Source organism: Streptomyces huiliensis (assembly GCF_020037025.1).
GTDB classification, from domain to species: domain Bacteria; phylum Actinomycetota; class Actinomycetes; order Streptomycetales; family Streptomycetaceae; genus Streptomyces; species Streptomyces huiliensis.
Map to the genome: position 1 here is coordinate 1 of NZ_JAIQLH010000102.1, position 47,954 is coordinate 47,954.

At 71.8% G+C, this 47,954-nt stretch carries 45 protein-coding genes, 1 tRNA gene and 2 pseudogenes; 22 read left to right on the top strand and 26 right to left on the bottom strand.

What is annotated here, in order from left to right:
• Positions 1–1,118, bottom strand: a 1,118-nt coding sequence (locus JNW98_RS19100) for a transglycosylase family protein (protein WP_223769469.1), incomplete at its 3' end; no start/stop codon positions are given.
• Between the two features lie 486 nt (positions 1,119–1,604).
• On the opposite strand from JNW98_RS19100, the gene JNW98_RS19105 reads away from it, so the two are divergent.
• The 9 genes from JNW98_RS19105 to JNW98_RS19145 all read left to right on the top strand — a co-directional run bounded on the left by JNW98_RS19105 (position 1,605) and on the right by JNW98_RS19145 (position 11,294).
• Complete coding sequence (locus JNW98_RS19105; protein ID WP_223769470.1) at positions 1,605–2,210, top strand: EF-hand domain-containing protein; 606 nt, start codon at positions 1,605–1,607, stop codon at positions 2,208–2,210.
• A gap of 73 nt (positions 2,211–2,283) precedes the next feature.
• A complete protein-coding gene (locus JNW98_RS19110; protein WP_223769471.1) occupies positions 2,284–3,552 on the top strand; it encodes an FAD-dependent oxidoreductase in 1,269 nt (422 codons plus the stop codon).
• Complete coding sequence (locus JNW98_RS19115; protein ID WP_223769472.1) at positions 3,549–4,517, top strand: aldo/keto reductase; 969 nt, start codon at positions 3,549–3,551, stop codon at positions 4,515–4,517. The genes JNW98_RS19110 and JNW98_RS19115 overlap by 4 nt, the downstream gene beginning before the upstream one ends.
• A complete protein-coding gene (locus tag JNW98_RS19120) occupies positions 4,514–4,942 on the top strand; it encodes a nuclear transport factor 2 family protein (protein ID WP_223769473.1) in 429 nt (142 codons plus the stop codon). Before JNW98_RS19115 ends, JNW98_RS19120 begins: the two co-directional genes overlap by 4 nt.
• Before the next feature lie 79 nt (positions 4,943–5,021).
• Positions 5,022–5,894 (top strand): aromatic prenyltransferase, encoded by an 873-nt coding sequence (locus tag JNW98_RS19125; protein ID WP_223769474.1) that lies wholly within the window; start codon positions 5,022–5,024, stop codon positions 5,892–5,894.
• A 132-nt stretch (positions 5,895–6,026) separates the two neighbouring features.
• The gene (locus JNW98_RS19130; RefSeq protein WP_223769475.1) at positions 6,027–6,773 is read left to right on the top strand and encodes an ABC transporter ATP-binding protein; all 747 of its coding nucleotides are present in this window, start codon (positions 6,027–6,029) and stop codon (positions 6,771–6,773) included.
• Positions 6,770–9,349 carry an ABC transporter permease gene (locus JNW98_RS19135; protein WP_223769476.1) on the top strand — a complete coding sequence of 860 codons (2,580 nt, stop codon included), beginning with the start codon at positions 6,770–6,772 and terminating at the stop codon, positions 9,347–9,349. Before JNW98_RS19130 ends, JNW98_RS19135 begins: the two co-directional genes overlap by 4 nt.
• A gap of 71 nt (positions 9,350–9,420) precedes the next feature.
• The gene (locus tag JNW98_RS19140; protein ID WP_223769477.1) at positions 9,421–10,659 is read left to right on the top strand and encodes a sensor histidine kinase; all 1,239 of its coding nucleotides are present in this window, start codon (positions 9,421–9,423) and stop codon (positions 10,657–10,659) included.
• Positions 10,647–11,294: a response regulator transcription factor gene (locus JNW98_RS19145; RefSeq protein WP_223769478.1), complete on the top strand. Its 648-nt coding sequence runs from the start codon at positions 10,647–10,649 to the stop codon at positions 11,292–11,294. Before JNW98_RS19140 ends, JNW98_RS19145 begins: the two co-directional genes overlap by 13 nt.
• A 107-nt stretch (positions 11,295–11,401) precedes the next feature.
• Here the strand turns inward: JNW98_RS19145 and JNW98_RS19150 are convergent, their stop codons facing one another.
• The 3 genes from JNW98_RS19150 to JNW98_RS19160 are packed head-to-tail and all read right to left on the bottom strand — an operon-like array spanning position 11,402 to position 14,099.
• Positions 11,402–12,196, bottom strand: a complete 795-nt coding sequence (locus JNW98_RS19150; protein WP_223769479.1) for a hypothetical protein — start codon at positions 12,194–12,196, stop codon at positions 11,402–11,404.
• On the bottom strand, positions 12,193–12,834 hold the full coding sequence (locus JNW98_RS19155) for an ATP-binding cassette domain-containing protein (RefSeq protein ID WP_223769480.1): 642 nt from the start codon (positions 12,832–12,834) through the stop codon (positions 12,193–12,195). Before JNW98_RS19155 ends, JNW98_RS19150 begins: the two co-directional genes overlap by 4 nt.
• A 26-nt stretch (positions 12,835–12,860) precedes the next feature.
• The gene (locus tag JNW98_RS19160) at positions 12,861–14,099 is read right to left on the bottom strand and encodes a cytochrome P450 (RefSeq protein ID WP_372459278.1); all 1,239 of its coding nucleotides are present in this window, start codon (positions 14,097–14,099) and stop codon (positions 12,861–12,863) included.
• A gap of 445 nt (positions 14,100–14,544) precedes the next feature.
• On the opposite strand from JNW98_RS19160, the gene JNW98_RS19165 reads away from it, so the two are divergent.
• Positions 14,545–15,810 carry a phthiocerol/phthiodiolone dimycocerosyl transferase family protein gene (locus JNW98_RS19165; protein WP_223769482.1) on the top strand — a complete coding sequence of 422 codons (1,266 nt, stop codon included), beginning with the start codon at positions 14,545–14,547 and terminating at the stop codon, positions 15,808–15,810.
• A 42-nt stretch (positions 15,811–15,852) separates the two neighbouring features.
• Here JNW98_RS19165 and JNW98_RS19170 read toward each other — a convergent pair whose 3' ends face one another.
• Both JNW98_RS19170 and JNW98_RS19175 read right to left on the bottom strand, forming a co-directional pair.
• Positions 15,853–17,232: a cytochrome P450 gene (locus tag JNW98_RS19170; RefSeq protein WP_223769483.1), complete on the bottom strand. Its 1,380-nt coding sequence runs from the start codon at positions 17,230–17,232 to the stop codon at positions 15,853–15,855.
• Positions 17,229–18,242, bottom strand: coding sequence for a terpene synthase family protein (locus JNW98_RS19175; RefSeq protein WP_223769484.1), 1,014 nt, complete (start codon positions 18,240–18,242; stop codon positions 17,229–17,231). Before JNW98_RS19175 ends, JNW98_RS19170 begins: the two co-directional genes overlap by 4 nt.
• Before the next feature lie 348 nt (positions 18,243–18,590).
• Here JNW98_RS19175 and JNW98_RS19180 point away from each other — a divergent pair, with 348 nt between their 5' ends.
• Together JNW98_RS19180 and JNW98_RS19185 are read left to right on the top strand one after the other, a co-directional pair.
• Positions 18,591–18,836, top strand: a complete 246-nt coding sequence (locus JNW98_RS19180; RefSeq protein ID WP_223769485.1) for an acyl carrier protein — start codon at positions 18,591–18,593, stop codon at positions 18,834–18,836.
• Positions 18,826–20,046 (top strand): beta-ketoacyl-[acyl-carrier-protein] synthase family protein, encoded by a 1,221-nt coding sequence (locus JNW98_RS19185; protein ID WP_223769486.1) that lies wholly within the window; start codon positions 18,826–18,828, stop codon positions 20,044–20,046. Before JNW98_RS19180 ends, JNW98_RS19185 begins: the two co-directional genes overlap by 11 nt.
• A gap of 350 nt (positions 20,047–20,396) precedes the next feature.
• Here the strand turns inward: JNW98_RS19185 and JNW98_RS19190 are convergent.
• Positions 20,397–20,470: transfer RNA gene (locus JNW98_RS19190), tRNA-Pro, on the bottom strand.
• Positions 20,471–20,721: 251 nt separating this feature from the next.
• On the opposite strand from JNW98_RS19190, the gene JNW98_RS19195 reads away from it, so the two are divergent.
• Complete coding sequence (locus JNW98_RS19195) at positions 20,722–21,015, top strand: YiaA/YiaB family inner membrane protein (protein WP_223769487.1); 294 nt, start codon at positions 20,722–20,724, stop codon at positions 21,013–21,015.
• A gap of 156 nt (positions 21,016–21,171) precedes the next feature.
• Complete coding sequence (locus JNW98_RS19200) at positions 21,172–24,447, top strand: amidohydrolase family protein (protein ID WP_223769488.1); 3,276 nt, start codon at positions 21,172–21,174, stop codon at positions 24,445–24,447.
• Positions 24,448–24,451: 4 nt separating this feature from the next.
• On the opposite strand, the gene JNW98_RS19205 is transcribed toward JNW98_RS19200, so the two are convergent.
• Entirely contained in the window at positions 24,452–25,441 is a 990-nt protein-coding gene (locus JNW98_RS19205) for an ArsR/SmtB family transcription factor (RefSeq protein ID WP_223769489.1), read from the bottom strand.
• A gap of 64 nt (positions 25,442–25,505) precedes the next feature.
• Between JNW98_RS19205 and JNW98_RS19210 the strand changes: the two genes are divergently transcribed.
• Positions 25,506–26,735, top strand: coding sequence for an MFS transporter (locus tag JNW98_RS19210; RefSeq protein ID WP_223769490.1), 1,230 nt, complete (start codon positions 25,506–25,508; stop codon positions 26,733–26,735).
• Positions 26,736–26,755: 20 nt separating this feature from the next.
• Here the strand turns inward: JNW98_RS19210 and JNW98_RS19215 are convergent, their stop codons facing one another.
• Both JNW98_RS19215 and JNW98_RS19220 read right to left on the bottom strand, forming a co-directional pair.
• Positions 26,756–27,364, bottom strand: a complete 609-nt coding sequence (locus JNW98_RS19215) for a YdcF family protein (protein WP_223769491.1) — start codon at positions 27,362–27,364, stop codon at positions 26,756–26,758.
• Positions 27,365–28,315 (bottom strand): hypothetical protein, encoded by a 951-nt coding sequence (locus JNW98_RS19220; RefSeq protein WP_223769492.1) that lies wholly within the window; start codon positions 28,313–28,315, stop codon positions 27,365–27,367.
• A 237-nt stretch (positions 28,316–28,552) separates the two neighbouring features.
• Between JNW98_RS19220 and JNW98_RS19225 the strand changes: the two genes are divergently transcribed.
• The 3 genes and pseudogenes from JNW98_RS19225 to JNW98_RS19240 all read left to right on the top strand — a co-directional run bounded on the left by JNW98_RS19225 (position 28,553) and on the right by JNW98_RS19240 (position 30,665).
• Positions 28,553–28,813: a hypothetical protein gene (locus JNW98_RS19225; RefSeq protein ID WP_223769493.1), complete on the top strand. Its 261-nt coding sequence runs from the start codon at positions 28,553–28,555 to the stop codon at positions 28,811–28,813.
• A 582-nt stretch (positions 28,814–29,395) separates the two neighbouring features.
• Positions 29,396–29,863, top strand: a pseudogene (locus JNW98_RS19235) (methyltransferase domain-containing protein); the annotation flags it as partial.
• Positions 29,864–30,296: 433 nt separating this feature from the next.
• Positions 30,297–30,665 (top strand): hypothetical protein, encoded by a 369-nt coding sequence (locus tag JNW98_RS19240; protein WP_223769494.1) that lies wholly within the window; start codon positions 30,297–30,299, stop codon positions 30,663–30,665.
• 56 nt (positions 30,666–30,721) lie between these two features.
• Here the strand turns inward: JNW98_RS19240 and JNW98_RS19245 are convergent, their stop codons facing one another.
• From JNW98_RS19245 to JNW98_RS19285, 10 genes and pseudogenes are all read right to left on the bottom strand, one after another.
• Positions 30,722–32,026, bottom strand: coding sequence for a cytochrome P450 (locus JNW98_RS19245; protein ID WP_223769495.1), 1,305 nt, complete (start codon positions 32,024–32,026; stop codon positions 30,722–30,724).
• A 379-nt stretch (positions 32,027–32,405) separates the two neighbouring features.
• A complete protein-coding gene (locus JNW98_RS19250; protein WP_223769496.1) occupies positions 32,406–32,624 on the bottom strand; it encodes a hypothetical protein in 219 nt (72 codons plus the stop codon).
• A gap of 179 nt (positions 32,625–32,803) precedes the next feature.
• Positions 32,804–33,037, bottom strand: coding sequence for a helix-turn-helix domain-containing protein (locus JNW98_RS36910; RefSeq protein ID WP_223769497.1), 234 nt, complete (start codon positions 33,035–33,037; stop codon positions 32,804–32,806).
• A complete protein-coding gene (locus tag JNW98_RS19260; protein ID WP_223769498.1) occupies positions 32,962–33,237 on the bottom strand; it encodes a recombinase family protein in 276 nt (91 codons plus the stop codon). Before JNW98_RS19260 ends, JNW98_RS36910 begins: the two co-directional genes overlap by 76 nt.
• 31 nt (positions 33,238–33,268) lie before the next feature.
• Positions 33,269–33,502: a Tn3 family transposase gene (locus JNW98_RS19265; protein ID WP_223769512.1), complete on the bottom strand. Its 234-nt coding sequence runs from the start codon at positions 33,500–33,502 to the stop codon at positions 33,269–33,271.
• Positions 33,400–34,620: a DUF4158 domain-containing protein gene (locus tag JNW98_RS19270; RefSeq protein ID WP_308015630.1), complete on the bottom strand. Its 1,221-nt coding sequence runs from the start codon at positions 34,618–34,620 to the stop codon at positions 33,400–33,402. Before JNW98_RS19270 ends, JNW98_RS19265 begins: the two co-directional genes overlap by 103 nt.
• Positions 34,621–34,625: 5 nt before the next feature.
• A pseudogene (locus JNW98_RS36915) lies at positions 34,626–34,811 on the bottom strand (DUF4158 domain-containing protein); the annotation flags it as partial.
• 357 nt (positions 34,812–35,168) lie between these two features.
• Entirely contained in the window at positions 35,169–35,717 is a 549-nt protein-coding gene (locus JNW98_RS19275) for a hypothetical protein (RefSeq protein ID WP_223769499.1), read from the bottom strand.
• Between the two features lie 14 nt (positions 35,718–35,731).
• Positions 35,732–36,916 (bottom strand): MBL fold metallo-hydrolase, encoded by a 1,185-nt coding sequence (locus JNW98_RS19280; protein ID WP_223769500.1) that lies wholly within the window; start codon positions 36,914–36,916, stop codon positions 35,732–35,734.
• A gap of 188 nt (positions 36,917–37,104) precedes the next feature.
• Entirely contained in the window at positions 37,105–37,752 is a 648-nt protein-coding gene (locus tag JNW98_RS19285) for an alpha-ketoglutarate-dependent dioxygenase AlkB family protein (RefSeq protein ID WP_223769501.1), read from the bottom strand.
• 249 nt (positions 37,753–38,001) lie between these two features.
• Here JNW98_RS19285 and JNW98_RS19290 point away from each other — a divergent pair, with 249 nt between their 5' ends.
• Positions 38,002–38,598, top strand: coding sequence for a carboxymuconolactone decarboxylase family protein (locus tag JNW98_RS19290; protein ID WP_223769502.1), 597 nt, complete (start codon positions 38,002–38,004; stop codon positions 38,596–38,598).
• On the opposite strand, the gene JNW98_RS19295 is transcribed toward JNW98_RS19290, so the two are convergent.
• From JNW98_RS19295 to JNW98_RS19310, 3 genes are all read right to left on the bottom strand, one after another.
• Positions 38,582–39,409, bottom strand: coding sequence for an SAM-dependent methyltransferase (locus JNW98_RS19295; protein ID WP_223769503.1), 828 nt, complete (start codon positions 39,407–39,409; stop codon positions 38,582–38,584). The two genes, JNW98_RS19290 and JNW98_RS19295, sit on opposite strands and share 17 nt — an antisense overlap.
• Positions 39,410–39,900: 491 nt before the next feature.
• Positions 39,901–40,161, bottom strand: coding sequence for a DUF397 domain-containing protein (locus JNW98_RS19305; protein ID WP_223769504.1), 261 nt, complete (start codon positions 40,159–40,161; stop codon positions 39,901–39,903).
• 3 nt (positions 40,162–40,164) lie between these two features.
• Entirely contained in the window at positions 40,165–41,031 is an 867-nt protein-coding gene (locus tag JNW98_RS19310) for a Sco1979 family transcriptional regulator (RefSeq protein WP_223769505.1), read from the bottom strand.
• Between the two features lie 144 nt (positions 41,032–41,175).
• Here JNW98_RS19310 and JNW98_RS19315 point away from each other — a divergent pair, with 144 nt between their 5' ends.
• Positions 41,176–41,646, top strand: a complete 471-nt coding sequence (locus tag JNW98_RS19315) for an ATP-binding protein (protein ID WP_223769506.1) — start codon at positions 41,176–41,178, stop codon at positions 41,644–41,646.
• Positions 41,647–41,765: 119 nt separating this feature from the next.
• Here JNW98_RS19315 and JNW98_RS19320 read toward each other — a convergent pair whose 3' ends face one another.
• Complete coding sequence (locus tag JNW98_RS19320; RefSeq protein ID WP_223769507.1) at positions 41,766–42,557, bottom strand: SGNH/GDSL hydrolase family protein; 792 nt, start codon at positions 42,555–42,557, stop codon at positions 41,766–41,768.
• Positions 42,558–42,725: 168 nt separating this feature from the next.
• Between JNW98_RS19320 and JNW98_RS19325 the strand changes: the two genes are divergently transcribed.
• Together JNW98_RS19325 and JNW98_RS19330 are read left to right on the top strand one after the other, a co-directional pair.
• Positions 42,726–43,520, top strand: coding sequence for a tyrosine-protein phosphatase (locus JNW98_RS19325; RefSeq protein ID WP_223769508.1), 795 nt, complete (start codon positions 42,726–42,728; stop codon positions 43,518–43,520).
• Positions 43,521–43,621: 101 nt separating this feature from the next.
• On the top strand, positions 43,622–45,928 hold the full coding sequence (locus tag JNW98_RS19330) for an NACHT domain-containing protein (RefSeq protein WP_223769509.1): 2,307 nt from the start codon (positions 43,622–43,624) through the stop codon (positions 45,926–45,928).
• A 19-nt stretch (positions 45,929–45,947) separates the two neighbouring features.
• On the opposite strand, the gene JNW98_RS19335 is transcribed toward JNW98_RS19330, so the two are convergent.
• Positions 45,948–46,313, bottom strand: a complete 366-nt coding sequence (locus JNW98_RS19335) for a hypothetical protein (protein WP_223769510.1) — start codon at positions 46,311–46,313, stop codon at positions 45,948–45,950.
• Between the two features lie 129 nt (positions 46,314–46,442).
• Positions 46,443–47,858, bottom strand: coding sequence for an aspartate aminotransferase family protein (locus JNW98_RS19340; RefSeq protein WP_223769511.1), 1,416 nt, complete (start codon positions 47,856–47,858; stop codon positions 46,443–46,445).
• Positions 47,859–47,954 lie beyond the last annotated feature (96 nt).

The following is a 47,954-nucleotide window of genomic DNA, read 5'->3' on the forward strand; positions in this document are numbered from 1 at the left end:
TAGAGGACGCCGAGGTCGGCCCTGCCGTCGCCGTCGAAGTCGGCCGCGACGGGCTTGGACCGCTTCCAGTCCCAGGACCGGGTGCTCCGCCACCGTTTCACCGGCTTGTCGAAGCGGGGGCCGTTGCTGGTGAAGGTCCACAGGGCGGTGCGGTTGTTCCCGGCGGCGTCCTGGCCCTCGTCGTAGAGGACGCCGATGTCCGTCCGGCCGTCGCCGTCGAAGTCCCCCGCGGTGACTTTGGAGGCGGCCCAGTCCCAGGAGCCGGTCCCGGCCTCCAGGTTGTCCCACACCTTCACCGGTGCGGCGAACGAGCCCCGGCCCGTGCTCCGCAGCGTCCACAGCGCGGTGTGGTTGTCCTCGCCCTCCCGGTCGTAGCCGTAGAGGATCGCGACGTCCGCCTTGCCGTCACCGTCGAAGTCGCCGGTGGCCTGCCCGGCCGTGCCCCGGTTGGCGACGAAGAAGGAGACACCCGAGGACGTCGGCCCGGTCTGGCCCGCGTCGTTGACCGCACGGGCGGTCACGGTGTGCGGCCCCTCCGCCAGGGTCGTGGTGTCCAGGCCGACGCTGTACGAGGGACCGGACCCACTGGCCGTACCGACCGCGCGGCCGTCCACGAAGAAGACGGCCTCCGTCGGCTTCCCCTCCTCCTCGGCCACGGACGCGGAGAGCGTGACCGTACCGCTGAGGACGCCGCGGTCCTCCGGGCCCGTGACCCGGGTGACGGGAGGAGTGGCCCGCGGGTACGGGTCGACGCCGTCGTTCACCAGGCCCTTCTGACGGGCGCAGGCGCCCCACTGGCTCGCCCCGGAACCCCGGAGGATCCGCTCCGCGACGGTGATCTGCTCCTTCTTGGTCGCCTTGTGCGGGTACTCGGCGAACTCCCGCCCGTTGTAGGCGTCCCAGGTGGGCTTCATGATCTGGAGGCCGCCGTAGTAGGGACCGGCGGGGTTGACGACGGTCCAGTCGCCCGTGCTCTCGCACTGGGCCATCCGCTCCCACATCTCCAGGGAGGCGGCGGAGGCGGGAGGGGACGACAGGAGGAACGCTGCGGGGGCGAGGGAGGAGACGAGGACGGCGGCGAGGGCGCGCCGCACGGTGCCGCGGGGTCTTTGGGGCATGGGGACATCCTGGGGACGAGCGCAGAGCGCACCGCCGCGAGGGAACGCCTCGCGGTGGTCGCGGCTGCGGGACGGGTGCGTCAGCCGAGGCCGCCGCCGCGGCCGGCCGCACTGGCGGTACGGGGCCGCGCGATCGACGCCTCTGCCGTCACTGACGAAGCGCGCCACGCGGTTGTGACGACGGAGGTGCCGGCCGGCCCCGCGGCCGGCCCGCTTCACCGCCCCGAGCGGGCCGGCGGAAGGTGCCGCCCCCCCAATCCCGGCGACGAGCAGTGACGTCGTGAGCCGGAGCGCGACGGGGGCGCGGGCGCCCTTGCGTGCCATCACCCGGTGGGGTGTTCCACCCGGCGGGGCAGGATGACCGGACATGCCACGGGTAGTTTCCGCGGGGATGAGGCGGCATCCATTGCTCACAGCGGATATGCCCCGGTTGTCGATTGCCGGTCGCCGGTCACCGGTTGCCGGTTGCCGGTTGCCGGTTGCCGGTTGCCGGTTGCCGTCAAGAGGTCAAAGGAAAACGGATCGGGGAGGGAGGCAGACATGCTGGGGGAGATTCAGCAGAGCAACGCCGACCAGGTTTTCTCCACCCTTGACACCACGCGCGACGGTGTCATCGGAAAGGACGACTTCCAGCGGCTGGCTCAGCGCGTGTGCGCGATGCTGCCGAACGTCGACGCCGCCCAGGCGGAGGAGATCGACACCAGCGTCGCCGCGTGGTGGAACTACTTCCGGGAGGCCGCCGACAGTGACGGTGACGGGAAGGTGACCCGCCAGGAATTCCTCGCGGCCGTCGAATCCGGGGTGGAGAGGGGGCAGGAGTACATCGACCGATTCGAGCGGGTCGCCCGCGCGATGATCGCGGCCGCCGACACGGACGGCGACGGCCTGCTCGACTCCGAGGAGATCCAGCGGCTCGGCGAGGCGTGGGAGATCCAGGAAACGCACCACGTCGAGACGTTTCGGCGAGTCGACTCCAACGGCGACGGACGCATCAGTGTGGACGAAGCCGTCCAGGCCGCTTGTGACATCTTCCTGACCCAGGACCGCACAAGCCCCGGAGCCACTTTGCTGGGCTGGTCCTCCAGGAACTGACCCGCCGGCCGAACCTCTCGGCTGCGCTTTCTCCAGCCCGGGCCACCGCATTCGTCATAGCAGAAGGGATTCCATGGCACGGGTGAAGACCGCCGTGATCGGAGCGGGAATCAGTGGCCTGACGGCAGCCTATACGCTCCGAAAGTCCCACGACGTCACGGTGTTCGAGGCCGGGCCACACAGCGGAGGCAACGCCCACACGGTCGACGTACCGGCCCCTGACGGCACACGTCTGGCGATCGATACCGGTGTCGTCCGCTTGCACGAGAACGGCGACCGGGAATTGCTGAGGCTGTGCGAGGAGCTCGGCGCGTCCCCGGTCCCCGTCCCGGAAGGGGTTCCCGCCACTGCGATCCGGTGCGGCGGGTGCGGGTTCTCGTTCACCTGGCCGGGAGCGACCTCGCCGGACGGGCCGGCGGCGCGGCCTGACGTCCCGTCGGCAAAGCGGACCAAATTCACCGAGGACTTCCGGAAGTTCGGACACCTGGCGCGGGAGGGGACGCAGACCTCACTGACCGTCGACGACCTCGTCCGGGAACGGGGATTCTCTCCCTACTTCATCGAGCACGTGGTGGTTCCCCTGATCTGTGTGGCCCGCGCGGTCTCGCCTCCCGCCGCACGACGGTTCTCGGCAGCCCTCGCGTTCGGCACGTCGCTCCGCTTCGGCATGTCCCCTGGGATGCCGTCCTCCGGCTGGATGCGCATGGCCGGCGGTACCCGCACCTATGTCGACCGGCTCGCCGATGGTGCCGCGTTCCGCCTGTCCACCCCGGTGGACGCGGTCACCCGCACCGCCGCCGGCGTCGACATCCGCGACGCGTCCGGCACCCCGCACCACTTCGACAAGGCCGTCCTCGCGGTCCCCGCCGACCGGGCACTGCGCATGCTCACCCATCCCACCCCCGCCCAGTCCACCGCCCTGGGCGCCATCCCCTACGACTACAACGAGTGGATCCTGCACACCGACAGCCGACTCCGGGGGGCCGACGCGAGCGTCGCGTACCACATGGGTTCCTGCGCCGATGAAAGCGCCGATGAACGTGCCGAGATCACCCTGCACCACAACGCCGCACAAGAGATTCCCGGCCCGGTGGCCTACCTCACCACCATGACCCGGGGCGGGGCACGTCCTGACCCCCGGCGCGTCCTGGACTCCCGTACCCATGGCTGTGCCGTCGTCACCCCCGGAGCCGCGGCCGCCATGGCGCGACTGCCCGACATCGGCGACAGCACCCTGGCCTTCGCCGGCGCGTACTTCGAACCCGCCTGCGGACAGGGCGCGGGGTTCGTCGCCGGCCGGAACGCCGCTCACCGCCTCCTCGCGGATCGGGACACTCCGTGACCACTTCCCTGACCTCACTGCCCACGACGTTCACCCTGGGCGGCGATCTGACCGTCAACCGCTTCGGCTACGGCGCCATGCACCTGACGGGCCCAGGCGTATGGGGCCCGCCCGGCGATCCCGACAACGCCATCCGTCTCCTGCGCCACGCGGTTCACGAACGCGGCGTCAACTTCATCGACACCGCCGACTCCTACGGTCCGGGACACAACGAGGAGATCATCCGCAGGGCCCTGCACCCCTACCCCGAGGACCTGGTGATCGCGACCAAAGGCGGCATGCTGCGCACCGGGCCCGACGACTGGGCACACGCCAAGGACCGCGCGCCCTACACCGTCGCGCTGGGCCGGCCCGCCTACCTGCGCCAACAGGTCGAACTCAGCCTCCACCGGCTGGGCCGCGACCGCATCGACCTCTACCAGCTCCACCGCATCGACCCGCTGGTCCCCCTGGCCGACCAGCTCGGCGTCCTCGCCGACCTGCGACGGCAAGGAAAGATCCGCCATCTGGGGCTGTCCGGACAACCCGGGGTCACCGTCGAGCAGCTGGAACAGGCCCGCCGCATCGTGGACATCGCGGCGGTGCAGAACCTCTACAACATCGCCGACCGCTCCGGCGAAGCGGCCCTCGCACACACCGAGCGGCTCGGCATCGCCTTCATCCCCTGGTTCCCCCTGGGCCACGGAGAACTGGTCGGACCGAACGGCGTCCTGACCCGGGCCGCCGCCCGCCACCCCTTCACCGGCGCTCAGCTGGGCCTCGCCTGGCTGCTGCGGCGTTCACCGAACGTCCTGCTCATCCCCGGGACCACCTCGATCGCCCACCTCGACGAGAACCTCGACGCCTCGCGGGTTCGGCTCACCGACGCCCAGTGGGCGGAAGCCGAAGCCCTGTGTACCCAGGCCGGGCCCTGGTGCCCCGCCCCTGCCGCCGCTCCCGCACGGGACGAGAAGGAGCCCGCGTGACCACTCCCCACCCCGCCCACGCTCCCGAGCACCCGCACGTGGCGATCCTGCGCGCCATCTACGCCGACCTGTCGCGGTTCCCCGAGTACGCCGCCGACGACATCGTCCTGCACCGCGCCGACCGCCGTGCCGAGGACCCACCGGTGTGCCGGGGCATCGACGCCGTACTCGCCCACGAACAGGCCCTCGTCCGCCTGACCGCACACACCCTGACCATGGACGTGTCCCACATCGCGGCCACCGACCACTTCGGGGCCGTCCTCGGTGTCCTGCGGGCGACACACCCGCGCCCCTTCGCCATGCCCTTCTGCGGGCTGTGGCGGTTCGCGGACGGACGCGTCGTCGAGCACTGGGAGAACGCCTACGACCCGGCCGCCCTCCAGGACCTCTTCGCCCGGCCCACCCCGCCCAAGGCGTCCGCCTGACCACCGTATGCCGCACCCGTCCCGGGAAGCACCGAACCACGGGAAGCGCCGAACACGGCCGAAGAGAGGCGGACTGCCCGTGAACGTCGACCGAGACAAGCTGAGGCAGGACATCCGGCTCTGCGCGCACATCGCCGGAGTCGCCTGCGACGCCGACTTCGTCAGCCGCTCCGTCGAGGCTTTCGACGACATCCTGGACAGCGCCTGGATGGGAATGCGCACGACGACGCACCCGGAAGCGGCACGGAAGCTGAGCTGGCGCCTCATCCACCAGCGGCCGGTCCCTCCGTTGGAGCGGGCGAGGCAGGCCGGCCTGCGCTCCGGGAGAATGCCTCCCATGGAACGCCTCCTCAAGGCACTCGAGGAGCGGTTCCCCTTGATCTGGGGACTCGACCTCGACGTCGACGGCACGCTGGAGAAGATCTGGGCCGGATTCCCCGGCGGGGTACCGATCGACGAACTCCTGGACGTCCCGGGCTTTCCCGCCGGCGTCGCCGCGGTGAAGCGGGTCATGGACCGCGCCACTCTCGTCGGATTCCACCTCGGCAAGGCCTACCTCAACGTGTACGCGCAGGTCTTCCCGCAGGGCACCCTGACCGCCCGCCGTATGCACGACCTCGTCGCCGAACTCGGCTTCCCCTCCCCGACGGCAGCGGAACTGGCCTGCGCCACCCACGCCTTCAGCGTCTACGAGACCTACCCCTACGGCCGCGAGGGCACGTCGCCCTCGCGCATCTCCTTCTCCACCCGCTGCACACCGGACGAGGTGCCGGCACACCTTCACCCACTACTGAGGAGATTCACCGACGAGGCACCGTTCGCCACCGGTGCGCGCCACTTCCTCTTCTACCCCGACTACAGCGCGAGGGGGCGGAACTTCAAGATCTCGACGGACTACCTCGGCAATCAGCCGCAGATCCTGAAGGCCCTGCTGCCCGCCGAACGGCAGTAGCGCCGAGAACCACGGCCCGTTCGCCGCCCGCCGCCCGCCGCCGCCTGGCTCGAGAGTGGTAGGGCTATCCCTACCTCCACATTACGAGCGGGCCATGTAGGCGTGCGGTTTCGTTCCGGCGAGGCTGGGATCATGTACCTCGCGAGTGATTCGGCGGCCGCCGCGGTCGAGCTGGAAGATGTGTCGAAGACGTACCCCGGCGGTGGTGGGACGCCCGCGCTGCGGGGAGTGAGCGCACGGCTGTCGGCCGGGACGTTCTCGGCTGTGATGGGTCCTTCCGGGTCCGGGAAGTCGACGCTGCTGAACTGTGCCGCGGGTCTTGAGCGCCCCAGCGCCGGGAGGGTCCGGCTGGCCGGGGAGGACATCGGTGCGCTGCGGGAGCCGGCGTTGACGCGTGCGCGCCGTCGCCGGGCGGGTTTCGTGTTCCAGTCGTTCAACCTGGTCCCGGCGTTGTCGGTGTGGCAGAACGTGCTGTTGCCGCAGCGTCTGGCCGGAGTGCGGCCCGACCGGCGGTGGGCGGACGAGGTCCTCGCCCGGGTGGGACTGTCGGGGCGCCGGAACGCCCGCCCCGACCAGCTCTCGGGCGGGCAGCAGCAGCGGGTGGCGGTCGCGCGGGCGCTGGCCGGGCGACCGCAGGTGCTCTTCGCCGATGAGCCGACCGGAGCGCTGGACCTGTCGGCCGGGCACGAGGTGTTGGCGCTGCTGCGGGAGGCGGTGGACGAGCTGGGCCAGACGGTGGTCATGGTCACACACGACCCGGCCGCCGCCGCCTGGGCGGACCAGGTCCTCTTCCTCGCCGACGGCCGGGTCCATTCCTCCCTCCAGGACGTTTCGGCCGCGGAGGTCGCCGCCGTGATGACGGAGCTGAGCGCCCGATGATCCGTCTCGCCCTCGCCACCGTGCGCCATCGCTGGTGGTCCTTCGCCGGGACCTTCGCCGGCACCGCCTTGGCGGTGGCGTTGATCGCCGCCTGCGGCACGCTGCTGTTCTCCGCCCTGTCCTCGCCGGCCGGATCCGACCGGTACGCCGCCGCGGACGCCGTGGTCAGTGCCCGGCGCCAGGTGAGCGTGCACGACGGGGACAAGACCAAGAGCCGCCCGTTGTCCGGTGCGCCCGCGCTGCCGAGTGGTCTGGCCGACCGCCTGGCCACGGTGCCCGGCGTGGCGCGGGTGACGAAGGACGTGGCGTTCCACGCCCAGCCGCTCACGGCCGGTGGCGATCCGGTCGGTGGCGATCCGGCCGGTGGCGATCCGGTCGGTGGCGATCGGGCCGGTGGCGATCCGGTCGGTGGCGGGACGGGCGGGGCGCCGGTCATGGGGCATCCCTGGACGTCGGCGTCCCTGACCCCGTTCCGGCTCCTCAGCGGCCACGCACCCCGTGACGGCGAGGTGGTGCTCGACGCCGGACTGGCCCGGCGCGCCGGCGTGCACCCTGGGGACCGGGTGCGCATGGCCCTGTCGCAGGAGGTCACCTCCTTCCGCCTCGCCGGCATCGTCGCCACCGCCCAAGGGCCGCAACTCCCCTCGCAGGGCGCGGTGTTCTTCTCCGCCTCGGATGCGGGGCGGCTGGCCCAGCCGGGGGATGCGACCGCGCTCGCCCTGCACTTCTCCGAGGGTGCTGACGGCGACGAAGTGCTGGACGACGTCCGGTCGGCCGCCGGAGCGGACGTGCGGGTGCTCACCGGCGAAGAGCGGGTACAGGCCGACGCTCCGACCGCGCTGGTCAGCTACACCGGCGCGGTCGGGGTGTTCGGTTCGATGGCCGGCATCACCGTGTTCGCCGCCCTGTTCGTCATCGCCGGAACCATCGCCTTCGCCGCCCGGCAGCGCCTGCGTGAACTGGCCCTGCTCCGTACCCTGGGCGCCACGCCGCACCAGGTGCGCCGGCTGATGGGCCTGGAAGCGTGGGCGGTGGGCGTGGTCGCCGCCGTGGTGGGGACCCCGCTGGGGCTGTGGTCGGCGCACTGGATGCGTGACCGTTTCGTGGCCACCGGCGCCGTCCCCGCTTCCCTGCACACGCACGGCGGCATGGTGCCGTTGCTGCTCGCGGCCGGCACAGGGGTGGGTGTGGCGCGGCTGGCGGCGTACTTCGCCGCACGGCGAGTGGCCCGGATCGCGCCGGCGGAGGCGATGCGGGAGTCGGCCGCGGCCCCGGCCGGCGGCAGGGCATGGCGTCTGCTGACCGGGGCGGTGCTCGTCGCGGGCGCGGCGGCGGTGCTGGTGTTCACGCCGATGCGCGGCGGGATCGGTGTGGGCATGGGCTTCATCGGCTGCGCTCTGCTGATCTGTGCCGCCGCCGCCCTGGGGCCGTGGCTGGTACGGGCGGTGGGTGCCGTGCTGGGCGGTCTCCTGCCGGGAGCGGCCGGCCGTCTGGCCGCCGCCAACACCCGGCGCTTCCCGCTGCGTGCGGCGGGGGCGGCGATGCCGCTGGCGCTGCTGTTCGCCCTGAACGCCACCATGCTGCTGAACTCCACCCTCCTCGGCGACCTCACGGCCCAGACCGGCCGGGCCCGGGTCGCCGCCGCCCGCGAGACCCTGACCGCCGCCGGTGGTCCCGGTCTGCCGCTGGGCGCCTACGAGGAGGCGGCCAGGACGCCGCGGGTACGGGACGCGGACGCGACCCTGCCGAGCGAGGTCATGGTCCGCGAGGGCGGCAGACCGCAGCACTACCCCGCCCAGGGCCTGTACCGCACCGGAGGCGGCGTCCTGGACCTGAAGGTCACCCGCGGTGCCCTGAACGGGCTCGGCGAAGGGGTGGCGGTCAGTACGGACCTCGCCGGCACCCAGCACTGGCGGGTGGGGGACACGGTCGGGTTGTGGCTGCCGGACGGCACGCGCGTCTCGCGGCCGGTAGTGGCCTTGTACGCCCGTTCCGCCGGGTTCGGCGACGTCGTACTGCCCGGCCCGCTGGCCGCCGCGCACACTCCCCGGCCCCTGCTGTCGGCCGTGTACCTCGGCCAGGATCCCGGCCCCGCGGCCATGAAGACGTTGCGCGCGCGGTTCCCGCACCTGTCCGCGGACGGCGGCACGGCAGACGGCCGCCGGGACGCCGAAGACGCCTCCCAGCAGGCGGCGCTGCGCCTGCTGACCGGCATCTCCGTCGTCTTCACCGCCGTCGCCGTCCTCAACACCTTCGCCATGGCCGCCCTCGGCCGCCGCGGCGAGTACGCCGCTCTGCGGCTGCTGGGCGCCACCGCCCGCCAGGTCCGGGCGATGGCCGCACGGGAAGCGGCACTGACGACCACCGCCGGCCTCGCGGTCGGTGCGGGGATCGCCGCGGTGGTCGTGGGAACGTTCAGCAGCGCCCAGGACGGCCGGTGGCGCATCATCGTCGACCCCCTCTGGTACACAGGGCTCCTCGCCGGTACCGGCCTGCTCGGTCTGGCCGCCGCGGCCCTGCCCACCCGCCTGGTCCTGCGCACCGCGGCGGCCGGTGGCGGACGGAGCGAGCGGTGAGGCCGACACGCGAGGCGGCGGCCGGAACCCGTGCCGCCGTCGTGAGGCCGGGGGTTCGTAGAGTGCGGGACATGGTCCAGCGCACCGTCCGGTCCCTGCACTACCTACTGCTGGGCCCGGTCGCGGGCGTCGGGGCGCTGGTGACCGTCGTGGCCGGGGTCACCGGCTGCGCGCTCCTGGCCGTCACCCACCTGGGCGCCCCGGCCTTCCTGGCCACGACCTCCACGGCGCGCCGGCTCGCCGGACTCGAACGGCGCCGCGCCGCCCTCGTCCTGCCCGCCCGGATTCCCACGCCCTACCCGGCCGCCGAAGCGGCCGCCGTCTCCGCCCGGGCCCGGCAACGGGCCGCCCATCCCGCCACCTGGCGCGATACCGCCTGGCTGACGATCCTCTTCCCGTTGACCGTGGTCTGCGCCGTCCTCGCCGTGGTCGTCCTCGCCGTGGACCTGGCGGCCCTCACCGCACCGGCCTGGGCCTGGGCCCTTCCACCGGGTCGCCGCGGCGATCCGGGATTCATGACACTGACCACCCCGGGAAGGCAGGCGGTGACGGCGCTGGCCGCGCTGTTCCTGCTGCCGGGCGCCGCGTGGCTCGTACGTGCCCTGGCCGCCGGCCAGGCCCGGCTGGCCGCCGGGCTGCTCAAGCCCGGCCGCACCCAGCGACTGACCGAACGCACCGACCACCTGGCCCGCACCCGCAGCCGCGCCATCGACGCCCAGGCCGCCGAACTGCGCCGTATCGAACGCGACCTCCACGACGGCGCCCAGGCCCGCATCGTCGCCCTCGGCATGACCCTCGCCCTGGCGGAGCGGCGCCTCAAGGCCCTCGGACCGGCCGCGGACCAGGCCCGCGCCGACCTCACCGCGGCTCGCGCCGACGTCAACGCGGCCCTGGACGAGCTACGCCACCTCGTGCGCGGCATCCATCCCCCGATCCTCACCGACCGCGGCCTGGACGGCGCCCTGACCGCGCTCTTCGCCGATCACCCCCTGCCGGTCTCCCCGGACATCCGGCTGCCTCGGCGCCTGGCACCCGCCCTGGAGGCCGCCGCGTACTTCCTGATCGCGGAAGCCCTCACCAACATCACCAAACACGCCCACGCCACCACGGCCGCCGTCACCGTCCGTACCCGCCCCGACGGCACCCTGACCGTCACCGTCACCGACGACGGACACGGCGGAGCCGACCCGGACGGCTCCGGCCTGATGGGACTGCGCCGCCGCGTCGAAGCCCTCGACGGCACCCTTACCCTGACCAGCCCCACCGGTGGCCCCACCACCGTCCACGCGGAGATCCCATGCGCCTTGTAATCGCCGAAGACCTGCTCCTGCTGCGCGAAGGACTCATCCGCCTGCTCACCGCCACCGGCCATGACGTCCTGGCCGCCGTCGACTCCGGACCCGACCTGATCGCCGCCGTGGACACCCACCGCCCCGACCTCGCCCTCATCGACGTCCGTCTCCCGCCCGGCTTCCGCGACGAAGGACTCCGCGCCGCCATCGAGATCCGCGCGCGCCACACCCCGCCGCCACCGGTGATCATCCTGTCCCAGTACGTCGAACGCACCTACGCCGCCGAGCTCCTCGCCGACGGCCACGGCGGCGTCGGCTACCTCCTCAAGGACCGCGTCACCGACATCGACGCCTTCCTCGACGCCCTCGAACGCGTCGCCGCCGGCGGTACCGCCCTCGACCCCGAAGTCGTCGCCCAGATCTTCGCCCGCCACAGCCAGGACGACCGTCTCGCCCGGCTCACCCCTCGCGAACACGAAGTCCTCGCCCTCATGGCCCAGGGCCTGTCCAACTCCGCCATCGCCGAACGCCTCGTCCTCGCCCCCGTCTCCGTCGAGAAACACATCTCCAACCTCCTCGCCAAACTCGACCTCCCGCCCACCAGTGACACCCACCGGCGCGTGCAGGCCGTCCTCACCTACCTCAACGCCTGATCCACCTGACCCATCACCGCCGCCCCGGTGAACGAAGCCATCGCCCCGGCCGCCCCTGCCATGACCTCTGCTCCAGGTTCCGCGGTTTCGCGGGCACTTCCGCGTGTTCACGAACAGCGGTCACGTTCAGCGGGTTCCGGTTGTCGTTTGTTACTGAACTTCCGCTCGCGGGTGCGGATCCAGAAGGCAAGAAGAGCGATGAGGGTGAGGGCCCCTGTCCAGGTGAGGCTTGCGCCTACGGGCCGAACCGGGGCCGTGGGAGCAAGGCCGGCGGCGAGGCAGGTCTGCATCGGGCCGTACATCGGCAGCAAGGGGCTCAGGAACCCGTGCGGGTCGGGATTGACCAGGGGGCTTTGCGGCAACAGGTCGAGGTTGCTGGTGACGAAGATGACGACCATGCCTTCGAGTTCACCGGGCAGGAAGAGCGCGAGGACGAGTCCGAGCGCGCCATAGACCATGCACGCGGTGAACAGCCCGAGCCACAGGAGCACCGGGTGGTGGGGCGACCATACGGCCAGCGTCCATGCGGTGGTGTACAGGGCGACGAGTGCGGCGGCCGAGAGCAGCGAGGTCGCCTTGGCCAGGAGGAGTGGGGTGCGCGGGTAGCCGGCGGCGGTGAGCCGGCGGTCGAAGGGGCCGGCCTGGCGGGCGGCACTGAAGGTGAGGAAGGCCATCAGGAGCATGACCACGCCGAGGCAACCGTGGACCATGCCCACGTGGTCCGTCGGCGCGGTGAGCGTCCGGCCGGTCGCGCGCAGCCGGAAGGTCAGCGAGGCGGGCGCGAAGACGTGCGGTGCGGCGAGGATCCATAGGGGGATGAGGACGGCCAGCAGCAGAGCGGCGAGGGTGTTCTTGGCGAGTTCGGCCAGGTTGTAGCGGGCCGCGACGCGGTAGGCCCTCACCTGTCGGCTCCCTTCGTCATGCCGGCCGCCTGGTGGCCGAGCTGGATGACGGCGTCCAGACGGCCGGTGTCGTAGGCGAGGTGGGAGATGACGACGGTGGTGCGCCCGGCCGCGCGGCGGGCGGCGGCGAGGTCCCAGAATGCCAGATATGTCTGCCAGTCGAAGCCTTGGTAGGGCTCGTCAAGCAACATTACGTCCGGATCGTTCATGAGGGTGAGGACGAGGCTGAGCTTCTGCCGTGTGCCGCCGCTGAGGGCTTTGACGGGGACGTGAAGGTGGTCGGTGAAGGCGAGCCGGTCGACCAGCTCGTGGGCACGGTCGAGGTCCGGGAGGCGGAAGGCCTCCTGGAACAGGCGCAGGTGCTGGAGCGGCGTAAGGGCGTTGTTGAGAACGGGGTGCTGGGGACAGTGGCCGATCGTGCCGTCGACGGTGACGGTGCCTTTGTCCGGGCGCAGGTCACCGCACAGGATGCGCAGGAGGGTGGTTTTGCCGACGCCGTTCTCCCCGACGACACCGACGGTCTGCCCGGCTCGGACGGTGAGGTCGACGCCGGCCAGGACGACGCGCTTGCCGAATGCCTTGTGGATGTCCCGCGCGCGGAGGGCGGTACTGCCGGGCGTGGGCGGAGGAAGGGGCATGGTTCCTCGTGTGTGTACGTGGTCGTTCAGACATGCGTGGCCGTGGGGCGGGAGCCGCGCGGGCGGGGTGTCATCACCATGGGCGGGGCCTGCAGCATCGTGCTGACCCGGGGCAGGACGGGGCTCGACGACGCGCCTTCCCTCTGGAGGGTCCAGTTCTGCAGGACCCGGGCGAGGACGACGACGATCTCGGTGAGCGCGAAGGTGTCACCGGGGCACTTGCGGGAGCCGTTACCGAACGGGATGTACGCCCCGCGCGGGCCGGGGGTGCCGTCCGCCCAGCGGGCGGGGTCGAACCGCTCGGGGTCCGGGAAGAGGCCCGGCTGGTGGTGCATCAGGTAGGGGCTGACGACCACGCTGGTCCCCGGTGGCAGGGCCCGCCCGGCCAGTTCGACTGGAGCGGCGACACAGCGCGTGAGAAGCCAGCTCTGCGGGTACAGCCGCAGCGTCTCCAGTACGACGTGCCGGGTGAGTTCCAGGCGTCGTACGGCCGACTCGTCGGGTGGATCGCCCCCGAGGACGGAGTCGATCTCGCGCAGGACGCGACGGGCGATGTCCGGGTGGCGGTCGAGCAGGTGCAGGGCCCACACCATGGCGCTGGCGTGGCCCGGTGCCGTCGCGGCGGCGAAGATGTTGATGACGTTCTCGCGCACCTCGTCGTCGGCCATGGGATCCCCGGCATCGTCACGCGCCGTCAGCAGCATGGACAGGATGTCCGCGTGCTCCGCGCCGGAGCGGCGGTAGGCGAGGATCACTTCGTCGACGACCTGCTTGTACCGGGCCAGCGCCCGCTGGAACCGCCGGGTACGACGGCGGAACAGCCACTGTGCCCCGAGTGCCGAGGTGAACGCCTCGCGGTGAATGCCTTTGATGATCGCCTGAAGGCAGGCGTGGGTCTCGTCCCGGTGATGCTCCGCGATCTCGGCGGCGAACATCGCGCGTACGCCGACCGCCATCGCCATGTCCGTCATCTCACGCGTCACGTCGAACGGGACACCGGGCCGCCAGGCACCGGTCATCGCGTCGGCCATGGCGACCATGGTGGCGATGTGTCCGGCGACGCGGGTGTGCTGGAACGCCGGCTGGACCAGGCGTCGCACCCGCTTGTGCACGGCATTCGGGCAGGTGACGATCCCGTCCCCGAGGAGCGCGCGCACCTCCTCGTGAGCCGGGCCCCCTTTGTCGAACGTGCGGGAGTTCCGCAGGACCTGGTCGACCAGCTCCGGGTGGCAGGCGAGATAGACGGGCTGCCTCCCGAGTCGCACGCGTACGAGATCTCCCTCCGACGGCAGGGAGCAGAGGAAGGGCAGCGGCGTCCTCCAGATGCGCAGTGCGTGCCCCAGCCCCGGCAACGCACCCGAAGCGTCCGCGAATCGGAAGTCGGATCGTGTTCCGCTCATGAGGCATGGGCTCCTTGCACACAGGCGGGGTGGCGACGCCGGATGTCCGAGACCGTTCTACTCAACTCACGGCCGCAGTGACTCTGTTCGGCGGACTGTCGCACCGTCCGGGTGGAACTTTGATTCGTTCGACTGAAGCAGGCCGAGGACTGTTGACGGGCGAAGACCCGAGGGGGTGAACCGGAAGCGGACCGCGTTGCGTTGAGCGCCGCGAGCGCACCACCATCGTGGTGCGGGCACCGGCCATGCCGGCCCCCGGCCCTGACCACAGCGCCGGTCCGCGATCCGCGACCTCTGCGAGGAGCTCATCTTGACCGACGCCACCGCGGTGGAGGAACGCCCGCTCGCGGCCAGCGAGGCCGCCTTCGTCCCGTTCGGTACGCCGATCCACTTCAGCCAGCGGGTGTACGGCCGGTTCGACCTCGACGCCCTCGCGTCCGTAGTCGAGGACCTGCTCGGTCTGCACCCCGTGCTGTCCGCGCGGATCGTGACCGGGGATCAGGGCCATGTCCTGCGGCTGGACCCGTCGGTGCCCGGTCCGCGTCTGGGCGTGGGTGACGGTATCGACCAGGCCGGGGTGCCCTATGCGCCGGACACGCCGCTGTTCAGGGTCGTCGTGGCCAAGGAGGCGGAGGACCGCCACCGATTGGCGCTGTCGGTGCACCATGCCATCAGCGACGGTGTCAGTGCGCTGGCACTGCTGCACACCCTGTGGCGCGGCTACAGCGCACGCGTCACCGGCCGCACGCCGCACCTCCCGCCCCCGGCCGCCGGGTTGCCCCGACCCGTCGAAGAACACTTCCGCGCCCGCTTCTCCACCGAGGAGCTGAGCGTCTTCCTCAGGGACCGCTCGGCGAAGACCCGAGATCTCGTCCCGGCGTGCGTCCCCGCCCTCGCGGCGGGCCGCGACGCGCGAGCGACGCAAGCCGGCGTCCACAGGCGACGGGTACGACTGGCCGCCGGGTCCGTCGATCAACTGACGCGCACCGCCAAGGCGGCACGCATGAGCCTGCACGCGCTGGCCTGTGGCATCGCGCTGCGCGCCGTCCACTCGCAGACACCCTCCCGTGACGACAGCGTCCCCATGACGTGCCTGTCCGCGCTGGATCTACGGCGGCGGTTCCGTCCGCCCATGCCCATGCACGAGATGGTGCTGGCCGCCACCGCCTCGCGCGCCGTGGTCGAGGTGGGGCCCGACTCCCATCCGGTCGGCATCGGGCGCCGCGTGCTGGAGCAACTGCGCGCGGCGGTCCTGGACAACACAGTGCAGAAAGCGATCGCCGCGACCGCCGAACTGATGGACGAAGTGGCGCACACGCCTATCAGTGTGCTGGTCAGCGATCTGATGACGAAGACCCCACCGCTGCTCCTCCCTCCGGATCTGAGCTCCGGCCCCATCGACGGGTGCACCCTTCCTCCCGGCCCCCTGCCTTCGGTCTTTCTCACCGGCGGCCACGACGGCACGGCCGGCCTCGATATCACCCTGGTCATGGCCGCGGACTGGTTCACCGCACGGCAGGCCGACGACCTGGCCGAGGCCATCGAGGAGGCCGTCCACCGCGCGCTGCGCGAGTAGGCCCGGTGGACAGCGGCACGGTGGACCGAGGTGCGGTCCTCGCTAGGACACCTGTCGGCGGTGCAGGCGCAGGTCGAGATTGCGGGGTTCGATGATGCTGCGTCCGACGAGGGTGACCGGGCGGGACGTGGCGGGGGTGAGCTTCCAGTCGGCCAGGACGGTCGCCAGGGGCAGCATGACGTTCATGATGGTGAAGTCATGGCCGATGCACTTACGGGCCCCGGTTCCGAAGGGCACCATCGCCATCGTCCGCTCGGCCTTGGCCCAGCTGTTCGTGCCGCCGGTCCAGCGCCCGGGGTCGAACCGTTCGGGGTCGGGGAAGAGGTCGGGCCGGTGGTGAATGATGTACGGGCTGATGAGGATGTCGGCACCGTCCGGCACGCGGTAGGTGCCCAAGGACGTGTCCGTGACGGCGGTCCTGCTGAACAGCCAGGCGGAGGGCCTGATCCGGAATGCCTCGGTCACCACGGCCATCAGGGTCGTCAGCCGGGGAAGGTGCTCGTGCCGGGCGGGGCCGCCGCCGCAGACCTTCCGCGCCTCGGCCGCGACGGCCGCGTCGAGGTCGTCGTCCAGCGAGAGGTAGTACAGGGTCCAGGCGAGCATGGCGGCGGTCGTACTGATACCGGCGATGAACATGGTCATCACCTGCTCGCGCACTTCCGTGTCCGACAGCGCGTTTCCGTCGCCGTCCTCGGCCAGGAACATGGACAGCAGATCGCCCCGGTCGGCACCGGCGCGGCGGTAGGCGGCGACGGTGGCGTCGATGTGCGCGTACAAGGAGTCCCGGGCCCGCGCGTAGCGCCGGTTGGCCGGCAGCGGCAGGCGGGCGAGGCCGGGCGCGACCATCCGCAGGAACGCGCCGCTGACCAGAACGTCCACGTCACCCAGCGTGCGGCGGACCTCGCCGACGTCCGCACCGGTGTCGTCGAACCATGATGACAGCATCGTCGAGACGGTGATCCGCATCGCGAGTTCCTGCATCAGCCGCCGCACGTCCAGGATCTGTCCCTCGCGCCACTCCCGGGTGAGAGCCGTGACCTCGCGCCCGGCCAGCTCCGCGTAGCCCGGCAGCTTGCCCGGGTGGAACGCGGGCTGGGTCATCCGGCGCAGCCGGGTGTGCTTGGCGTTGGGGCAGGTCGCCAGGCCGTCTCCGAAGAACACGGAGATGTTGTCGAAGAAGGGGCCGCCCTTGTCGAAGTCGCGGTGGCGGCGCACGAGGACCTCGGAGACCAGATCCGGACCGCAGACCACGTAGGTGGGCCGGGGGCCGAGCCGGATCTCCACCAGATCGCCGTAGGACGGCAGGCCGGTCAGGAACCGGGTCGGGTCGACGAGCAGCTGCCGCAGGTGGCCCACGCCGGGCAGGGCACCGGGTGCGCGCGGGGCGGGAACGAGGGACGCCGGGAGGCTTGTCGTCGTCATCGCTCAGCCCCCGCGCCCACGAGCAGACCGGACGCCCAGTCGGGCATGACGCGGTGCTGGTCATGGCGCGTGGTGATCTGCTCCCATTCGTAGTCACCGCGGATCCAGTCGTGGATGATGTCCGCGTATCCGGTCAGCGCCCCACGCTGACCCCGCTCGACGGCCCGTACCAGTCGTGACAATGCCCGCTCCTCCAGCTCCACGAGTTCGTCGACCTTTTCCTGAGCATGACGGGACGCCTCGGCCAGCGCCTCCTGCCGGGTGCACCCGCGGCTGCGCTGAATGAGATGGATCGCGTTGAGCCCACTGGTGACGTCCTCGTGCGGGAGCGACATGGAGTCGTTCCGCAACGCCACGACGTCGGCGGCGAGTTGTCGCATGCGCCGCAGCACAGGGTGGTGCCACAGCTCCGGCGGGACCTCGCTGCCGCCCCACTTCTCACCCAGGTCGTTCTGACCGAAGGCGCACGTGGTGGCGGCCCGCAGCGAGAAGTAGTCGGCCAGGTCGCGGTGGGCGAACCCGGTCGTGCGGTCGATTGCCTCGGTCACCTGGGAAGAGAAGTACGACGTCCAGTGGTACGCCAGGCGCGTGCGCAGCGGCAGGGACATCCCTCGCACCATCCGGCTCCACAGATCGGCGAAGGCCCGCACCGTCGGCGTATCGTACGCCTCCGGCCCGGACGCTCCGTGCACGATGCCGATCAGGGCGTTGCAGACGGCCGCCACTGTGCCGGGGCGACGGCCGATCTCGCCGTCCAGCTGGTCGTCGAACGGCAGGAAGTACCAGCCCATCATCTGCGCCGCCGTACAGCATTCCTCGGCACTGGCATTGGGGTAGAAGAAGGCGGCCACATCGGCCAGTCGCCAGTCGACGAAGTCCCTCTCGGCCTGCTCGCCGTCCAGCAGGCCGGATCTCCGCATCCAGGCAAGTGCGCTCTCACGTGCCTGGTCCAGATGCGGGTTGACCCGCAGGGGCCACGGGGTGGTGAACACGGCTCCGGTTCGCGTCACGCTCGGCTGCTCCTTCGCTGGACTCACCGAGATCGTGCGCTGACGGGATTGCGTACAACCATTCCATCCCGAAAGCCACTCCAACGGGCGAGCGCGTGCGAGGAGCTCCGGGCGCCCCACGGTGATCTCGTGTCCGAATCCGCCGTCGCCCTTTCTCGTCCCGGTGGTCCGTGACCCGGCCGGACTTCCGGTGTCGAGCGGGGCGTGTCCTTCGGGGCTCGGCCCCACAACCCGGGCACGCCATTCCGGCAGCCATCGCGCTGCGAGGATCACGGCATGACACAGCAAGCGGATCCGGATGCGGGTCGGAATGCGGGTCGGGACGCGGAACGGGACGTGGGTCGGGACGTGGAACGGACACTGCCCGAGCCGCTCGTCGCCCTGCTGACCGGTCACCTCGATGTCGAGGTGACGCCGGAGCGGCTGACCGCCGAGACGACGTTCGAGAGCCTCGGGATGGACTCGCTGTCGTTGATGGAGCTGGTCGTGGCGGCGGAGCAGGAGTTCGGCATCGTCCTCGCCGAGGGCGAGCTGGACCTCTTCCCGGATTCCACGCTCGGTGACGCGGCCCGGGCGTTCGAGCATGCGGCCTGAGATCGCGGTCACCGGGCTGGGCCTGGTGACTCCGGCGGGGCACACGGCGGAGGCGAACTGGGCGGCCCTGTGCCGGGGCCGCTCCCTGGCCACCCCCGACCCCGAACTTGCCGGACTGCCCGTCGACTTCTCCTGCCAGGTGACCGGATTCGACGCCGCGGCCGAACTCGGCCGGTCCCTGGCCCGGCGCGTGGACCGGTTCATCCAGTTCGCCCTGACCGCCGCACGACGAGCCGTCGCCGACGCCGCGCTGGACACCGGCACATGGCCGGCGGAGCGGGTCGGAATCGTACTCGGGGTCGGGTCCAACAGCCTCAGCACGTACATCACCGAGTTCGGCCATCTCGGCGCGGACCGGCCCGAGCGGGTCTCGCCGCTCGCACTGCCGCGCAGTGTGCCGAGCATGGCCGCGGGCGAGGTCGCGATCGACCTGGGCGCCCGGGGTCCGAACTTCACGGTCTCCAGTGCCTGCGCCTCGGGCGCGACCGCGATCGGGGTCGCGCGGGACCTGCTGCGGTCCGGGACATGCGACATCGTGCTGGCCGGCGGCAGCGAGTCCGCGCGCTCCCGTATGACGGCCATCTGCTTCACGCGAATGCGGGCACTGTCACGGCGACGCGGACAACCGCAGCTGGCCAGTCGGCCGTTCGACGCGGCACGGGACGGCTTCGTCCTCGGGGAGGGCGCCGCGGTCCTCGTGCTGGAACGCCTCTCCGACGCCCGCGCCCGCGGGGCACCGGTCCATGCGGTACTGCGCGGCTACGGAGCCGGAGCGGACGCGCACCATCCGGTGGCCCCGCACCCGGACGGAGCCGGAGCGGAACGGGTCATCCGCGCCGCGCTGGAGGACGCGGCAGGCGCCCCGGGAGATGTCGGTCTCGTCCACGCACACGGCACCTCCACCGTACTGAACGACGCGGCCGAGGCCGCGGCCCTCACCCGGGTCTTCGGAGCGGACACTCCCGTGACGGCCGCCAAGGGCGTGATCGGTCACGCCCTCGGGGCGGCGGGCGCGATCCAGGCGGCCTACACGGTTCTTTCCCTGCGCCATCGGACGGTACCGCCGGTGGCGAACTTCCAGGGCCAGGACGGCGATCACAAACTGGACATCGTCGCCGACCAGCCACGCCCGATGGTCGGGAAAGCGGGCCTTAGCTGCTCGTTCGGCTTCGGCGGCCAGAACGCCGTCCTGTTGTTCACGACCGCCTGACGAGAGCCGGAGGAGCCTGGACGCCGCTCACCCCTGAACAGCGTCGGGGGCCCTTCGTCCACGAGTCCCCGGCTGAGCCGTACCCCGCCCAGCGAGCCTCCGCTTGCATGGTGTGCCGGACCGGGGGCGGATGCCCACGCTTACGGCCAGGTCGCCTGGCCTGCGCCGCTCGATCCGCCTGGCCGGCGCCGCCCTCAGCCGCTATCTCACCGAAGGCCGCCAGGAACCCGCTGGTCCCAACCCGGTCCCGGAGACCCCGCCCGTGCGGCACCTGCGGCTCGTCCGCCGATCCATCTGAAAAGAGCCTCTGACCTGCGGTTTCCCGCTGATCAGAGGCTTCTTTCACCGTGTCGGGACGGCGGGATTTGAACCCACGACCCCTTGACCCCCAGTCAAGTGCGCTACCAAGCTGCGCCACGTCCCGGTGCTCGTCCGGCTCGGGCTGGTGCCCTTGCCGACCGCGCAAGAGAACAATACCGCACGGCGTGGGGTGGTCGCGCACGGGTTGTGCGCGGCAGGAAACGGGCGGGGGCGGGCGGGGAAGGGGCGAGGGCGGGGCTCAAGGGGCCGGGGTGTGGGTGTGTGGGTGGTGGGTATCAGGGCCGGGGGCGCGGGGGCGGAGATGAGTAGCGGTACTCATGTGGGCCCTGGCCCGGGTCCGCGACGCTGCCGGGCATGACTACTCCCTCGATACAGCGGCCCACGACCACCGCGTTCTACATCCAGGCCGCCCTCTCCTTCGGACTGTCGCTGGTGGCGCTGGCGGTCGGGATCGTGAAGCTGCCGGTGGGCGCCTGGGAGCGGGGGTTCCTGGGGCTGGGGTTGATCTTCGTGGTGTCGTCGGCGTTCACGCTGGCCAAGTGCGTGCGGGACCGGCAGGAGGTGGACGAGATCACCAACCGGGTCGACAAGGCGCGGCTCGACAAGCTGCTGATCGAGCAGGACGCGTTCAAGGTCGAGGGGCTGTGACCGGCCGTCGAGGGGCTGCGACCGGGCCGTGACCGGCCTCCGGCCGTGCCCACTCCCTCCCGTGTGGTGTTGACCGGGGCCCGTGCACCGTGAACGATGATCGGATCGAGATCGTTCTCTCGTGCCCCGTGCAACTCCCGCACCCCAGGAGGACAGTTGGACGTCCAGGGCCCCTCGGGCACTCGCCTCTCCCCGCTCTCCCGGCGCAGATTCCTCCAGGCCACCGCGGGCACCGCCGCCGTGGCCGGGATGGCCGGGGCGGCCGGGGTGGTTCCGACGCCGGCGGAGGCGGCACCGGCCGCCCCGGCCGAAGCGCCTGGAGCGGCTGGAGCGGCTGGAGCGGCCGGAGCGGGCTCCGGGGCGCCCGTGCTGTCCTTCACCGCCGCCACCAACGGCTCGGCGTCGCTCCACGGCGACCGCCTGGTGGCCGAGGTGCAGAACGTCCTGTGGTCGCTGCCCCGCAAGGGCGGGGACGCGGTGGCGATCACGCCGCCGGACCTGGAGCCGACGCGGCCGGTGCACTCCCCGGACGGCCGGCTGCTCGCCGTCTGCGCGTACCGGGGCGGCGGCTTCCACATCTGGACCCTCCGCCCCGACGGGACGGGGCTGCGGCAGCTGACCGACGGCCCCTGGGACGACCGGGGCCCGTCCTGGTCCCCCGACGGCACCCGGATCGCGTTCGCCTCGGAGCGCCAGGGCGACCCGGTGGCCGGCAGCCCGTACCGGATCTGGACGGTCGACGTCCGGACCGGCGTCCTGACCCGGGTGACCGGGCTCAAGGACCAGGACGGCCCGCTGCAGGACGGCGGCTGGGAGGACTTCGACCCGGTCTGGTCGCCGGACGGCAAGCGGCTGCTGTTCGTCCGCGGCCAGGTGACCAAGGACGCCCTGGCGTCCCGGACGGTGGCGTCGGTGCCCGCGGACGGCCGCGGCCCGGTCCGCGTCGAGCACACCGAGACGGCGAAGGCGCAGGTCATGACGCCCGCCGTGAGCCCGGGCGGGCGGCTGGCGTACCTGCGGACGACCGCCGCCCCCACCGCGTCCTGCACCCTGGTCGTCGACGGCGCGGCCGTGCCCGTCGACGGCGACGTGGAGCCGGTGCCGCCGCGCTGGATCTCGCGCGACGAGCTGCTGCTGACCGTCGAGGGCCAGTTCCGGGTCGTCCGGGTGAAGGCGGCCGGCGGCGGCAAGGAGCCGGGAGCGGCGACCGTCGCCACCGTCCCGTTCACCGCGAAGCTGCCGGTCGACCGGCCGCGGTACCGCGTCAAGCGGTACGACGTCGAGGTCGGCGGCGTGGGCCGGGTGCGGGCGGTGCACCTCCCGGCGCTGTCCCCGGACGCCCGCCGGGTCGCGTTCGCCGCGCTGAACGCCCTCTGGATCGCCGATGTCGACGGCGGCGCGGCACCCCGCCGGATCGTGCGCGCGGACGCCACGCGCTACCTCCTCGGCCCGTCCTGGACCCCCGACGGCAAGGCGCTGGTCTACGCCGACGACCGCTCCGGGCTGCTCGCCGTCCGCCGCCACGACCTCGGCTCGGGCGAGGACACCGAGTTGGCCGGCGGCGGCCGGGTGAGCCCCGCGCTCTCCCCCGACGGCAAGCGGCTGGCCTGCCTCGACCTCTCCGGCAACCTCCTCGTCCGCGACCTCGCCGCCGGCACCGACCGCGTCCTGGCCGCGCCGCTGGGCGGCGGCGGGCTGCCCGGCCGGCCCAGCTGGTCGCCCGACGGGCGGTACGTCGCGTACTGCGACCGCAACCGGCTGAACCAGCGCTTCCGCGAGGGCTACAACCTCATCCGCGTGATCGACACGGCCGACGGCACCTCCCGGCTGCACGCCCTCGCCCCGCACGCCTCGGTCTCCGACCGCTACGACTCCGGCCCGGTGTGGTCGCCGGATGGCCGCCACATGGCGGTGATCAGCGAGTCCGCGCTGTGGCTGCTGCCGGTGAAGCCCGACGGCACCCCCGCGGGCGCCCCCCGCCGGCTGACCGACGAGGCGGCCGACCACCCGTCCTGGTCGGCGGACTCGCGCCGGATCCTCTACCTGTCGGCCGGAAAGCTGCGCCTGCTCGACGCCGAAGCAGGCAAGACCCGTACCGTCCCCGTCCGGCTCGACTACCGTCGCCCGACCCCCGTCGACACCGTCGTCCACGCCGGCCGCTTCTGGGACGGCACCGGGGGCACCGTCCGGGAGGACGTCGACGTGCTGGTCCGCGACGGCCGGGTGCGCTCCGTCGAGCCGCACCGGGCGGGGCGCGCCGCGCGGCGCCGGGTGGACGCGTCCCGGCGGACGGTGCTCCCCGGCCTGTGGGACGCGCACACCCACCCCTGGCAGATCACCTACGGCGGCCGGCAGACCGCGCTCCAGCTCGCGTACGGCATCACCACGGCCGTCTCGCTCGGCGGCGCCTCCTACGAGCAGGCCCGGATCCGCGAGGCCGTGAACGCCGGCGACCTCGCCGGGCCGCGCCTGCTGACCTGCGGCGAGCTGCTGGACGGCGGCCGGGTCGCGTACAGCATGGGCCGGGCGCACCGCACCCGCGAGGGCCTGCGCCGGTCGCTGTCCAGGGCCGCGGCCCTGGACTGGGACTTCGTGAAGACGTACGTCCGCGCGCCCGGCTGGGTGATCGAGGAGGCGGCCCGGCACGCCCACGAGGTGCTCGGCGTGCGCACCGGCTCCCACCTCTGCACCCCGGGCGTCCAGCTCGGCCAGGACCTGACGACCCACCTCCAGGCCACGCAGCGGCTGGAGTTCGGGCACGCGACGTCGGCGAGCGGGCGGGCGTACGAGGACGTGCGGGAGATCTACACCCGGACGAACTTCCACATGATCGCGACCATCTTCACCTCGGTCCCGCTCATCGGCGAGCAGCCGGGCCTCGCCGAGGACCCGCGGGTGACGCGGCTGATGCCGCCGTGGGACGTGGAGCTGGTCCGCAAGACCGCGGCCGAGCGGCCGACCGGCGACCAACTGGCCACGCTCCGGACCGAGACGGACGTCTACCGGCGGATCCTCTCCGGCGGTGGCCTCGTCGCGCTCGGCACGGACGCCCCGCTGGTGCCCGTCGGCCTCTCGCTGCACATGGGCCTGCGCGCCCTGCACCGCCACGGCCTCTCCCCCGCCGAGGCGCTGCGCACGGCGACGGTGATCCCGGCCCGGGTCTTCGGCGCCGAACGCGACCTGGGCACCCTGGAGGCCGGCAAGCTCGCCGACCTGACGATCGTCGACGGCGACCCGTTCACCGACTTCGACTCGCTGGTGCGGACGGAGTCCGTGCTCCGCGGCGGGCTCCCGTTCGAGCAGCGGAAGCTCCTCGACGCGTACGGCGGGGACGCGGCCCCGGCGGGCCGGCACGGCAGCTCGACGCACGGCGAGTGGCTGGAGGTGGGACGGCTGCTGCGGCGCGACTCGTGCTGCGACCCGGGCCACTGACCTCCTACGCCCCTGTGCTCCCCACCAGCCGGTCCCCCAGCCCGCTCCGCCGGTACAGCACGTACCGCCCGTCGCGGACGCGGCTGACGAGGCCGGTGGTGTGCAGGACACGCAGGTGCTGGGAGACGGCGCTCGGCGTCACGCCCAGGCGCCCGGCGAGGCCCGCCGTCGTCGCGGCCTCGCCGAGCAGGGTGAGCAGCAGGGCCCGGGGCGCGCCGAGGAGCGCCGCCAGGTCGTCCGGGGCCGGACCGGGCGGGGGCGCCCAGGCCGTCGCGACGCCGCGGCTGGGATAGGTCAGCACCGGCGGCCGGTCGGCGCCCAGCGGCGGGACGGGCTTGTAGGCGAACAGGGAGGGAACCAGCGGCAGCCCCCTCCCCGACGCGTCGACGCGGTGGTGGCCGATCATCCGGTCGATGCGCAGGACGCCGTCGCCCCAGCGGAGGTTGGGGTGGAGCTCGGAGAAGAGCAGCCGCACGCCGCCCGTGGCGAGCTGCCGCGCGCGGTGGGTGACGTCGGCCTCCAGCACCTGCCGAAGGTACGGCCAGCCCGGCCGGAAGACCAGGTCCCAGTAGCGCTGGAGCAGGTCGCAGACCCTGTCGCGGTACCTCAGGACGGGCCCGTCCCCGGCCGCCGTGACCGCGTGCAGGATGTCGGACGGCGGCCGGTGCGGCGCGTACGTCGCGAGCAGGTCGCGGCGGACGGTGGCGGCGGGGGTGCTCCGTACGACGGCCAGTTCGTCCTCGATCGCCGGGGCGAAGCCCTCCGGCCACGGCGTGAGGAAGTCCGGAAGCGCGAAGCTCGGCCCCACCAGGGCGAGCAGCGGCCGCACGTCGAACCCGGCGACGGCCCCCAGGGCCTCCCGCCGCCACGGCCCGTGCAACGGATACCGGCCGGGATCCCGCAGCACCCACAGGCTCCCCATGACCTCCTGCAACGGGGAGATCGCGAACCGCGTGCCCGCGAGGTCGTCGACACCGAGCGAAAAGCTGATCACGGGACCATTAAGCAGGACGCTACATCGTTGGGCAACGCCGGGATCCTGCCCTGGACTTGGCCGTATGACGCAGCACACCGACGGGCTCCGGGCCGTACCGCGGGCCGGCGCGCCCGCCCGTTCCCCTTCCCACCGCGCCGTTCTCCTCCTCGCCGTCGCCTGCGGGGTGGCGGTCGGCAACGTCTACTTCCCGCAGGCGCTCGGCCCGTTGATCGCCTCCGGACTGCACGTCTCCGCCGGTTCGGCCGCCCTGGTGGTGACGGCGACGCAACTCGGCTACGCGGCGGGCATCTTCCTGCTCGTACCGCTGGGCGACCGGCTGCCGTACCGGCCGCTGCTGACCGCCCTGCTCGGCGTCACCGGCCTGGGTCTGCTGACCGCGGCCGCGGCGCCGTCACTGCCGCCGCTCGTCGGGGCGGCCGTCCTGGTCGGGACGGCGACGGTGGTCGCGCCACTGGCGGGCACGCTGGCGGCCGGGCTGGTGCCCGAGCACCGCCGCGGGGTCACCAGCGGGACGCTGCTGAGCGGTTCCCTCGGCGGCATGCTGCTGTCCCGTACCGCCGGCGGCAGCCTCGGCGAGTGGCTCGGCTGGCGCGCCCCCTACCTGCTCGCGGCGGTCCTGACGCTGGGCACCGCGGCCGTCCTGGCCCGCGCCCTGCCGGCCGGCGCGCCCGCCGCCACGGCACAGCGCTACCCGGCGCTCCTGGCCGAGCCCCTCCGCCTGCTGCGTACCGAACCGGCCCTGCGCCGCTCCTGCTTCCACCAGACCGCGGTCTTCGCCGGCTTCTCCGCCGTCTGGACCGGCGTCGCCCTGCTCCTGGCCGGCCCCCGGTACGGCCTCGGCGCGTCGGCGGTCGGGGCACTCGCGCTGGTCAACGCCGCGACGATGGTCTGCACGCCGGTGGCGGGGCGCCTGGTCGACCGGCACGGGCCCGAAGCCGTGGGGCTCGTCTGCCTGGCCGGAGTCGTCGCGTCGGCCGGCGTCCTGTGCGGCGGCTCGCTCGGCGGCACGGCCGGGCTGGTCGCCCTGGTGGCGGGCACCCTCCTGCTGGACATCGGCATGCAGTCCGGCATGGTCGCCAACACCGTCCGCAATTACGCGATCCGCGCCGACGCCCGCAGCCGCGTCAGCACCGCCTACATGACCTGCGCCTACCTCGGCGGCAGCGCCGGCTCCTGGACCGGCGCCCGAGCGTACGACCTGTGCGGCTGGCCGGGCGTGTGCGCCCTCGCCGCCCTACTGGGCACGGCGGCACTGACGCGCCAGGTGACGGCGGTCCGGGCACGGCGGTGACGGGGGGCGCGCACCGCGCGTCAGCAATGCCATGCGCCGGCAACACGTTCCGCGGCACGGAAGCTTCCGTCGGCGACCCGCCGAGACACCTCCTCCCATTCACGGACCACTCTGCGCTTGCCGTCGGGGATCTGGGGCCACTCTGTACGCGTGACGAGCCTGCCCGCGTACCAAGGCTCCCAGGAGATGCCGTAGAAGGGGCCGATATCGGGGAGGAGCGTCGTAAGGCAGTGGAGGGTGCGGCGGTGGTACCACTTGCTGATTGCCGTGATCTTCAGTCCGCTCTCCAAGGCCTCGCGGAGGAACGGCAACGAGAACTCCACATTCTGCCAGGTGTTGGAGGACTTGTCCTCGCACCTGATAGCGGCCTCAGGGACATCGCGTTCGAGAAGGAGTCGGCGGAATTCCTGGCCTTCGATGATTCCGTTGTGGCGGTTGACGCCACCGGTGGCGATGATCAGGGGCGCCAGCCCTTTGTGGTACCGCTCGGCTGCTACGTCGACCGGCTGGGTCTGGTTCGTTCCGAAGATCAGGTGAGCGGTCGGCTCGTTGCCGGGCGGGGGCGCTTCGATGTCCACGAACGCCGTACATGTATCGATCTCCTCATCAGTGAGGTTGTCAGTGCTCATTTACCCTCCGGACGGTCCGAGAAGTCGAAGGCGGTGTGACGCTTCGAGGTACCGGGCGCGGTAATGCTTGACCTGGTGAGCATTGGTGAAGTTTCGTTCCAGCGCCTGGTCAAGCTTTCCGGCAAGAGTCAGCGTGGGCCAGGCCGTGCGCTTCCCGGCGAGCGCGGCGTGGCCGGCGGCGACTGCCTCGTCAAGGTCCCCGTTGCCGGCATGAGCCAGGCCAAGGATCAACAGGGCACGTGCGTAGCCGGACGCGTGCTCACCACGCTGCTGCGCCTCGGGCTGATAACAGGTCCGGAGCACCCGCTCTGTCGCGGCCACGGACTCCTCGAACCGCCCCAGCAGCATGAGGGATGTTGCCGTGTAAGGCGGCTCTTCCCCTGAAGCGATGGAGAAGGCTCCGGCCGTCAAGCCGTCCGAAGGAAGGCGGGACATCGCCTCCGTAGCACGCCGCCTGGCTTTTTCCACACTGGCGATATCGCCCGACATCGCCGCCGCCCGCATTTCCTGCGCGGCCAGTTTGGCATGGGCCGTCGTGCCGATTGCCGTCATGGCCTGACCTCTCGAGGCCAGGAGGGCGGACTGCCGCGGCTGCCCCTGGTAGAAAGAAATCATCGAGCGGGTCAGAACCGCCCATCCGGCCAACTCTGGGTGCCCTGCCTCCGCGCTCCTGCGCTCGGCATCAGTGCACCAGACATGCGACGCCCCATGCGCTCCGGAGTCGCAGGCGGCGATGCCGAGCAGGCACGACAACCAGCCGACAGCGAGCGAAAGATCCTTGTACCGCGGGCCCGTCCCTACACCTTTCAGCACACCGTTCGCAAAGGACCTCACGGCGAGAACTTCCCCGTACGCAACATCGGGGGATACGGCGCAAATCGTCAAAGAATAGTGCTCGATCAATTCGTTCAGGCTATCCGTCACGGCACCAGGGCTGTCCTGGTTCATCACGTCCAGAGCCTCGACAACGCGTCGCCCTCCACTCAAAGGGGCAGCGGCCAGCGCGGCAGCCCCCAATGAGAAAGCGCGCCGTTTCACGGAATCGTCCTCCGCAGAGGGGGGCCGCGGCTTGGGGCTGGTCAAGGCCCTAAGCCGGCGGTGGGTGTACGCCCGACGCGCCTGGGGCAAGACCGTCTGGGCCGAGCTCCCCGTCGAGGGCCGCCCGTGACTCGTCAACTGGTTCCCCGCATGATCCCCCGTCCGACCGTGGTGCCGTACGTCGTCCGTCGGACCAGCGAGCTGAGCGCCTTCGAGGACGCCCTGACCATGGAGTGGTCCCCCTCTCCACGGACGTGGAAGGACCCGCTGCCTGGTGAGCGGGACGACCACGGAGTGCTCTGGGCACGGGTTCCTTCCTCCCCCGGCGTCGGCCGGCCGGTTTACGACGAGATGCACGTCGGCCGTCAGAGCGAGTGCATGCGAAACATCCGCGAGGTGATGACGTGGTGAGGGAGCCCAAGTACAGGCTGCGCCGCCCGATGGCAGCGCTTTCGCAGGAGGAGCGGAACATCGTTCTGATCTTCTGCGAGTCGGTTCCCACGCTGCGTGAACGGATCGCCGAACTTGGGGCGCTGGCTCGCGAGTTCTGGGGGCGGCAGGTTACGCACCGGAAGGTGCACCGAATGCTTACCGGTATCGGCACCTGCACGCGAAGGCCCGCCCTTCGAGGTGGGACTGCATCGACGCGGACACCGTCCGGTGGGGCACCGCGTACGCCCAGCGGCGGCGCCTGCGCTGACGAGCGGACCGCCCCGGAGTCTCATCCACCCCGGGCCGACCCACTCGCTGCGGAAGCGTACCGAGCACAGCTCCCTCTGCCCGCCCAGAACGGCACGCTGTACGCCCTCGACAGGCCACTGTGGGTGAACCACCCGCTGCACAACGCCGTTGCCGACTACAAGCCCGCCCAGCTCGCGCTCGCCCAGCGTCTCGGCCTCAGTGTGCCGCCGACACTTGTGACCAACGACCCGGGTGGGCCCGTGACTTCGTCGCCGCCCACGATCAGGTGATCTACAAAACCCTGCGGTGGACGACCGGGTGATCGCGACCTGCGCCGTCCGGCGCATCCCGTACACCTGGGTGAGGCAGACCAAGCCGGGCGGCGTCATCCTGGCCACCGTCGGTTCCTGGCCCTACGGCACGGGCCTCGCCAAGGTCTCGGTCAACGACGACGGTACCGCCGAGGGCCGGATCATCGGCCGCTCGTCCTTCATGCAGGCCCGATCGCAAGCCGCCGCATCGGTGGCCGGCAACCTGTCCGCCCGCACGGCCTACCCCGACAGCGAACGCCGGACAGAGCTCTCGCCGCTCATGCTGGAAGAGTGAATGCCCGTCTTCCTCGCCCAGCTCGCGGCCCCCGGTGCACAGCTGGTTCGCGCCACGGCGAGCAACGGCGCCCAGCTCCGCTACGTCTTCGACCCGGTCCGCGAGTCCTTCGCGGAGTTCACGGCCGAGGGCGACACCTGGACCGTCCGCCAGGGCGGCCCCGTGGCCCTCTGGGGGTCGCCGCAGTAATCGCCGCGAAAACAACAGATCAATACCGCTGGGATTTCCCGTACCCCGACTACCCACCCCCGGTTACGTGGAGGGGTTCGATCCCAAGACGAGCCTCGGATATGAGGTGTCCCAGCGGTACGACGACGATCCTCGCGGCGATGAGGCCGAGACGGTCGAGATCCTGGCCAAGCTCGCAGGTCAACAGCCGGGGTACGGGTGGACGGGATCGAGCTGTCGCAAGTCATGGTCAGCCGGATGCGCGAGAAGCCAGGCAGAGATCAAGTTGACGTGACAAGGTGTTGCATTCTTGGAAGCCGGTGTAGGCCGTCCACCGTTGACGGGCTCGTGGAGGTGCGGAGCCAGCGGGGAGGTTGCACTCTAGGGGATGGGGCCAGTCGGCGGCACCGGCCGTTGGCGCTCTTTCCGGGAGGAGAAGGTGAGCAAAAAGATCCAAGCTGTGGCCGGTGTCCGGGAAGCGGCTGGCTGGAAACACCTGGCGCTGTCGGGCTCGGAGTACGTGGTGTTCGGCGAGGCCGGTGTCCAGGAGGGCCCTGCGGAGATCAAGGCGAAATGGTGCTTCCTGCCTGAGCGATTCCACGCGGACATCGACGCCGCGATGGTGCTCGACCGGGAGGACGGGGGGTGGAGGTACGTCTTCGTCAAGGACAACGAACGCATCGTCTTCACGGACGAGAGGGTTGAGGAGGGTCCTATGTCGGTGACCGACTTCCGGCCCTACCTCAAGGGATGGCTGGAGGGCGACGAAGCCCCGCTCATCGCCCTCGGAGTGGGATCGCTGAGGTAAGCACCTGCGAGCTCAGCCATCCCTGGTGCGGCCGGTCTGTGGCAGGCGGTCGCGGATCAGGCGAGGGTCACTTCGACCGGCAGGTGTTTGATGCCGTTGAGGAAGTTGGAACGCACCCGCGGCACGTCGCCGGTCAGGCGGACGTCCGCGATCCGGGGCAGGAGTTCTTCCAGCACGGTCTGGATCTCCATGCGGGCCAGGGTGCTGCCGAGGCAGAAGTGGGGGCCGCCCTTGCCGAATGTGAGATGGTCGATATCCTGCCGGGTGACGTCGAAGGTGTAGGGGTTGGTGAAGGCTTCCTCGTCGCGGTTGCCGGAGGCGTACCACAGCACCACCTTGTCGCCCGCGCGGATGCGTTTGCCGCCCAGCTCAGTGTCGCGGGTGGCGGTTCGGCGGAAGTGGTAGACCGGCGACGCCCAGCGCAGGCACTCCTCCACCGCGCCCGGGATGAGTGAAGGCTCCTCCCGCAGCCGGGCGGCCTGGTCGGGATGGTCGATCAAGGCGAGAGCGCAGTGGGTGAGGGTGTGGCGGGTGGTCTCGTTGGCGGAGACGACCAGCAGCAGGAAGTAGTTGTCGAAGTCGGTCGGCGACATCACGATGCCGTCCGACGGGGTCTGGTTGACCAGGGCACTGACCAGGTCGGTGCCGTTGCCGCCTCGTCGCGCGGCGGCGAGCTCGCGACCGTAGGCGAAGAGCTCGGCGGCGGCGGGGCTGCGGAAGGGCAGATCGCGGTACCGCTCGCTCTCCTGGCTGTCGAGGAGCACGTCGGCGTAGTCGGGGTCGGTGTTGCCCAGCAGCCGATCGCCCCAGTCGATGATCTGCCGGGTCTCCTCCTCGCAGACGTCGAGCAGGCGGGCCAGGACGGTGATGGGGAAGTCGGCGGCGATCTCGTGGACGAAGTCGAAGTGCTTCTTCGGCAGGGCGGCATCGAGGGTGGTGGCGGTCAGGGCGCGCAGGTAGGTGCCGTAGACGGCCAGAGCCCGCGGGGTGAACCGCTTTTGCAGTAGCTGCCGCAGCGCCCGGTGGCGCGGTCCGTCCATCTCCAGCATGGAGGCGCGGACGGCGATCTGGCTGTCGTCCAGCTCCTCGAGGTTGACGCCGCCGGCGGAGGTGAAGGTCTGCGGGTCACGGCCGACATGGGCGATGTCCTCGTGCCGGGTCACCGCCCAGAACCCGCGGTTGGGCTCGGGCTCCGGCTGCCAGTGCACCGGATCCTCTCGCCGCAGTGTGTGGAACATCCGCCACGGTGTGACCCCGTCAACGAACCGGCCGAGTTCGGTGAGGTCCACCTCCTCCAGCGGCATCGGCGCATCCGGGGCCGCGCCCTCGGCCGTCCTTTCCTCCGGGGGTTTGTTCTCCATCACGCTCCTTGCCGTCGGACGGGACAGCAGTGCTCACCGATCCGCACCACTAGTCACCATTACTCCCCAACCGGCACATAATTCCCTTTTTCACCCTCTTGGCATGCCTCATTCCTCGGAAGGCGAGCGCTCCCGTTCTCCGGCGCCTCCAAGACCCACCGCAGCGAGCAGAAGACCGCGGACGACCGCTGGGCCCAGTCCATCGCGGCCGGGTCGACCGGCGGCATGGGGTCCGGGCCACGCGGCGGTGCCAGATGCATCATGCCGTCCGCGGGAGCGCCCTCCAGGCCACGGCCGACCGCCTGGTTGTTCTCGAAGAAGGTCACTATCGGGGCGAGGAACGGCATCTCGCGCCGCAGCCGCTCGGCCACCGACGGCGTCAGCCGCTCACCCTTCGCCAGGCCTGCCCGCTCTTGCCCACTGCGCCCGACAGCACCTTCCCGTCCGGGGTGAAGTGGTACTTCGTCTCCGCCCCGTTCTCCATCGGCCCGGCCGCGATCGCCCGGTTCCAGGCGTGCCGGATGCGTTCGATCTCCGCCTCCGGGAACGGCGGCATCCCGACGCTGTTGCCGCCCGCGCGCTTCGCTTCCCGTCCCAAGGCGGTTCCCCTCGCCGATCAGCCCCCAGCCGACCAACGACCCCGCCACACCGAGGGTGCGAGCCCACCACCCGCACAGCGCAGACCCCAGCAAACCACCCGTAAAACAGAGCCTCCTTCGACCCGAAGGTTACCGGCGGGTTACTTGTCACTTGGTTCGCTGCTCGTCAACGGCACCCCTACTCGACAGGTCGCGCAGGACTGGGCAGTCCTGGCATCGCGGGCGCCTCGGCGAGCGCGACGCGTCCGCCCTTCAGCTCGGGCACGTACTTGTACACCGTGTTCCGGGAGACGCCGAGGAGCCGGGCGATGGAGGTGACGGTGTTCCCGGGCCGGGTCAGCAGATCACGTGCGTGGCGGGCGAGGGGACGGCGAGGGTGTCGCCGGTCCGGAGGTAGTCGAGGGCCTTCCACAGTTCCTCGCGCTCGGCGTTCTGGCCGGACTTCTTGTCGGCGAAGGTGCGTTCACACCCGGCGTCGGTGAGGGCGCGGATCTGCCGGTCGAGCAGTTGCCCCTTCGTGGACACCCGTGCGTACCCGACGAGGGCGCCGGTCCGTCTGGCTGGCACGGGGGCGAGGAAGTCGTCGTCGGCTTGGTCGCGGGGCGGCTGCATGGCTCCGGATCGTACAGAAATCGGTGCTCCTCTATTTGGCCGACCAGGTCGCGCTCACGTCCGGCTGGGGATCCATCCGGTACAGGGTGATCTTCCCCAGGTCCCTGATCCGCGGGGAGAGCTGCATGCACACAAGGTCGAAGAGCGCGAAGTTGACCAGGGTCACGCCGTGCGTGTCGGTCGCGTGCTCGATGATGGGCAGGTCGGTCCTGTTGCCCATGATTTCCTCCAGAACGTAGTGCGCCTCCCGGCGGGTGACGACGATGACCTTCGTGCCGAATGTGGTGTGCTGGTCGCTGACGTGGTGTAGGTGGACAGGCCCTGTCCGGCGAAGTACTTCTTCATGGCACGCGCCGTCGTCGACCTGCCCTTGGTGAACTGCCGCAGGTAGGCGTACGAGTTCTCCAGCATGGCCAGGTGACCGTTGTCGCGCGGTAGCCTGCCACTCGCCTGGGCGAGAGCGGCCCGCAGCCGGTCCATGCCGATGGTGTTCCGCAGCATCCCGCCGGCCAGCTCGTCCTCGACGGCGGTGTCGACCAGGACGGGCAGAATCTCGTCCAGCAGCGCCTGCCGTCCCTCCCCGGCCGCGGCGCGGGCCGCCGGCGCGTCGCGCATCTTGTGACGGGCCCGGCTCTCCCGCGCCGAGACAGCCTGGTCGAACAGGCCGATGACCTCGTCCAGCACGTCGGCGGCGGACTGCGAGAGCACCGTCAGCAGGATCGGGTGACGGCGCTGCGGCTCGCGCCGGTCCAGCGACTGCGCGGTCAGGCGACGCCCGAGGGCGGCCAGGAACCGACGGCGCTCAGCGGGCAGGCCCGTCAGCAGGGTGTGCGCGTCCAGGCCGCGCAGGAACGTCAGCTTGTCCAGTTCAGCCTTCACCGCGTTCGCCGAGTCCCCGGTCGCGCCCTTGGAAAGCCAGTTCAGCCGCGTCGCCGCGACCGCAGGGTCCACGGACAGCAGCCCGTCCAGCTCGCTCGTCAGCTTCGGCGTCAGCAGAAGCCGCACCCGCTGGAATGTCTCCCTCCCCGCCTCCGCCCGCGCCTTCGCCACCCGCTCCAGCAGCTTCACCACGCCCGGCCGCACCACCCGCGAGGACGCCAGATGCTCACATGCCAGACGAAACAGCAGCGAGGGGGAATCGTGCTCCATCGCCCGCGCGAGCAGGAACTCGTCCAGCTCCTTCCACTCCAGCGTCTTCGCCGGCCTCCAGCTCAGATACCGGGTCACCTCACGCAGATGCCCGGTGCGGGTCTGCTTCCGCTCACCGTAGAACCGCAGCTCACCCACAGGAATCTGAAGGCACTCAGAGAGCCGAGCCACCGCCACCGGGGGCGCCGAGGCGACATCCTCCGGGACGAACCCAAGCCACGGCAGCGTGTGCACAGCTGGACCGCCAGCCCCAGCCGGTCCTTCGGACTCCGGCCCCGGCCCGGATCGATGAACCCCACATCCACCGGCGTCAGCGTGAAGAACCGAATCAGCTCTTCCTTATTGATCTCCGGGAAGCCCCGCAGCCGCGTCAGATCGTCATCCGCGAACACTCGCGTCGCCACCAGACCCCCACCGTCGCTCACACGCGGGCGTCCAGTCGTATGGACGGCTTACCGCACTGCGCGGTGAACGATCCGGCTCCCGTACACGACACGGGATCACGGCTGGTCAGAGGCCGTCGCAGCCATATCCGTTGTTTTTGCGGCCGATGATCCAACTACCCCCTCTGGGACGACATCGAGCAGGCTCTCGCCGCGTGGCAGGACGCCGGCACGCCGGAGATCACCGCCGTACGGCTGCACATCACGAGCAGCACGCACACGTACTGGATCGGCGGCCGGCGGATCACCACTCGAACGTCGTCGCCCTGGATCGGTGACAAGCCGGTGCTGCGGTGGGAGCACTCCCTCGCCTGACGGGCAGCGTGACTCAACGCCCCCTCACAGCCTCCCGACGCCGCACCGCCCGCACACCGGTGCCGGCGGGCCGGTGCCGGGCTCGATCCGGGGCCCGGCGTCGTAGCCGCAGGCCCGGCACGTGAGCGTGCGGATCCCGCCGGGCGCCCGGGTCCAGCGGATCACCCGCTCGATCACGGCCGGCAGGGGGTCGGTCGGGTGGACGGTCCAGTCGGGGCAGAAGGCGATGCCTTGCCAGCCCAGCCGCTGTCCGTACGCGGCGGGCCAGGCGTCACTGGCGGGATCCTGGCGTCGTCCCCGCGCCTTGGCCGCGCTCCGGTGCGCCGCGTGGGCGCGTACGTGGGCCAGCCAGAGGCGCCGGGCGGCGTGGAGTTCCTCGGCGGCGCGGACCAGCGCGGCGGGATCCTGTTCCGGGTTCCCGGGGATCCGCGCGCTCAGGGTCAGGTGGTGGTACGTGGCGCGGAAACCGTAGGGCGCGAAGTTCACCAGGCAGGACCGCAGGTCGGAGCGGCGGGTCCGGGCCGGGAGGCGCTCGTCGTGGACCCGCCGCAGGTGGACGGTGAAGCTGCTCACGCGGAAAGCCCGCCTCAGCGCTCCGTCGCCAGGTCGAGCCGCGCCGCCGGGGCGGGTGCCCGGCCGGCGCCCCGCTCCTGGGGGGAGTCCGCCGCGACCGCCTGCCACCAGGCGTCCGGCTCCAGCCCCGCCGCCGGTTCGAAGGGCCGGCCGGGGCGCGGGACGGCGCAGCGGACGCCGGCCCGGCGGGCGGCGGTGACGGTGCGTTCGGCGGGCTCGTCCCAGGGGTGCGGGGCGAGGTTGAAGGTGCCCCAGTGGATGGGGAGGAGGATGCCGCGTTCGGCGGGGGCGGAGCCCTGGAGGTCGAGGTGGGCGCGGAGGCCCTCCTCCGGTTCCATGTGGATGTCAGGCCAGAACTCGCTGTACGCGCCGATCTGGATCATGGTGGCGTCGAACGGGCCGTAGCGCTCGCCGATGCCGGCGAAGCCGGGGAAGTAGCCGGTGTCACCGCTGTGGAAGACGCGGTGCCGGGGGCCGGCGACGACCCAGGAGGCCCAGAGGGTGTGCTGGGTGTTGCGCAGCGCGCGGCCGCAGAAGTGGCGGGCGGGGGTGGCGGTGAGGGTGAGTTCGCCGACGAGCGTGGTCTCGTGCCAGTCGAGCTCGGTGATCTGGCCCGCCGGGATCCCCCAGTGCTCCAGGTGGGCGCCGACGCCGAGCGGTACGACGAACTGGGTTCCCGTCCCGGCCAGCTCACGGACGGTGGGCATGTCCAGGTGGTCGTAGTGGTCGTGGGAGATCACCACGGCGTCCACCCGTCCCGTCTCCGCGAGCGGGATCGGCACCGGGTGCAGCCGACGGGGGCCGGCGAAGGCGAAGGGAGAGCAGCGCTCGGACCAGACGGGGTCGAACAGCACCCGGTGGCCGTCGATCTCGGTCAGCACACTGGAGTGGCCCATCCAGGTGAGCCGCAGCCCCGAGGCGGCGGGTTCGGCCAGGTCGGCGACGGTCGTGGGGTGCACCGGGATCGGGTGTGCGGGGGCGCGGCGGACGCGCTCCTCCTTGCGGAAGTAGGTGGGCAGGTAGCCCAGCATCGAGCGGGTGCTCGGGGTCCGCTCGGGGCCCGGCGGGTTGACGAAGGCGCCGCCGGCGAAGTGGGGCGAGCGCCGGATGCGGGCCATCCGCTCCCCCGCCGGATCGGCGCCGAAGGCGGCCGGGCGCAGCGCGTCGAGGGGGATTCTGGGGACGCGGAAGCCGGTCACGGCACCTCCAGGGGTAAGGAGTGGGCCGTCCCATTATCGGTCCGACATGGCCGGTTCGGTATCGGTCTTGATCGTTTTCCGACGTCCGACAGGTCACATCGCAGGTCACACCACCGGTCACCACGAGTCACATCGCGGACGGCGAGCTGCCCCGCGGGCCCCTCACAGCCCGCTCACCCGCAGGCCCCTCACAGCCCGCTCACCCGCAGCGTGACGTTCAGCCGCCCGGTCAGCCCCAGCCCCGACGGCGCCGTGCCCGGGTACGTCCGGGGCACGCCGTGGTACGCGTACCGGGCCGGTCCGCCGAAGACGAACAGGTCGCCGCTGCGCAGTTCGACGTCCGTCCACGGCCGCGACCTGGTCTCCGGGTTGCCGAACCGGAAGACGCAGGAGTCGCCGAGGCTGAGCGAGACGACGGGCGCGCCGGACTTCTCGTCCGCGTCGCGGTGCATCCCCATCCTGGCCCCGGCCTCGTAGAAGTTGACCAGCGCGATGTCGTACGGCTCGGGGCCGGCCGGCGTCCCGTACGCGCACGTCACGGCCTCCCGGGCCAGCGCGCCGAGCCACCGCGGCAACGGTTTGACCGGGGTGCCGTCGCCGTCGACGACCGCCCGGGCGTACCCGTAGGGGTACCAGTGCCAGCCCAGGCAGACGGTCCGGACGGACATTTCGCCGCCGTTCGGCATCCGGACGGTCCGCAGGCCGGCGGGCGGCCTCGCCCAGTCCCGGCAGGCGCGGAGCAGCCGGTGCTGGGCGGCCTCGTCCAGCCAGCCGGGGACGTGCACGGCTCCCGGCGCCACCTCGGCCGGCGCCCGCGGGAACAGTTCGTCGTGCATGGGTCCAGGCTAGGCGCGTCCGGCCGCCGCCTGACGAGGAGGACCGCCCGACGAGGAGGACCGGCCGACAAGGAGGACCGGCCGCCGCCCGGTGAGGAGGGAAGCCGGAGAAAGATTTTTCCCGGAACCCGTCACATCCGCACCCGCTCACCCGTCCTGCCCCCGCAAGAAGATCCCCGACCGGCGGCGACCCGAGCACCAGCCAGGCATGCCGCCGGTCCGAGCGACCCGAGAGGACCGGTCACCGTCATGGCCCGCATCTCCCTGAACCCGCCCGCCACCCTGCTCACCCGGCTCGCCGCCCGGTACTCCCGCCGGGCCTACGGCCGGGTGATCGACCCGCTGTCGGCCCTGGGCCACCACGGCGGGGTGCTGTTCGCCACGTCCGTCCTCGAACTGTCCGTGGGCCGCTGGAAGCGGCTCGACCCGGGCCTGAAGGCGCTGGCCGTGATGGCCTCGGCGGCGTCCATCGGCTGCTCGTGGTGCATGGACTTCGGCTACTGGGAGAACCGGCAGCACGGCGTCGCGCACGAGAAGCTGCGTGACGTGCCGCGCTGGCGCGACAGCGACGTCTACACGCCGCTGGAGCGCGACGTCATGGAGTACGCCGAGGCGGTGACGGCGACCCCGCCCACGGTGGACGACGCGCTGGTCGGGCGGTTGCGGAAGCACCTGAACGACGCCCAGCTCGTCGAACTGACCCAGATGATCTCGGTCGAGAACCTCCGCTCCCGCACCAACGCGGCGCTGGGGCTGACCAGTCAGGGCTTCAAGGACAGCTGCGACATCCCGGCGGAAGGATCGTCGGGAAGCCCCGCCGGTAACCGGGTCACCGGCCGCCCTTGATCCCCACCCCGCCGTAGAACCCGACCTTGGCCAGCTCCGCCGGGGTCGGCGGCTCGCCGTCCGGGTGCCAGAGCGGCACCTGGACGACGCCGGGGTCCAGCAGCTCGAAGCCGTCGAAGAACGGCACGACGTCCGCGTACGTCCGCAGCGTGACCGTGGCGGTCGCGTTCTTGTACGCGTCCGCGGCGGCCCGGGCGGCCTCGCTGTGGAAGTCGGTGGTGCCGTGGCTGAGGACGAGGCAGCTGCCCTCGGGCAGTGCCTCGGCCAGGGTGGCGACGATCCCGGCCGGGTTCTCCTCGTCGGTGATGAAGTGCAGGATGGCGACGAGCAGCAGGGCCACCGGCTGGTCGAAGTCGATCAGGCGGCGCAGCTCCGGGTGGGCCAGGATCTTCTCCGGCTCGCGCACGTCGGCCAGCAGGAAGCCCGCGTTGCCGTTGTTGGTCAGCTTGGCCCCGGCGTGCGTCGCCACGATCGGGTCGTTGTCGACGTAGACGACGCGGACGTCGGGGTCGACCTCCTGCGCCACCTCGTGGGTGTTGGGCGAGGTGGGGATGCCGGTGCCGATGTCGATGATCTGGCGTACGCCGCTCTGGACGACCTTGCGCACCGCGCGCAGCAGGAAGTCGCGGTTGGCCCGGGCGCCGGGGCGCACGTCGGGTATCACCTCGATGAAACGTTCCGCCGCGGCGCGGTCGACCTCGTAGTTGTCCCAGCCGCCGAGGTAGTAGTCGTACATCCGGGCCGGGTGCGGCCTGCTGGTGTCGATCTCCTCGGCCGCGAATCCCCCGCCGCCCGTGCCCTGCTCCGTCACTCCCTGCCCCTTTCGGCTGTTACGGCGGCCCGCCCGCCCGGTGTCCCGTCCGGCGGGTCCCCCTCCCCCGGACCGGCCGACGGCCGTGCCGTTTCCCCCTGCACGAACTCCTGCTGTACGAACTCCTGCTTGAGCCCCACTCCGCCGTACCCGCCGGTCTCCGCCGGCACCCCCGTGACCCGCGGTTCACCGTACGGGCGCCGCGGTTCCGGGCGACACCTGGGTCCCTGTCGTGCGGACCCCTCGCCCGGTGCGCGGCACCGGCGGAGCGGGACGTCTCACTGTCGTCGGCGGCTCACTGCCGTCGGCGGCTCACTGCCGTCGGCGGCTCACTGCCGTCGGCGGCTCACTGCCGTCGGCGGCTCACTGCCGTCGGCGGCTCACTGCCGTCGGCGGCTCACTGCCGTCGGCGGCTCACTGCCGTCGGCGGCGCGCGCCGGCCACCGTACGGCCCGCGCCGGCCGGCCGCGGGCCCGCCACCGCCGCGCCGCTCACGCCCGCGGCCCCTCCGCCGCCCCGGCGAGCAGGAAGTCCGCCTCGCCGGCCTTGGCGCCCCTGATGAACGTCTCCATCTCGCTGTGCGTGTAGATCAGCGCGGGCCCCTCCGGGTCCGTGGACTGGCGCAGGGCGACCCGGCCGTCCCGCAGGCGCATGACCTCGACGCAGCTTCCCCCGTTGCCGCCGCTCCACGGCTTGCGCCAGCCCTCGGTGCCGAGGTCGGTGGCGGGCATGCCGTTGTATATGCGATCCATGGTTCAGATCTCCTTACGAATGCCACCCAGGAATGCCTTGGTGGTGTGTGCCGGCGCGGCCTGCGCGCACATCCGGTCCAGTGCCTCCAGGAAGGCCGAGACGTCCTCGCGCTGGTCGAAATAGGAGGCGCCGATGAGGTTTTCGGCGTACGCGATGTCCGGGAGTTCCTCGATGGGGAACCGGAAGATGTGGAACGGTCCGTACATCGCCGGGTGCGGCCCGGCGGCGTACGGGATGACCTGGAGCCGCACGTTCGGCAGGGCGGTGGCCTCGATGAGCCGGTCCACCTGGGCCCGCATCACGTCGGGGCCGCCGATGGGGCGGCGCAGTACCGTCTCGTCCATCACCACCCACAGCAGGGGCGCGTTCTCGCGGACGAGCAGGTGCTGCCGCTCGCGGCGGACGGTGACGGCCCGCTCGATCTCGGCGTCCGGCGCGTGCGGCTGCCCGGCGCGGAGCACCGCCCGGGCGTACGCCTCCGTCTGCAACAGCCCGGGGACGTAGTGCGGTTCGTAGGCGCGGATGAGGTTGGCCTCGCCCTCCAGGCTGACGAAGGCGCTGAACCACTCGGGGAGCACGTCCCGGAAGCGGTGCCACCAGCCGGGCCGGTTGGCCTCCCGGGTGAGGGCGAGGAAGCCCTCGACCTCGGCGGGGTCCTCGACGCCGTAGATCCGCAGCAGCTTCTCCACGTACGGGACCTTCAGGCCGACCTCGGCCTTCTCCATCCGGCGGATGGTGGCGTGCGTGACGTCGAGCGCCCGGCCCGCCTCCTGGAAGGAGAGCCCGGCCTGCTCGCGCAGGTCGTGCAGCCGCTTGCCGAGTACGACACGCAGCACGGTCGGAGCCCCTGCCGGCCGCGCGTCCCCCACTGTCCCCTCCTCCTGCCGCGCCAACTGCCGTCTGTGACCAGCAGTGTGCCATGCAGTTCGCAAAGCCGACAGGCTGTGCTTTCGATTCTGCAATTTACAGACTGAAGCTTGCCACATCTGACTCGCATCGCACATAGTTGCGGAGTGGTCCCCTCCCAAGACGCACCTTTGCTGGGGCGCCGCGGCGGCTGCTTCGGCGGGCGCCCGCAGGTCGCCCATGCCTACGGGTTCAATTTCCCGGCCCTCAACGCCTCGGTGGCGGAGGCGCGAAGACGAGTCCTCACCCGGCTGCGGGAGTGGGGCATCGACGAAACCGCGTGCGACGACGCCCGGTTGGTGGTGTCGGAACTCTTCACCAACGCGGTGCGGCACACGGACAGCGACAAGGTCAGCTGCCATCTGCGGGTGAACGAGGCGCTGGTGCGCATAGAGGTCGCGGACCACGGCCGCGCCTCCACCGAACCACGGGCGCGCTGCAGCGGGACGGACGAGGAGAGCGGGCGGGGACTGCTGCTCGTCGGCGCCCTCTCACAGGCGTGGGGCGTACGGCCGGACGACGCCGGGAGGGGCCGGGTCGTCTGGGCCGACCTGCCGCACCGCCGGCTCTGTCCCTAGGCGGGACGCCCGCCCTCGCTCGAAAAAGGACCGCATCCGACGGATCGGGCCCCGGTCCCATCCCCGCGAGAGGGATGGAACCGGGGCCCGATCCGTACGCCATGCGACGTCCGGGACCGCTACAGCGGCAGCAGGTCCGGCCGCTTCGGCTCCACGTGGTCGCCCGACGACTCGCCGCGCAGCCGCCGCCCGATCCACGGCACGAGGTGTTCCCGCGCCCAGTGGATGTTGTCCCGCCGCACCTCGGCGGGCGTCCGCTGGTCCTCCGCCGGCCACGGCTGGTCCGGGTCGGCGGGCACCGCCAGACCCAGCACCTGCGCCGCGCGCAGCGCCACCCGCGTGTGCCCGTCCGGCGACAGGTGCAGCCGGTCGTCGCTCCAGGCCCGCCGGTCCTGCACCGAGCGCAGCGACCAGAGGTCGAGTACCGGGCAGTCGTGCCGGTCGGCGATGGCGCGGACGTGCGCCGTGTACGTGGCGATCTTGCCCCGCAGGTGCTTCAGCAGCGGGACGTCCCGGGTGTCGAAGCCGGTGCACACCAGCACCGTGCCGACCGAGGCCCGGAGGTCGGCGACCGCCGCCTCGTACCGCTCGGCCACGTCGTCCGGGTCGGAGCCCGGCCGCAGGATGTCGTTGCCCCCCGCGCAGAACGTCACCAGGTCGGGCGAAAGCTCCTTCGCCCGCGGCACCTGCTCCTCGACGATCTGGTCGAGGAGCCTGCCGCGCACCGCCAGGTTGGCGTACCGGAAGGTGTGCTCCTCCCGCTCGTCGGCCAGGAGTACGGCCAGTCGGTCGGCCCAGCCGATGAACGAGTCGCCGGGCCCCGGATCGCCGACGCCCTCGGTGAAGCTGTCCCCGACGGCTGCGTACGACCCGATCGCGCTCTTGCTCATTGAATTCGAATCGTCTGCCACGTCAGCACATCATTCCTGCTCCCAAGTGACCTACGCCACCGTAACCAGGGGTTGACGTGCCGTGATGTATCCCACCCCGATTGAGTCACCTCATCCGGAATAGGGCGGACGTAAGGTCGGACCGGCGCCGTGTGCCCCTCGGCGCCGCCGACGACCGGAGGAGCGCCCGTGACCCAGACGCCGCAGGTCCCCACGACCGACCCCCTGCTCGCGGGGGTCCGCAACTTCCGCGACCTGGGCGGCCTTCCGGCCGCCGACGGGCGGCGCGTACGGCCCGGAGTCCTCTTCCGCAGCGGCCACCTGGCCCGGGCCACCGAGGCGGACGCGGCGTTCCTCGGCTCGCTCGGCCTGCACACCGTCTTCGACTTCCGCAACGCCGCCGACATCGCGCACCAGGGCGCGGACGTGCCCCTGCCCGGCGTCCGGCACGTCAACCTGCCCATGAGCGACCAGACGGACGGCGACGAGTTCTGGCGGATGGTCCACCAGGGCAGCGCGGAGCAGCTGCACGCCCTCCTCTCCGACGGCCGGGCCGCCGCCCGCATGACCGCCTCCTACCGGTCGATCATCACCCACCGGACCGCCGAGCACGGCGGCGTCCTGCGCGCGCTCGCCGACGGCGACGTCCCCGCCCTGATGCACTGCGCCGCCGGCAAGGACCGCGCCGGCCTCGCCGTCGCCGTCACCCTCCTCGCCCTCGGCGTCCCCCGCGACGCCGTCGAGGCGGACTACCTGCTCTCCGACGCACCGCACCGGCGCTTCCCCGTCCGCCGCGCGACGCCGCTGCCGCCGGAGGCGTTGGAACTGCTGACACCGCTGTTCGCGGCGCGGGCGGAGTACCTGGCGGAGGCGTTCGCGACGATCGACGAGGGGTGGGGGACGGTGGAGCGGTACCTCTCCGAGGGGCTGGGGTTCTCCCCGACCGACCGCGAACGGCTGCGCGAGCGCCTGCTGACGGACTGACGGCACGGGGGCGACCCCCGTCCGCTCCCCCGGTCCGTGGGAACAGAAGACCGGGCCGCGACCGCTGTAACTCCCGCCGAACACACGTCGTTTCACTCGGTATGCGTGGGCGATGGACGGTGGCCTGGGCGCTGTGCGCCGCGGTCGGGGGCGGGTTGCTGTGGGTGTGGCCGCTGCGCGACCCGGCGCGGATATCGGCCGCCGCCGCGGTGGTGAGCGCCGTCGTCGCCCTGTTCGGGGTGGTGTCCGCGTGGGCGTGGCGCGCCGGCGGGGGACGGCGGCGCGCCGGCAGCGCGCAGGTCGCGGACGCGGCGGAGGTGCTGGCCCGCACGGTGCGCCGGCAGTGGGAGGAAGAAGCGATTCTCCGGCAGCTGTACGGTCCGGAACCGCTGCCGCTGGTCTGGTCGGACTGCGCCTGCCCGGAGGTGTCCGACCGCCGTCAGCTCGTGGGCACCGCGGTGGTCTGCCGGGCGGACGAACCCCGGGCGCTGACCGAGGCGTTCGGGTCGCTGGCCCGCCGGCGCCTGGTGGTGCTGGGAACGGAGGGGTCCGGGAAGACGACGTTCGCCGTCCTGCTCGTCCTCGCGCTGCTGCGCGCCCGCACCGCCGGCGACCCGGTCCCCGTCCTCTTCTCGCTCTCCTCCTTCGACCCCGAGCGCGAGAGCGCCGGGAACTGGCTGCGCCGCCGCATCGCCGCGGACTACCCGGCGATGATCGACACCGAGACCTACGGGACCGGCGTCATCGACGACCTCCTCACGGAGCACCGTCTCGTCCCCGTTCTCGACGGCCTGGACGAACTCCCCGAGCGCAGCCGGGCGGCGGCGCTGGCCTCCCTCGACAGGACCCTGCCGGCCGACGCCCCGCTCGTCCTCACCTGCCGTACCGACGACTACGCGGAAGCGGCGCGGAAACGCGGCTTCCTGTCCGGAGCCGCGGTTCTGGAGCCCGCGCCCGTACGCGCCGAGGACGCCCTCGCCTTCCTGGGCCGGGCCACGCCGCCGGGGTCCCGTCAGGACGGCTGGAGCACCGTGGCCGAGCGGCTCGCCCGCGAGCCGCGGTGCCCGGCCGCCGAGGCACTGCGCAGCCCGCTGATGGTCGCCCTCGCCCGGTCCGTCTACGCCGGCACCGCCGACGAGGGCGACGGGGGCGACCACGGCCGCGACCCCGCCGAACTCGTCGACGAGGAACGTTTCCCCACACCGGCCGACATCGAGTGCCACCTCCTCGACGCGCTGGTCCCGAGCCTCTACCGGCGCGCCCGGCAGCAGAACCCCACCCGGGCCTGGGACCCCCGCCAGGCCCGGGACTACCTCACGCGTCTCGCGGCGGGAACGCACGCCCAGGGCGGTGACGACCTGGCGTGGTGGCAGCTGCACCAGTGGATCCCGGCCCTCGCCGGCCCCTGGCGCCGGGCGGCGACGCTCACCTCGCTCGCCTGCGCCGAGTTCCTGCTGGTCACGGTGTTCCTGATGGCCGTTCTGGACGCGCCCTCCCGGACGGAGGCCCTGCGCTGGTTCCCCCAGTCGGCGATGGAGAGCCTCGCCCTTCCCCCGATGCTGGTCCTCAGTGGCCTGATCACCCGCCGGGACCGTACCCTGCCCCGGACGGCCGCCCTGGCCGCCGCCGTCGCCCTGGCCGGCGGCCTCGCCCTGCCGCCGTCGTCGTGGTACTACTACCGCGGCGCTCCCGCCTCGGTGCTGCTGGCCTCCATCGGCTTCTTCTGCTTCGCCGTCTGGCTCGTGCTGCTGGGGGTCGGCCTGCCGACCCCTCCTCGTACCCCAAGCCTCGGCCGCCCCGCCCCGCGGCACTGGCGCGGACAGCTGGTCCGGGCGCTCGTCCTCGTCACCAGTGTCACCGCGATCAGCGAGACCGTCTTCGCCGGGTACACGATGGCCGGCTACCAGTCCGTCCTTCCCCCCGGATCCGTCCCGTGGGGCCTGCTGATCGGTGGCGTGGCGGGCACCGGCCTGGCGGCCCTGGACTGGATACGGGCCCCGGCCACCGGCGAGGAGGTGGCGACCGCCGCGTCCTCCATCCGGGCCGACCGCCTGATCTCACTGATCGGCGCAGGTGCCTGCGCGGTGGTCTTCGTCCTGCCCGAGGCCGTCTTCCGGGCGATGCCCTGGGTCCCGTCCACCCCGCTGCGCACCACCATGTTCGCGGCCGTCGTCGGCCTCGTCCACGGCGCGGTCTGGGGCTCGTTCCTCGCCCTGGCCGCCCACTCCTGGCCGCACTACACCCTCGCCCGCCTGCTCCTCGCCGCACGCGGCGAACTCCCCTGGCGGCTCCAGGCGTTCCTGTCCGACGCGCACCGCCTCGGCATCCTCCGCCAGGTCGGCCCCGTCTACCAGTTCCGGCACGCCCGGCTCCGGGACCACCTGGCGACGCGGCCGACCTCGTCCTGACGGGCTCACCGCCCTCCGGTCAGGAGACCTTCTTCAGCAGCCAGGAGTTCGGGGTGAACGAGGAGTTGACGAAGACCACGCAGCCACCGCTGTAGTACGTCTGGACCTTGACCCAGCCGCTCGGCGGCTGCGCGGAAGCGCAGGCGTTGACCTGGGTGCCGACGGGGAGACCGTCCAGCTGCTTGATCATCTTGATGTTGGAGCCGCTCATCACGCGGCACGAGGCGCTGGTACCCCAGTTGACGTCGACCCAGCCCTCCGGGGTCATCGAGTCGGCGCACACCGTGCGGGTCTCGCCAGGCGACGCCTGGGCGGGGCTCGCCGCGATGGAGGCGACGAGCGTCGCGCCGAGCAGTGCCAGACCCGCGGTGCGGAGTCGTCTCATGAGGTGTCTCCCAAGCCTGAAGAGTGTTGGCCGCATTCAATGGCCTGTGTGAAGGCTTGAGGAGAGCATTTTCGGCCATGACCGTGTCACATGCCGGAGGGGCTCATTCTCCCCGCCCGGCGGGGCACCTCACCGGTTCACCACGGCCTGCTTGACGAGCGTCCGCCCGAAGTCCCACATCAGCGAGCCGCCGCCATGCGCCTCGTCCATCACCGCGGTGAACGCCGCCACGAAACGGTCGACCTCCCGCTCCCCCACGATCAGTGGCGGAATCAGCTTGATGACCTCCAGGTGGTCCCCCGACACCTGCGTCAGGATCCGGTGCTTCTGCAACAGCGGCACGACCACCATCTGCGCGAACAGCCCCTTCCGCGCGGCCTGCAGCATCGTCCACCGACCCCGCAGCGCCAGCGACTTGGGCCGGCCGAACTCGATGCCGATCATCAGGCCCCGGCCCCGGACGTCGTGCAGCAGCTCGTACTTGTCGACGAGCGCGGACAGCCGCGACCGCAGCAGATCCCCCGTGACGCGGGCGTTCTCGACGACGCGCTCGTCCTCCATCACCGACAGGACGGCGAGCCCGGCCGCCATCGCCTGGGCGTTGGAGCCGAAGCTCGCGGAGTGGACGAGGACGCGGTCCATGGAGGAGTAGACCTTCTTGAAGATCCAGTCCTTGCCCAGGGTGGCCCCGACCGGCACGTAGCCGCCGGACAGCGACTTGGCGACGCACACCAGGTCCGGCTCGACGCCCTGCTCGTGCTGGTAGGCGAAGAACTTCCCCGTACGTCCCAACCCCGTCTGCACCTCGTCGGCGATGAGCAGCGCCTTGTGCCGGTGCAGCAGTTCCTGGGCGGCGCGCAGGAAGCCGGGCGGCGGCAGGTGGACGCCCTTGCCCTGGACCGGCTCGACGACGAAGGCGGCGACGTCGCCGCGGCGCAGCTCCCGTTCCAGCGCGTCGAGGTCGCCCAGCTCGATCGCCGTGTCGGGGAGCAGCGGGGCGAAGCCGTCGCGGAAGCCGCTCTCGCCGTTGACGGACAACGACCCGGTGGTCAGGCCGTGGAAGGCGTGCGCGCAGTACAGGACACGCGGTTTGCCGGTGGCGTAGCGGGCGAACTTCAGCGCGGTCTCGACCGCCTCCGTACCGCTGTTGCCGAAGAACACCCGGTCCAGGTGCGGCGCGTACCCGAGGAGCTTCTCGGCGAGCAGGCCGGGCAGCGGCGGGCAGTCGAAGCGGGTGAGGTCGGCGAGCGAGGCGTCGAGCACGTCGTGCAGGGCCTTGCGGACGACGGGGTGGTGGCGGCCGAGGCCCATCACCCCGAAGCCGGCGAGCATGTCGAGGTAGTCGTCGCCGTCGGCGTCCCAGAAGTAGGCGCCCTCGGCCCGCTCGTACACCTTGTCGAAGCCGATGGTGTGCAGCATCCGGGGCAGCTGGTGGTTGAGGTGCCGCGCGTGCAGCTCGTACCGCTCCCCGCCGCGCTCGGCGAGCAGCCGGGCGAGGTCGAAGCCCTTGGTACCTACCGCGTCCTCGGCGGGTTCGACGGTCATGCGTTCTCCTTACGCGCCGGGACGGCGGCCCGGCCCGGGCCCCTCCCGGCGTCCTTGCGGGCCAGGACCGCGCTGATCCGGCCGGCGATCTCGGCG

Bases quoted from the DNA above. Each gene is read 5' to 3' on its own strand.
- JNW98_RS19245 (WP_223769495.1), bottom strand. From the start codon at position 32,026: ATGGAGAACAAACCCCCGGAGGAAAGGACGGCCGAGGGCGCGGCCCCG.
- JNW98_RS19305 (WP_223769504.1), bottom strand. From the start codon at position 40,161: ATGGATCGCATATACAACGGCATGCCCGCCACCGACCTCGGCACCGAG.
- JNW98_RS19170 (WP_223769483.1), bottom strand. From the start codon at position 17,232: ATGACGACGACAAGCCTCCCGGCGTCCCTCGTTCCCGCCCCGCGCGCA.
- JNW98_RS19110 (WP_223769471.1), top strand. From the start codon at position 2,284: ATGGCACGGGTGAAGACCGCCGTGATCGGAGCGGGAATCAGTGGCCTG.
- JNW98_RS19210 (WP_223769490.1), top strand. From the start codon at position 25,506: ATGACGCAGCACACCGACGGGCTCCGGGCCGTACCGCGGGCCGGCGCG.
- JNW98_RS19290 (WP_223769502.1), top strand. From the start codon at position 38,002: ATGGCCCGCATCTCCCTGAACCCGCCCGCCACCCTGCTCACCCGGCTC.
- JNW98_RS19215 (WP_223769491.1), bottom strand. From the start codon at position 27,364: ATGAGCACTGACAACCTCACTGATGAGGAGATCGATACATGTACGGCG.
- JNW98_RS19145 (WP_223769478.1), top strand. From the start codon at position 10,647: ATGCGCCTTGTAATCGCCGAAGACCTGCTCCTGCTGCGCGAAGGACTC.
- JNW98_RS19140 (WP_223769477.1), top strand. From the start codon at position 9,421: ATGGTCCAGCGCACCGTCCGGTCCCTGCACTACCTACTGCTGGGCCCG.
- JNW98_RS19335 (WP_223769510.1), bottom strand. From the start codon at position 46,313: ATGAGACGACTCCGCACCGCGGGTCTGGCACTGCTCGGCGCGACGCTC.
- JNW98_RS19225 (WP_223769493.1), top strand. From the start codon at position 28,553: ATGATCCCCCGTCCGACCGTGGTGCCGTACGTCGTCCGTCGGACCAGC.
- JNW98_RS19155 (WP_223769480.1), bottom strand. From the start codon at position 12,834: ATGCCCCTTCCTCCGCCCACGCCCGGCAGTACCGCCCTCCGCGCGCGG.
- JNW98_RS19130 (WP_223769475.1), top strand. From the start codon at position 6,027: ATGTACCTCGCGAGTGATTCGGCGGCCGCCGCGGTCGAGCTGGAAGAT.
- JNW98_RS19135 (WP_223769476.1), top strand. From the start codon at position 6,770: ATGATCCGTCTCGCCCTCGCCACCGTGCGCCATCGCTGGTGGTCCTTC.
- JNW98_RS19195 (WP_223769487.1), top strand. From the start codon at position 20,722: ATGACTACTCCCTCGATACAGCGGCCCACGACCACCGCGTTCTACATC.
- JNW98_RS19330 (WP_223769509.1), top strand. From the start codon at position 43,622: ATGCGTGGGCGATGGACGGTGGCCTGGGCGCTGTGCGCCGCGGTCGGG.
- JNW98_RS19185 (WP_223769486.1), top strand. From the start codon at position 18,826: ATGCGGCCTGAGATCGCGGTCACCGGGCTGGGCCTGGTGACTCCGGCG.
- JNW98_RS19340 (WP_223769511.1), bottom strand. From the start codon at position 47,858: ATGACCGTCGAACCCGCCGAGGACGCGGTAGGTACCAAGGGCTTCGAC.
- JNW98_RS19285 (WP_223769501.1), bottom strand. From the start codon at position 37,752: ATGCACGACGAACTGTTCCCGCGGGCGCCGGCCGAGGTGGCGCCGGGA.
- JNW98_RS19260 (WP_223769498.1), bottom strand. From the start codon at position 33,237: ATGCAGCCGCCCCGCGACCAAGCCGACGACGACTTCCTCGCCCCCGTG.